The organism is Thermopetrobacter sp. TC1 (assembly GCF_000746275.1).
Taxonomy (GTDB): domain Bacteria; phylum Pseudomonadota; class Alphaproteobacteria; order Rhizobiales; family Aestuariivirgaceae; genus Thermopetrobacter.
On the sequence record NZ_JQKX01000013.1, the window covers coordinates 1 to 57,061 of the forward strand.

The 57,061-nt window shown below is 61.4% G+C and carries 56 protein-coding genes, 1 tRNA gene and 1 other RNA gene (1 of these 58 cut by a window edge); 35 read left to right on the top strand and 23 right to left on the bottom strand.

Annotated features, from left to right (window positions below; all coding sequences use genetic code 11):
- Together EK16_RS01050 and EK16_RS01055 are read left to right on the top strand one after the other, a co-directional pair.
- Positions 1-706 (top strand): Hint domain-containing protein (locus EK16_RS01050; protein ID WP_051928734.1); only part of this gene is annotated, 706 nt, incomplete at its 5' end.
- A 127-nt stretch (positions 707-833) separates the two neighbouring features.
- Positions 834-1,340, top strand: a complete 507-nt coding sequence (locus EK16_RS01055; RefSeq protein WP_156098415.1) for a hypothetical protein — start codon at positions 834-836, stop codon at positions 1,338-1,340.
- Between the two features lie 67 nt (positions 1,341-1,407).
- On the opposite strand, the gene EK16_RS01060 is transcribed toward EK16_RS01055, so the two are convergent.
- The 4 genes from EK16_RS01060 to EK16_RS01075 form a co-directional block, all read right to left on the bottom strand.
- Entirely contained in the window at positions 1,408-1,917 is a 510-nt protein-coding gene (locus EK16_RS01060) for a peptidylprolyl isomerase (RefSeq protein ID WP_051928791.1), read from the bottom strand.
- A gap of 83 nt (positions 1,918-2,000) precedes the next feature.
- Positions 2,001-2,516: a pantetheine-phosphate adenylyltransferase gene (coaD, locus tag EK16_RS01065; RefSeq protein ID WP_038033793.1), complete on the bottom strand. Its 516-nt coding sequence runs from the start codon at positions 2,514-2,516 to the stop codon at positions 2,001-2,003.
- Positions 2,517-2,536: 20 nt separating this feature from the next.
- A complete protein-coding gene (gyrA, locus tag EK16_RS01070) occupies positions 2,537-5,221 on the bottom strand; it encodes a DNA gyrase subunit A (protein WP_038033794.1) in 2,685 nt (894 codons plus the stop codon).
- A 281-nt stretch (positions 5,222-5,502) separates the two neighbouring features.
- Positions 5,503-6,543, bottom strand: coding sequence for a DUF4424 family protein (locus tag EK16_RS01075; protein ID WP_197059565.1), 1,041 nt, complete (start codon positions 6,541-6,543; stop codon positions 5,503-5,505).
- Between the two features lie 241 nt (positions 6,544-6,784).
- Here EK16_RS01075 and EK16_RS01080 point away from each other — a divergent pair.
- Positions 6,785-6,874: transfer RNA gene (locus tag EK16_RS01080), tRNA-Ser, on the top strand.
- 188 nt (positions 6,875-7,062) lie between these two features.
- Positions 7,063-8,109, top strand: a complete 1,047-nt coding sequence (bmt, locus tag EK16_RS01085) for a betaine--homocysteine S-methyltransferase (protein ID WP_038033797.1) — start codon at positions 7,063-7,065, stop codon at positions 8,107-8,109.
- Between the two features lie 36 nt (positions 8,110-8,145).
- Here the strand turns inward: bmt and EK16_RS01090 are convergent, their stop codons facing one another.
- Positions 8,146-8,973, bottom strand: coding sequence for a hypothetical protein (locus EK16_RS01090; protein WP_038033799.1), 828 nt, complete (start codon positions 8,971-8,973; stop codon positions 8,146-8,148).
- Between the two features lie 570 nt (positions 8,974-9,543).
- On the opposite strand from EK16_RS01090, the gene aat reads away from it, so the two are divergent.
- Positions 9,544-10,221, top strand: coding sequence for a leucyl/phenylalanyl-tRNA--protein transferase (gene aat / locus EK16_RS01095; protein WP_255353314.1), 678 nt, complete (start codon positions 9,544-9,546; stop codon positions 10,219-10,221).
- 119 nt (positions 10,222-10,340) lie between these two features.
- Here aat and EK16_RS01100 read toward each other — a convergent pair whose 3' ends face one another.
- The 4 genes from EK16_RS01100 to EK16_RS01115 form a co-directional block, all read right to left on the bottom strand.
- Entirely contained in the window at positions 10,341-10,847 is a 507-nt protein-coding gene (locus EK16_RS01100; RefSeq protein ID WP_038033801.1) for a DUF2155 domain-containing protein, read from the bottom strand.
- 39 nt (positions 10,848-10,886) lie between these two features.
- The gene (locus EK16_RS01105; RefSeq protein ID WP_038033803.1) at positions 10,887-11,642 is read right to left on the bottom strand and encodes a class I SAM-dependent methyltransferase; all 756 of its coding nucleotides are present in this window, start codon (positions 11,640-11,642) and stop codon (positions 10,887-10,889) included.
- Between the two features lie 244 nt (positions 11,643-11,886).
- Positions 11,887-12,345 (bottom strand): outer membrane lipid asymmetry maintenance protein MlaD, encoded by a 459-nt coding sequence (gene mlaD / locus EK16_RS01110; RefSeq protein ID WP_038033806.1) that lies wholly within the window; start codon positions 12,343-12,345, stop codon positions 11,887-11,889.
- 92 nt (positions 12,346-12,437) lie between these two features.
- On the bottom strand, positions 12,438-12,827 hold the full coding sequence (locus EK16_RS01115; RefSeq protein ID WP_051928792.1) for an NADH:ubiquinone oxidoreductase subunit NDUFA12: 390 nt from the start codon (positions 12,825-12,827) through the stop codon (positions 12,438-12,440).
- A gap of 1,014 nt (positions 12,828-13,841) precedes the next feature.
- On the opposite strand from EK16_RS01115, the gene EK16_RS01120 reads away from it, so the two are divergent.
- Positions 13,842-17,660 carry a vitamin B12-dependent ribonucleotide reductase gene (locus tag EK16_RS01120; protein ID WP_038034134.1) on the top strand — a complete coding sequence of 1,273 codons (3,819 nt, stop codon included), beginning with the start codon at positions 13,842-13,844 and terminating at the stop codon, positions 17,658-17,660.
- Between the two features lie 276 nt (positions 17,661-17,936).
- Here the strand turns inward: EK16_RS01120 and EK16_RS01125 are convergent, their stop codons facing one another.
- The 5 genes from EK16_RS01125 to EK16_RS12100 form a co-directional block, all read right to left on the bottom strand.
- A complete protein-coding gene (locus EK16_RS01125; protein WP_051928735.1) occupies positions 17,937-19,484 on the bottom strand; it encodes a sensor histidine kinase in 1,548 nt (515 codons plus the stop codon).
- Positions 19,481-20,167 (bottom strand): response regulator transcription factor, encoded by a 687-nt coding sequence (locus tag EK16_RS01130; RefSeq protein WP_038033812.1) that lies wholly within the window; start codon positions 20,165-20,167, stop codon positions 19,481-19,483. Before EK16_RS01130 ends, EK16_RS01125 begins: the two co-directional genes overlap by 4 nt.
- A 3-nt stretch (positions 20,168-20,170) precedes the next feature.
- Positions 20,171-21,799, bottom strand: a complete 1,629-nt coding sequence (locus tag EK16_RS01135) for a DUF4153 domain-containing protein (protein ID WP_197059566.1) — start codon at positions 21,797-21,799, stop codon at positions 20,171-20,173.
- Positions 21,800-22,388: 589 nt separating this feature from the next.
- Entirely contained in the window at positions 22,389-23,168 is a 780-nt protein-coding gene (locus EK16_RS01140) for a hypothetical protein (RefSeq protein WP_038033815.1), read from the bottom strand.
- 36 nt (positions 23,169-23,204) lie between these two features.
- Positions 23,205-23,363 (bottom strand): hypothetical protein, encoded by a 159-nt coding sequence (locus EK16_RS12100; RefSeq protein WP_156098416.1) that lies wholly within the window; start codon positions 23,361-23,363, stop codon positions 23,205-23,207.
- Between the two features lie 346 nt (positions 23,364-23,709).
- Between EK16_RS12100 and nadA the strand changes: the two genes are divergently transcribed.
- A complete protein-coding gene (nadA, locus tag EK16_RS01145) occupies positions 23,710-24,726 on the top strand; it encodes a quinolinate synthase NadA (protein WP_051928736.1) in 1,017 nt (338 codons plus the stop codon).
- Positions 24,727-24,821: 95 nt separating this feature from the next.
- Positions 24,822-24,979, top strand: a non-coding RNA gene (gene ssrS / locus EK16_RS11805) — 6S RNA.
- Positions 24,980-25,165: 186 nt separating this feature from the next.
- On the opposite strand, the gene irrA is transcribed toward ssrS, so the two are convergent.
- A complete protein-coding gene (irrA, locus tag EK16_RS01150; protein ID WP_051928737.1) occupies positions 25,166-25,594 on the bottom strand; it encodes an iron response transcriptional regulator IrrA in 429 nt (142 codons plus the stop codon).
- A gap of 80 nt (positions 25,595-25,674) precedes the next feature.
- On the opposite strand from irrA, the gene EK16_RS12105 reads away from it, so the two are divergent.
- The 5 genes from EK16_RS12105 to EK16_RS01170 all read left to right on the top strand — a co-directional run bounded on the left by EK16_RS12105 (position 25,675) and on the right by EK16_RS01170 (position 28,661).
- Positions 25,675-25,878, top strand: a complete 204-nt coding sequence (locus EK16_RS12105; protein ID WP_156098417.1) for a hypothetical protein — start codon at positions 25,675-25,677, stop codon at positions 25,876-25,878.
- Between the two features lie 177 nt (positions 25,879-26,055).
- Entirely contained in the window at positions 26,056-26,982 is a 927-nt protein-coding gene (locus EK16_RS01155) for a sulfite exporter TauE/SafE family protein (protein ID WP_038033817.1), read from the top strand.
- A 1-nt stretch (position 26,983) separates the two neighbouring features.
- Positions 26,984-27,919, top strand: coding sequence for a TIGR02186 family protein (locus EK16_RS01160; RefSeq protein ID WP_051928738.1), 936 nt, complete (start codon positions 26,984-26,986; stop codon positions 27,917-27,919).
- Positions 27,920-27,931: 12 nt separating this feature from the next.
- Positions 27,932-28,438 (top strand): universal stress protein, encoded by a 507-nt coding sequence (locus tag EK16_RS01165; protein ID WP_038033820.1) that lies wholly within the window; start codon positions 27,932-27,934, stop codon positions 28,436-28,438.
- A gap of 10 nt (positions 28,439-28,448) precedes the next feature.
- Entirely contained in the window at positions 28,449-28,661 is a 213-nt protein-coding gene (locus EK16_RS01170) for a hypothetical protein (protein WP_038033822.1), read from the top strand.
- A gap of 25 nt (positions 28,662-28,686) precedes the next feature.
- Here the strand turns inward: EK16_RS01170 and EK16_RS01175 are convergent, their stop codons facing one another.
- From EK16_RS01175 to EK16_RS01195, 5 genes are all read right to left on the bottom strand, one after another.
- The gene (locus tag EK16_RS01175) at positions 28,687-29,499 is read right to left on the bottom strand and encodes an endo alpha-1,4 polygalactosaminidase (protein WP_081910131.1); all 813 of its coding nucleotides are present in this window, start codon (positions 29,497-29,499) and stop codon (positions 28,687-28,689) included.
- A 216-nt stretch (positions 29,500-29,715) separates the two neighbouring features.
- Positions 29,716-31,167, bottom strand: coding sequence for a siroheme synthase CysG (cysG, locus tag EK16_RS01180; protein ID WP_051928740.1), 1,452 nt, complete (start codon positions 31,165-31,167; stop codon positions 29,716-29,718).
- Between the two features lie 170 nt (positions 31,168-31,337).
- Positions 31,338-31,562, bottom strand: coding sequence for a DUF6967 family protein (locus EK16_RS01185; RefSeq protein ID WP_038033825.1), 225 nt, complete (start codon positions 31,560-31,562; stop codon positions 31,338-31,340).
- Complete coding sequence (locus EK16_RS01190) at positions 31,559-31,807, bottom strand: sulfur relay protein DsrC (protein WP_231573556.1); 249 nt, start codon at positions 31,805-31,807, stop codon at positions 31,559-31,561. Before EK16_RS01190 ends, EK16_RS01185 begins: the two co-directional genes overlap by 4 nt.
- Before the next feature lie 35 nt (positions 31,808-31,842).
- Positions 31,843-32,823: a TauD/TfdA family dioxygenase gene (locus EK16_RS01195; RefSeq protein WP_051928741.1), complete on the bottom strand. Its 981-nt coding sequence runs from the start codon at positions 32,821-32,823 to the stop codon at positions 31,843-31,845.
- A 470-nt stretch (positions 32,824-33,293) separates the two neighbouring features.
- On the opposite strand from EK16_RS01195, the gene dsrA reads away from it, so the two are divergent.
- From dsrA to EK16_RS01290, 19 genes are all read left to right on the top strand, one after another.
- Positions 33,294-34,559, top strand: a complete 1,266-nt coding sequence (gene dsrA / locus EK16_RS01200; protein WP_038033828.1) for a dissimilatory-type sulfite reductase subunit alpha — start codon at positions 33,294-33,296, stop codon at positions 34,557-34,559.
- A 93-nt stretch (positions 34,560-34,652) separates the two neighbouring features.
- Positions 34,653-35,735, top strand: coding sequence for a dissimilatory-type sulfite reductase subunit beta (gene dsrB / locus EK16_RS01205; protein ID WP_038033832.1), 1,083 nt, complete (start codon positions 34,653-34,655; stop codon positions 35,733-35,735).
- A gap of 418 nt (positions 35,736-36,153) precedes the next feature.
- Positions 36,154-36,546 carry a sulfurtransferase complex subunit TusD gene (gene tusD, locus EK16_RS01210; protein ID WP_038033834.1) on the top strand — a complete coding sequence of 131 codons (393 nt, stop codon included), beginning with the start codon at positions 36,154-36,156 and terminating at the stop codon, positions 36,544-36,546.
- 12 nt (positions 36,547-36,558) lie between these two features.
- A complete protein-coding gene (gene tusC, locus EK16_RS01215; RefSeq protein WP_038033838.1) occupies positions 36,559-36,966 on the top strand; it encodes a sulfurtransferase complex subunit TusC in 408 nt (135 codons plus the stop codon).
- Between the two features lie 13 nt (positions 36,967-36,979).
- Positions 36,980-37,285, top strand: a complete 306-nt coding sequence (tusB, locus tag EK16_RS01220) for a sulfurtransferase complex subunit TusB (RefSeq protein WP_038033841.1) — start codon at positions 36,980-36,982, stop codon at positions 37,283-37,285.
- A gap of 83 nt (positions 37,286-37,368) precedes the next feature.
- Positions 37,369-37,710 carry a TusE/DsrC/DsvC family sulfur relay protein gene (locus EK16_RS01225; protein ID WP_038033843.1) on the top strand — a complete coding sequence of 114 codons (342 nt, stop codon included), beginning with the start codon at positions 37,369-37,371 and terminating at the stop codon, positions 37,708-37,710.
- A gap of 165 nt (positions 37,711-37,875) precedes the next feature.
- Complete coding sequence (locus EK16_RS01230; RefSeq protein ID WP_038034153.1) at positions 37,876-38,622, top strand: respiratory nitrate reductase subunit gamma; 747 nt, start codon at positions 37,876-37,878, stop codon at positions 38,620-38,622.
- A gap of 169 nt (positions 38,623-38,791) precedes the next feature.
- On the top strand, positions 38,792-40,312 hold the full coding sequence (gene dsrK, locus EK16_RS01235) for a sulfate reduction electron transfer complex DsrMKJOP subunit DsrK (protein ID WP_051928793.1): 1,521 nt from the start codon (positions 38,792-38,794) through the stop codon (positions 40,310-40,312).
- An 89-nt stretch (positions 40,313-40,401) separates the two neighbouring features.
- Positions 40,402-42,375: an NAD(P)-binding protein gene (locus EK16_RS01240; protein ID WP_038033846.1), complete on the top strand. Its 1,974-nt coding sequence runs from the start codon at positions 40,402-40,404 to the stop codon at positions 42,373-42,375.
- Between the two features lie 23 nt (positions 42,376-42,398).
- Positions 42,399-42,875, top strand: coding sequence for a sulfur reduction protein DsrJ (locus EK16_RS01245; RefSeq protein ID WP_156098418.1), 477 nt, complete (start codon positions 42,399-42,401; stop codon positions 42,873-42,875).
- Complete coding sequence (gene dsrO / locus EK16_RS01250) at positions 42,872-43,651, top strand: sulfate reduction electron transfer complex DsrMKJOP subunit DsrO (protein WP_081910132.1); 780 nt, start codon at positions 42,872-42,874, stop codon at positions 43,649-43,651. Before EK16_RS01245 ends, dsrO begins: the two co-directional genes overlap by 4 nt.
- Before the next feature lie 24 nt (positions 43,652-43,675).
- Entirely contained in the window at positions 43,676-44,920 is a 1,245-nt protein-coding gene (nrfD, locus tag EK16_RS01255) for an NrfD/PsrC family molybdoenzyme membrane anchor subunit (RefSeq protein ID WP_038033850.1), read from the top strand.
- 342 nt (positions 44,921-45,262) lie between these two features.
- Positions 45,263-45,904, top strand: a complete 642-nt coding sequence (locus EK16_RS01260) for a DUF4202 domain-containing protein (RefSeq protein WP_038033852.1) — start codon at positions 45,263-45,265, stop codon at positions 45,902-45,904.
- A 270-nt stretch (positions 45,905-46,174) separates the two neighbouring features.
- Positions 46,175-47,599 (top strand): cobyrinate a,c-diamide synthase, encoded by a 1,425-nt coding sequence (locus EK16_RS01265; protein ID WP_038033854.1) that lies wholly within the window; start codon positions 46,175-46,177, stop codon positions 47,597-47,599.
- A gap of 148 nt (positions 47,600-47,747) precedes the next feature.
- Entirely contained in the window at positions 47,748-48,233 is a 486-nt protein-coding gene (locus tag EK16_RS01270; protein ID WP_051928743.1) for a hypothetical protein, read from the top strand.
- Between the two features lie 3 nt (positions 48,234-48,236).
- Positions 48,237-48,851, top strand: coding sequence for a TetR/AcrR family transcriptional regulator (locus tag EK16_RS01275; protein ID WP_038033855.1), 615 nt, complete (start codon positions 48,237-48,239; stop codon positions 48,849-48,851).
- A 240-nt stretch (positions 48,852-49,091) separates the two neighbouring features.
- Positions 49,092-49,484 carry a DUF6858 family protein gene (locus tag EK16_RS01280; protein ID WP_038033857.1) on the top strand — a complete coding sequence of 131 codons (393 nt, stop codon included), beginning with the start codon at positions 49,092-49,094 and terminating at the stop codon, positions 49,482-49,484.
- Positions 49,485-49,793: 309 nt separating this feature from the next.
- On the top strand, positions 49,794-50,354 hold the full coding sequence (locus EK16_RS01285) for an outer membrane protein (protein ID WP_038033859.1): 561 nt from the start codon (positions 49,794-49,796) through the stop codon (positions 50,352-50,354).
- Positions 50,355-50,516: 162 nt separating this feature from the next.
- On the top strand, positions 50,517-50,882 hold the full coding sequence (locus EK16_RS01290) for a DsrE family protein (protein WP_038033862.1): 366 nt from the start codon (positions 50,517-50,519) through the stop codon (positions 50,880-50,882).
- A gap of 325 nt (positions 50,883-51,207) precedes the next feature.
- Here the strand turns inward: EK16_RS01290 and ctrA are convergent, their stop codons facing one another.
- Positions 51,208-51,957 (bottom strand): response regulator transcription factor CtrA, encoded by a 750-nt coding sequence (ctrA, locus tag EK16_RS01295; protein ID WP_051928744.1) that lies wholly within the window; start codon positions 51,955-51,957, stop codon positions 51,208-51,210.
- A 558-nt stretch (positions 51,958-52,515) separates the two neighbouring features.
- Between ctrA and EK16_RS01300 the strand changes: the two genes are divergently transcribed.
- Complete coding sequence (locus EK16_RS01300) at positions 52,516-52,908, top strand: flagellar export protein FliJ (protein WP_197059567.1); 393 nt, start codon at positions 52,516-52,518, stop codon at positions 52,906-52,908.
- Between the two features lie 229 nt (positions 52,909-53,137).
- Here the strand turns inward: EK16_RS01300 and EK16_RS01305 are convergent, their stop codons facing one another.
- Positions 53,138-53,413 (bottom strand): CtrA inhibitor SciP, encoded by a 276-nt coding sequence (locus tag EK16_RS01305; RefSeq protein WP_038033864.1) that lies wholly within the window; start codon positions 53,411-53,413, stop codon positions 53,138-53,140.
- Between the two features lie 859 nt (positions 53,414-54,272).
- Between EK16_RS01305 and mnmA the strand changes: the two genes are divergently transcribed.
- Both mnmA and EK16_RS01315 read left to right on the top strand, forming a co-directional pair.
- Positions 54,273-55,505 (top strand): tRNA 2-thiouridine(34) synthase MnmA, encoded by a 1,233-nt coding sequence (gene mnmA, locus EK16_RS01310; protein ID WP_231573557.1) that lies wholly within the window; start codon positions 54,273-54,275, stop codon positions 55,503-55,505.
- Positions 55,506-55,709: 204 nt separating this feature from the next.
- Positions 55,710-56,408 (top strand): class I SAM-dependent methyltransferase, encoded by a 699-nt coding sequence (locus tag EK16_RS01315; protein WP_231573558.1) that lies wholly within the window; start codon positions 55,710-55,712, stop codon positions 56,406-56,408.
- 226 nt (positions 56,409-56,634) lie between these two features.
- Here the strand turns inward: EK16_RS01315 and EK16_RS01320 are convergent, their stop codons facing one another.
- A protein-coding gene (locus EK16_RS01320; RefSeq protein ID WP_038033867.1) for a DUF2207 family protein crosses the window boundary here: on the bottom strand, positions 56,635-57,061 show its end. It continues 947 nt past the right edge of the window; the window shows 427 of its 1,374 coding nt (coding positions 948-1,374); its start codon lies off the right edge, out of view; the stop codon is at positions 56,635-56,637.

The window sequence follows — 57,061 nt, forward strand, 5'->3', positions numbered from 1 at the left end:
CAGCGGTCAGATCCATGTTCGCAATTCGGATCCGACGACGACGGAAACGGCCATGGAGTTCGCCTGTTTTCCGGCGGGAACCCGGATGCTGACGGCCTCGGGGCCGAAGGCCATCGAGCGGCTGCGCGCCGGGGATCTTCTGATCACCGCCTCCGGCAAGGCGCGGCCGCTGGCCTTTCTCGGTGTGCAGACGATCCATCCTCACCCCGTTCACGGGCATGCCGCGCGCAATCTGCCGGTGCGGATCGCGGCGCACGCCTTCGGGCCGGGGGCGCCGGCGCGGCCGCTGATCACCAGCTGGTGGCATGGCATCATGCTGCAGGGCGGCTGGATCCGCCGCTGGTTCGGACAGGAGCGCATCATCGTGCCGGCCGGGCGGCTGATCAACGGCGGGAGCATCCGCCCGCTGTCGGCGGCGGGCGTGATCACGCTGTACAACGTGGTGCTGGAGGCTCATGACGTGGTTTTCGCCGAGGGGCTTTCGGTGGAGACCTTCCGGCCGCTGAACGGCAACCAGCGCGATTTCGACAACTGGCGGGAGTTTGCGCCCTTCCATCTGCCGGATGCCGAGCTGGAGGCGCGCTATCCGCCATGCTGCCCGGTTCTGGACAGCGACGCGGAGGGACGGTTCATCGGACAGAACCTGCACCGTCTGGCCGGCGAACAGCTGACAGCGGCGCTGCTCTGGCCGCTGCAGGCCGCCTGAGCGCGCCTGCGGTTACGGCCCCTATGGCAATGCTGTCAGGTTTGGCCTGGTGGTCCTGCCAAAATCGTTTGTGAGCCTGATGCGGGATCACCACAAGCCTGCCCGATCAAAGCCGAATGGAGCATCGATGTCGGAACAGACCAGCAAGGAGCTGAAGGGGCAAATACCGCGTCCTGATCCAGTTACCGCCCATGAAGGGCAGCAAGCGCGGGCGCAGACCGCATCAATGGCCCAAAGGGCGTCACGTCCGGTTCGGACGCGGCTCATTCTGCGCGTTTATGATGCGGGGGTGGACATCCTGCGCGAAACCACCGAAGTGGATACAGGGCGGGTGTCTCTGGTTTCTCTTGGCTGGGCCAACCTGCGCGATGCTTCCATTCCCGATTCCGTGCGCCAGAAGATGCGCCCCGAAGAGATCACCGCTGCGCAGGACAAGCTCCTGCTCTTGCGGGATCGCATGGAACTGCGGGACCGGGCGGATGCCTATATGCTGGCGGCGGACATCAACCGCGTGCGCACCTGGTTGCAGACTGCCAGTTTGCGTGACGTCGAAAAAATCGCCGATGATCTCGTTTTTGAAATGCAGGAACTGCGGGCGCTCATCCTGAAGCGTCTGTCCGAGCGCGAAACGTAATCCCGCTTTTCTGAAAAAGAGCGGAAATTCGGGTATTCATCGCATATGTCGCCACATGGCGCAGGGATTACTTGTCCACATCGGCGGCGACGCGCATGCGCACGATCTTGTCCGGGTGCGCGGGCGGTTCACCGGGGGCAATCCTGTCCACGCATTCCATGCCTTTCACCACCTTGCCCCAGACGGTGTACTTGCCGTCCAGAAAACGGCCGTCGGCAAACATGATGAAGAACTGGGAATTGGCGGAATTGGGATCTTGGGCCCGGGCCATGCCTACGGTGCCGCGGGTGAAGGGCACGCTGGAGAATTCGGCGGGCAGGTTGGGATACTTCGAGCCGCCAAAGCCGGTGCCGGTGGGATCGCCCGTCTGGGCCATGAAGCCGGGAATGACGCGGTGAAAGATGATGCCGTCGTAGAATTTCTCACGGGCGAGTTTCTTGATGCGGGCCACGTGCTTGGGCGCCACCTCGGGCAGGAGCTTGATGACCACGCGGCAATTGTTCTTCAGGTCCAGGTAGATGGTGTTTTCGGGATCCAGGCCGAGTTTGGCGGCCTCGCCGGCCCGGGCAGAGGGCATGCCAAGGCTTCCTGCGAGGAGGGCGGTGGCAATGAGCGATAAGGCCTTTGAGATGTGGCGGCGGTCAATTTTGCGATGCATGATCATTCTCCCTTCTTGGCGAGGGCCTCGCGCACGGCCTCGGCGGCTTCCATCGGCAGGAAATGACGAATGTCCCCGCCCATTTCGGCGATCTGGCGGATAAGAGACGAGGAGATCGTGCGCGTTGTCGGGCTTGCGGCCAGAAAGATGGTCTCGATCTCCGGATCCAGTGTGGTGTTTGTCTGGGCCATGCGCACTTCATAGTCGAAATCCGAGCCATCGCGCAAACCGCGGATGATGGCAACGGCTCCGGCGCGGCGGGCGGCGTCAACAGTCAGGCAGGTATATTTGGCCAGACGGATGTCGCATTCGGTGCGTTCGCGCAAGGGAGCGATGGCGGCATCCAGGACTTCCAGGCGCTTCTCCACAGGCAGCAGCCCGCTCTTGGCATGATTGACGCCAACGGCGACAATGAGCCTGTCAAACAGCCGCGCCGCCCGCCCGATAATGTCCAGATGCCCGTAGGTGACAGGATCAAAGCTGCCCGGATAGAAGCCTGTGCGGCGTGTCTCGCTCATGAAATATTCTCCTCGCCGCTTCACGCATTTTGATCGTCTATGCTGCCTTCGTCTTTCTCATCCTCCTCCGTTTCCGAGATGCGTTCGGCGGAGACGACGCGTTCGTCATCTTCGGTGCGGAAGACGATGACGCCCTGCGCGGCGCGGCCCATGATGGAGATTTCGTCAACGGAGGTGCGGATGAGCTTGCCCTTGTCTGTGACCAGCATGATCTGATCGCCGTCCTCAACGGGGAAGGCCGCAATCAGCAGGCCGGTTTTCTCGCTGAGGCCCATGGCCTTGATACCGGAGCCGCCGCGGTCGGTCACGCGATATTCATGGCTGGAGGTGCGCTTGCCATAGCCCTTCTCGGACAGGGTGAGGATGAGCTGCTCCGCCGCCTCGATCTCGGCGAAGCGTTCAGGGCTTAGGCCATCGTCCTCGCCCTTCTTCATGCGGAAGTAAGCGTCGCGTTCCTCCGGTGTCAGCTCGAAATGCTTCAGAACCGACATGGAGATGACTTCATCGCCTTCGGCCAGTTTGATGCCGCGCACGCCGATGGAATTGCGCCCGGCGAACACGCGCACCGCCGTAACAGGAAAGCGAATGGCCTGGCCTTGCGCGGTGGTGAGCAGGATGTCGTCCTGCTCCGTGCAGGTTTCCACGGCGAGGATGGCATCGCCGTCGGTCAGCTTCATGGCGATCTTGCCGTTGCTCTTGATCCCGGTGAAATCGGACAGCCGGTTGCGCCGCACATGGCCGGAGCGGGTGCAGAACATGACGTCCAGCTTGTCCCATTCCGCCTCGTCCTCCGGCAGCGGCAGCACGGAGGTGACCGTCTCGCCCTGCTCCAATGGCAACAGGTTGATGAGCGGGCGGCCGCGGGCATTGGGAGCGGCCAGGGGCAGTTTCCAGACTTTCAGCTGATAGGCCATGCCGCGGGAGGTGAAGAAGACCAGAGGCGTGTGCGTATTGGCCACGAAGAGGCGGGTGACGAAATCCTCCTCCCGGGTCTTCACCCCGGCGCGGCCCTTGCCGCCGCGGCGCTGCGCCCGGTATTCGGCAAGCGGCGTGCGCTTGATGTAGCCGGCATGGGTGACGGTGACCACCATGTCCTCGCGGGCGATGAGGTCCTCATCCTCGATCTCGCCTTCGGCCTCGACAATCTCGGTGCGGCGCGCATCGGCGAATTCCTCGGCGACTTCGTCCAGCTCGGCCGCGATGATGTCCATGACCCGCTGGCGCGAACGCAGGATGTCGAGATAATCGGCGATTTCCGCCGCCAGCTTTTCCAGCTGCTCGGCGATTTCATCGCGCCCGAGAGCGGTGAGCCTGTGCAGGCGCAGATCGAGAATGGCGCGGGCCTGCGCCTCGGTCAGGCGGAAGGTGCCGTCCTCATTGAGGATGACGCGGGGATCGGCGATGAGCCGGATATAGGGCATCATCTCCTCCGCCTTCCAGTCCCGCTCCATCAGGGCCTTGCGGGCAGCGGCGGGATCAGGCGCGGCGCGGATGAGGCGGATGACTTCATCGATGTTGGACACCGCAATGGCAAGGCCGACGAGGACATGGGCGCGGTCGCGCGCCTTGGCCAGCAGGTGGCGGGTGCGGCGGGTGACGACCTCCTCGCGGAAGTCGACGAAGGCGGCGATAAGCTGCTTGAGGTTGAGCAGCTCGGGCCGGCCGCCGATGAGCGCCACGTTGTTGATGCCGAAGGTGACCTGCAGCGGCGAATAGCGATAGAGCTGATTGAGAACGACGTCCGGATTGCCCTCTCGCTTCAGCTCGATGACCACGCGCATGCCGTGGCGGTCGGATTCATCGCGGATGTCGGCGATGCCCTCGATGCGCTTTTCCTTCACCAGCTCGGCGATTTTCTCCACCATCGCCGCCTTATTCACCTGATAGGGGATTTCGGTGACGATGATGGCCAGGCGATCCTTGCGCACCTCCTCGATGTGAGCGCGGCCGCGCACGATGACAGAACCGCGCCCCGTGTGATAGGCGGCGCGGATGCCGGCACGGCCAAGGATGATGCCGCCGGTGGGAAAATCCGGACCGGGAAGATGTTCCATCAGCGCATCGATGCTGATGTCCGGATTGGCGATATAGGCGCGGGTGGCGGCGATGACCTCGGCGAGGTTGTGCGGCGCCATGTTGGTGGCCATGCCAACGGCGATGCCGCCGGCGCCATTGACGAGGAGATTGGGAAAACGTGCGGGCAGGACGGTGGGCTCCTGCTCCGATCCGTCATAGTTGGGCTGGAAGTCCACCGTGTCCTTGTCGATGTCTTCCAGCAAATAGCGGGCGGCGCGGCCCAAGCGCACCTCGGTGTAGCGCATGGCCGCCGGCGGATCGCCGTCCACGGAGCCGAAGTTGCCCTGACCATCGAGCAAGGGCAGACGCAGGGAGAAATCCTGGGCCATGCGCACGAGCGCGTCGTAAATGGCGGCATCGCCATGGGGGTGATACTTACCCATGACATCGCCGACGACACGGGCGCTCTTGCGATAGGGACGATCCCAGCGATAGCCGTTTTCGTACATGGAATAGAGGATGCGCCGGTGCACGGGCTTGAGCCCGTCGCGCACATCGGGTAGCGCGCGCGCCACGATCACGCTCATGGCGTAATCGAGATAGGAGCGGCGCATTTCCTCCTCGATGGCAATGGGGCGGATGCTGCCGCCCCCCTCGCCATGGTGATGGCTGTTGGTGTGTTCGCTCAAGGGAGTCGTCCGTCCTGTATTGCGTTTCAGAGAAAAAGCCCGTGCGCCTTACGAATTTCGCCGGAAGCCGTAAAAGTTCAGGCCGCCGGTGGGATAGGCGCAATCCCGGACGATGGCATGCGATTCACCGCCCGCCAATGCTGGCGGCACGCTAGCAAATCCCCTGTGCTCATGCAAACGGAGAGGTGAGGAAACGGAGGGAAAATCCCCTGTTTTTTCAACGGAATTGCGCCAATTTAAAGCGCCGGTCGCAACAGGTGCATGCTCGTGCACAAAAGGGCTCATTCCGCCCGCGGCAGATCCTGCAGGAAGAGGATCTTCAAATCGCGTTTTGGCGTGAAATCGCGGGCGGTGAAAACGAAACGCGTGGGCGAGACCTTTTTCAGCCCGCGCCAGCAGAGGGAGACGAGATCATCCGCCCGTTTCTTGTCGATGATGAGACGGAAAAAGCGGATGGGACCGGCCCAGTTCGCCCCTGTCTTGAGCACGTAATGTACTTCGCGCCCCATGAGGATGGGGGCCGCGCCGGCAACCTTGTTGGTGGGGTTGCGTTCGGCCTTGCGCCGGGCGGCTTTCAGGAAGGAGGGCTCGGTGCAGTAGGTGCGTTTCAGCCAGTTCGACACGTGGTCGGTTGTGTAGAAGAAAGAGCCGGCGATAGGCGTGTAATCATGCTCGATGATGACGTCCCGGCCTTCCGGGAAGGTCTGTCGCCACCAATAGAGAAGTTCGATGTCCCAGGTGGCGTCCCATTGCTGCCAGGCATCATAGGGAGCGATGTCCGGCTGGGGCGGATGCAGCAGGCCGGCGTCAATGAGCGCCTGCCGCGCTTCAGGCGCAAGGGCGGCGACTTTGCGCATGAGGCGGTTCATGTTGAGGATATCGGTGGGTTCGATGCCGTATGTTTTGAGCAGGGCGGTGAAGTCCACGCCATTGATGAGGGCGCGGGTCTGCAATTTGGGCGCAACAGGGCGACCATCAACCGAAACGCGGAAGTGGACAGGATCGCGTTCATCGCCCGGGATCTCCACCCCCGGCTCCATCTCGGAAAAGGGCAACAGGGGCAAGGGGAAGGCCACGATGGTATTCACTGTCTGATGCGGCGCATGGAAGACATAGCGCACGTGGATGTGATCGGGCGTGATGGTCAGGGTTTCGGCGTGCATGATCACATCGGCGCTGCTGGTCAAACGCAGGCCGTCGGCAGCGAGCACGGCGGTGGAATCATTGGCCTGAGCATTTGTGCGGGCGAGCAGCAGGCTTGCTGCGGCAAAAACGACGAGGGCGACACGGCGGGCTTTATGAGAGATCTTGAGTGCGGACATGACCATCCTCCAACGCGCAGTCTCAGCCACCGGAGATGTCCCTGCGCTGTGTCTTGTCGCTGCGTTCCGCCCAAACCCATGAACACAAGATAAGTGTTCGTCTCCTCGGTTGCCATGACCGGGTTCATTGAACGGCTTGTTTTCTGCGAGAAGTGAGCTATGTGTTCTGGCAGGGCAGCAGCGCGCATGCTTCGGTTTGGTGCTCTTGAATGTGCGCGTTCGGACCTGCCGGATCACATATGGAGGGGTGGCTGAGTGGTCGAAAGCGGCGGTCTTGAAAACCGCAGAGGGCAAACGCCCTCCGGGGGTTCGAATCCCTCCCCCTCCGCCAGAGGTGTGACCGAATACACTCTGCTCTCTTGCATCAAGAAGTGATGCCGCTTTGCATATAAAAATCCCTTTATATCCTGGGCGAGGTGTGGGATAAGGGCGGCCAGGGCGTGAGGTCTTCTCTTAGGGCAAAATGCGCAGGGGAAGGCTATATGACGCTTTTTTCGGATATCGCCAAGGAGGAGGGTCATGGCCCGGGCATCGTTTCCTGAGCTTCTGAATGCGCGCGACTGGCTTTTGGCGGATGGCGCCACGGGAACCAATCTTTTCGCCATGGGGCTGGCCAATGGCGAGCCGCCCGAGTTCTGGACGACGGAGAAGCCGGAGAACATCCGGGCGCTGCATCAGGGCTTCGTTGATGCCGGTTCCGACATCATCCTCACCAATACCTTCGGCTGCAACCGGCACCGGCTGAAGCTGCACAATGCCGAGGCGCGGGTGCCGGAGCTCAATGAGAAGGCGGCGCGGCTGGCCGGCGCCGTGGCGGAAGCGGCCGATCGGCCGGTGATCGTGGCCGGCTCCGTTGGGCCGACGGGCGAGATCTTCATGCCGGCGGGCACCATGAGCATGGAAGAGGGCATTGAGGCCTTTTCCGAACAGATCGCCGCGCTGGCCGAGGGCGGCATCGATGTGGTCTGGATCGAGACCATGTCGGCGGAGGAAGAGGTGCGCGCGGCGGTGACGGCGGCGCGCAAGGTGGCGCCCGATCTGCCTGTGGTGGTGACCATGAGTTTCGATACGGCCGGGCGCACCATGATGGGGGTGACGCCGGCGCAACTGGCCGCCCTGGCGCAGGAGCTGAACCTGACGGCCTTCGGCTCCAATTGCGGAACCGGGGCGCCGGATCTTCTGGTTGGCATCCTGGAGATGACGGAGGCTGCGCCCGATGCCGTTGTCGTGGCCAAGGCCAATGCCGGCGTGCCGGAATTCGTGGACGGAGAAATCCACTATTCCGGAACGGTGGAAATGGCCGGGGCCTATGCGCGCATGGCGCTGGATGCCGGCGCGCGCATCATCGGCGGCTGCTGCGGCAATACCTTTGCGCATGTGCGGGCCATGCATGAAGCCCTTAAGGGCTATGAGAAGGGGCCGCGGCCGACGGTGGAGGACATTGTGAAAAAGCTCGGGCCGCTCTCGCAGAAGCGGGCGGAGGGGCATGCCTGCGGTCATGATCATGGCGGACGCGGCGGACGACGGCGCAGAAGGCGGCGGCGGGACAATCCGGAATCCGAATAGTGCGTGGTGCAGGCAACGTGCTGCACGCCGGGGCGCTCACTCCCGGGGCGCTGAAATGATGCGGGCGATCTCGCGGTTGACGGTTGTGGCGTCGGTATTCCATACCGCCTCGGGAAGGAGGGCGCGGGCCTTCTCCCTCTTCAGATCAACGGGCTGATGGCCGAGGCGGGCGGTGGCCGGATCGAGGCGGGCGTCATACCAGTCCGTCCACACCTGCCAGTTTTCTCCTTCGCGCTTGAGCAGGCGCGCCCTCATCCAATCCCAGAAAGGCTCGGCCCATTCCGGCTTGTCCCCGGGCCAGAGGGGCGTGTGCATGAGCCAGCGGCTCAAGCCTCCCTCTTCGGCGAGCGCGTTGCGGGCTTGGTCCAGATCGGCGGCGATGCTGGGCCAGTCGTTGATCGTCTCGGCGATGTGCACGATGGCGCGGGTGGCGGCATATCGGTCCGCGCTGCCGGAGAAGGCATAAGCCGCCCGCACCGCTGCGGAAAAGGCCATGCGGGCATAGGCGAAGGTCTCATTGGCCTCGGTATGGGCAACGACGGATGTGGCGAGGGAGACGGCGCGGGTGGCCTGCTTGACGGCGGCGTCGATGGCGGCGGAGAGCAGGCCGAGATCGGCGCTGGCGATGATTCCGGCGGGGCCAGTGGCGCCCGCGGCTTCCAGGGCCGCGGTCCAGGCGGTGGACAGCGGGCGCAAGGTGGGCAGAACCGTGGGCATGGCGGCCGCCTCGTCATAGGCCAGCCAGACGTCAAGAAGCGGCAGGGTGCGCAAGGCAGCACGCGCCGCCAGGCCTTGCGCTAGCGCCGGCGGAAGCTCGGCGAGCGCATCATGCAGGCTGGCCGCCGTTAAGGGGGTCTGATTCATTCCGGAATCCTTCAGGTTCGCCGTAGGCGTTTTGCAATCCTTCGCTATCCTCTATGCCCACGTTCAGAAATGTGTGTAGAAACGGGGCAGGGCCCGGGTCAAGTGCGCGTGGTAGAGGGGCGATCCCGCCCAGCGAAAGAACCCGCGGAGAAATTGGGCATGGCCCCATGGTAGCGTGACAGGTGAGAGTGGTGTGCCTTTTTTCTTTGATCGGCATGCAGGAAAGGGACTGATCAGCCAGGGCATGACCAAAGAGTGTGCGAATTCAATACTTTAAAAATGATCTCCCTCCATAAGGTGGAGTTGGTTGTGTCTGTCCTTACTTCCCCACTGCGTCATAGCCTTATCTTGTCTCGGTTGTTTAAGGAGGGCTGGCCTCAAGGATGCATGGTCTCAATCTTCCCCCTGATAGGGGGAGGTCGGCGCGAAGCGCCGGGAGGGGGTCGGGCCGCAAGCGCAGCGCTAAGTTGCCCGACCCCCTCCCCGTCCCTCCCCCTACCAGGGGGAGGGGGAAAGTGGTGCTTCATGTATGGAAAGGATATCAAGGGCAACTGAGTTGATGATGGCATCGTGAGCGGCGTGAAACTGACACCGGAGATCGTGCTGAGAGCCTATGCCGCCGGCCTGTTTCCCATGGCGGAAACCGCCGATTCGCCGGATATTTTCTGGGTGGAACCCTCACGCAGGGGGATCATTCCGCTTGACGGGCTGCATATTCCGCGGCGGCTTGCGCGCACCATCCGCAAGGGAGTGTTCACGGTGCGGGTCAATACGGCCTTTGTTGACGTGATCGATGGCTGTGCCGACCGGCCCACCACCTGGATCAATCCCGTCATCCGGTCGCTATATATCGAGTTGCATGAGATGGGCCATGCGCATTCGGTGGAATGCTGGCGGGAGGGACGGCTGGCGGGCGGACTGTATGGCGTGGTGCTGGGCGGGGCCTTTTTCGGCGAAAGCATGTTCTCCAAGGCGCGTGATGCCTCAAAGGTGGCGCTGGTGCATCTTATGGCGCGCTTGAACGCCGGTGGCTTTACGCTTCTCGATACGCAGTTCGTCACCGAGCATCTGGCCCGCCTGGGCGCCATTGAAATTCACCGAATCCACTATCGCCGGCTGCTTAGAGATGCCCTGCGCCGACAGGGTGACTTTTTCGCCTTCAATCAGGATGATGATCCGTTGCGCGTGCTGGAATTGGCAGGATACGGGCGGCGCAAGCGGGATGGTGATGCATCCGGTGATGCCTGAAAGACAGATGACGCCTTTGGCAGCCTGACCGCGATCGCCTCAGGCGGCACAGGCTGTTTATTGCAGGAAAAGCCCTCTTCCCGCCCTTGGTGTTGAGAAGGCCTTCAGTTCAAGGGCGTTCAGCCGGTTGAGTTTTCAGGTGCCGCGGCCTTTTTGCCGGATTTGTCCGGTGTTTTCACCGGTTCCTCGCAGCCGGTGAGCCAGACGTCGAAAATGGGGTGCTCCACAGCATTAAGCCCCGGGCTTTCCGCGTTCATCCAGCCGGTGAAGATGCGGCGGGTGCGGGCTGCGGCCTTGCCGTTGGCATCGGTGCGTTCGGGCGCGGCGGAAAGGCGGATTTCATCCACCTCGACAAAGGCCATGGTGCGCGGCTTTTCCGTCACCGGGCGGGTGTGACAGGCGCGCGGCGTGACCAGCAGGTTGCCGAAGCGATGGGTCTCATTGAGAGGAACGCGGAAGGTGGTGATGCGGGCAGTGATCTTGTCCAGCCCGGCGAAGACGGCGATGCGGTTCTCAATGGGTGCGGCGGCAACGGGGGCGGAAAAAGCAGCGATGAGCGCCGCGGCTGTCAGGATCGTGCGCACGGAGACCTGTCGCCTGCGCTGAGGCGCAGCGTTTCGGGCCATGGGTCTATGAGCGCTGTCAGGCCTGATCCTCATCGGCGTTCATTTCCGCTTGCGGGCGAGAACGCGCAGACGCACGTAATCCGCCGTCCAGTTGCCTTCCGAATCACACAGCACGGGCCGCAGCAGGTCTTCCACCTCGGCGATGACGACAGGAGCGTCCTCGCCAAACTGCTCGAAGAAGGCGCCGCGGAAAACCTTGAGCCAGTCACTCATGCGGCCGGGCAGGGGCGTGGGGCGCGGCACCAGCTCGATGCGCTCCACATCGAACCCCACCGCACGCAGCAGGCGGGCATATTCCGCCGGGGTGGGGAAAAACCACGGCCCGGCCAGGCTCTCATTCGCACCGCGGCGACGGGCCACGGCACGCAGGGCGGTGACGATGGTGGCGACATTGCCATGCCCGCCCATTTCGGCGACAAACCGTCCGCCCGGGCGCAGGGCGCGCAGCACGCCTTCGGCCACGGCGCGGGCATCGGTCATCCAGTGCAGGGCGGCGTTGGAAAAGACGGCATCGAACTCGTTCTCGAACGGCAAATCCTCGCCGGACGCCTGAATGACCTGCACGCCACGGGCGCGGGCGGCTTTCAGCATCTCGGCGGAAATGTCCACGCCCACGACCTTGCAGCCTTCGCGCATCAGCCTCTCGGCAATGACGCCATCGCCACAGCCGAGGTCGAGAATGCGCTCGCCGGGTTTCGGCTGCAGCCAGTTCAGGATCTCCCGCGCTTCGTCGGTGACGAAGCGGGCATGCCGGTCATAGGTTTCCGGCGACCAGTCCTGACGGATGTGACTCATGGGTCTTGCCTCGCTGCATTCTGTGGCATCGAGCCTTGGCATCAAGGGCCGGTCCTGAACCCTGCCGAAGGTTTTGCGGCGCCTTCATTGGTGGCCTGTTCCTGCCGTCTCATGGAAGCATGGCAAAGTTGCGGCGGCAAGAGCGTGCTGTCGGCCATTTTCTTTGCCCAATGGCAAGGGTTCAATGCTTGCCGGCCTGGACGAAGTCAGGTTTTGCAGGCCGGGGCCTTCAGCCCGAAGGATGTTACTTCGGCGACTTGTTCTTCTCGTCGAAGATGTATTTGTTGACGAGCGCCCAGATGTCGAGGGCGCTTTGGGTGTTTTCCAGCGTGTCGCCGTCCTTGAGCATGACATCGGAACCGCCGGGATCGAGGGCGATGTACTTGTCGCCAAGCAGGCCCTCGGCCGTGACCTTGGCGGAGGTGTCCTCCGGCAGCTTCACATTCGAATCAATGGCCATGGTCACCACGGCCTGATAGGTCTCCTGATCCAGTTTCTGATCCACGACCGAGCCGATCTTGATGCCGGCGAGACGCACGTCGGAGCCGATGGCAATGCCGTCGATATTGTCGAAAATGGCGTTGACGTGATAGCCGCCGCGACCGCGGCCCATGTCGGTGGTGGAATAGACGAAGGCGAAGAAGGCCGCCGCGATCGCAATAACGATCGCCCCCACGATGGTTTCCACAACGGAGCTGTTCATCGTCCGGGCTCTTCCTTCCTGTCCTTTCCGGTCAAGACCGCTGTCTCGCTTTGGCCCATGCCTTATTGATGCGAATCTTCAGGGTGTGTTTTTCAGCCGTCATCAGGGCGCCAGGCCTCATGGGCCGGGCGGGCCATGGGCACCGGCTTTTTGCGATAGAGAGAGCCGGGCGGGAAGATGGCCTGATCCGTGCCGGTGGGGTTGGGCATGTGCGGCTTTTCCCAGGGATGCGGCTCATATTCGGCCTCGGTGGGCGGCGTGTCGGTGCGCCAGTGGATCCAGCCATGCCAGCCCGGCGGAATGCGCGAGGCTTCGGCATAGCCGTTGTAGATCACCCAGCGGTGCTTGCCGTCATAGCTCTGATAATAGACGTTGCCCTGATCATCCTCGCCCACGCGCACGCCCTTGCGCCAGGTGAAAAAGCGCGTGCCCACGGTGGCACCGTTCCACCAGGTGAAGATCTGGATGAAAACGTCCTTCAGGCTCATGATGTCTCAATCCCTGGCCGCAGACCGAAAGGAAACCGGGCGCCGCCATTGCATCAGTGCTCGGAAACGCCCGCACTGCGATTGCGGAATATGAACCGATTGCCGCTGCAAGTCCAGATCATGGTGCGCGGGTGGCGGAAAGAAGCGTCTTAATCAAAGCGAATCGAATCACCGGGGTCTGAGCTGGAGGATAAATTCTCTTTATGGGAGATTTATTTGTTGTTATTGCAATTTGCAGTAAGTCATCTGCGCTCGGAGGAGCGTGCGTCGGGTAAGCATTCGGAAACCGTTTTTCCAAAATCCCCTTTGGACGATTGTGGATGAATACGGCTTGTCCACAGGTGGGGAGAGCCTTGTGCACAGATGGCGCAAGCCTGCGAAACTCCGCACCTCAAGCGCGGGAAAAGAACCCCGCTTTCCGCCGGCTTTCCACATGATTCCCAACCATGCACTAGATATAGGGCCTCACATTCCTGGTGACCACAATCTGTTGACGGATGGAGGGCTTGGGCGTATGATGCTCCCTGTCGATGACGGTGGGGCCGGGGCGGTTTTTTAGAGCCTCAGGTTCATGCCGGATTGGCTCAGGCCGCAGGATAAAAGGAGCGGCAATCCAGACAGATTAAGACGGCGGAAACGGGGTGCATGAAGGCCCCCGTCATGTGATCGCCGGCGGAAGAATGGCCTTTCGCCGGAAGGGATCTTTCTGTCCGCTCATGCGGGATTGCACGCACCGGGATTATGCCTTGCGGCCCTGCCGGTTTCTCGCGGCAAGCAAAGCATCGCTCTTTCGCTTGCGGCATGCGGGACATCGACAGGAAGGAAACGGGGCGGCGGCCGGAAAGGGCCACGTTCGCGCTGCCTTGGGGCGCTTTCATGCAGGGAGCATGGGGGCTGTCGTGCATGAGGTTCGTCCCTGCGTGAGCCTGCATGAAGCAGGGGCACGGGGGCGTGGCGCTCAAATATCCGGCCGCGGATTGTCTTGAAAGCAGGGGCAGAGAGGACATCATGAAAATCGAGCGCCGATTCACTCAGGCAGGCCGTGACATCTATGAAGGCGTGGAATTCCGCCGCATGACCTGCGAGATCCGCAATCCGGACGGATCTGTGGTCTTCCGCATGGATGACGTGGAGATGCCGGCCCACTTCTCGCAGGTGGCCGCCGACATGATGGCGCAGAAGTATTTCCGCAAGGCCGGCGTGCCGGCGCGGCTGAAGCGCGTGCCGGAGGAGGGCGTGCCGGAGTGGCTGTGGCGCTCGGTGCCGGATGAGGAGGCGCTTGCGGCCCTGCCGGAGGAGGAGCGCTACGGGCATGAGACATCGGCGCGGCAGCTTTTTCATCGTCTGGCGGGCGCCTGGACCTACTGGGGCTGGAAGGGCGGCTATTTCGACAGCGAGGAGGATGCGCGCGCCTTCTATGACGAGCTGCGCTGGATGATGCTGATGCAGATGGCGGCGCCCAACTCGCCGCAGTGGTTCAACACCGGGCTGCACTGGGCCTATGGCATCGACGGGCCGGGACAGGGCCATTACTACGTGGATCCGGAGACGAAGCGGCTGGTGCGCTCCAAATCCGCCTACGAACATCCGCAGCCGCATGCCTGCTTCATTCAGTCGATCCAGGATGATCTCGTTAACGAGGGTGGGATCATGGACCTGTGGGTGCGCGAGGCGCGGCTGTTCAAGTATGGCTCGGGCACCGGCACCAACTTCTCCACCCTGCGCGGTGAGAACGAGCCGCTTTCCGGTGGCGGCAAGTCCTCCGGCCTGATGAGCTTTCTCAAGATCGGCGACAGGGCGGCGGGGGCCATCAAGTCCGGCGGCACCACGCGGCGGGCGGCGAAGATGGTCATCGTCGACATCGACCATCCTGATATCGAGGAATTCATCGAGTGGAAGGTGAAGGAGGAGCAGAAGGTGGCGGCGCTCGTCACCGGCTCCAAGATCATCCGCAAGCATTTGACGGCGGTGATGAAGGCCTGCGTCAACTGCGAGGGCGAGGGCGAGGACTGCTTTGATCCGAAGCGCAATCCGGCATTGAAGCGGGCGATCCGTGCTGCGCGCCGCGATCAGGTGCCGGAGAATTACATCCGCCGCGTGATCCAGTTTGCGCGTCAGGGCTTTACCGAGATCGAATTCGACACGTACGACACCGACTGGGACGGCGAGGCCTATCGCACGGTCTCCGGGCAGAACGCCAACAATTCCGTGCGGGTGACCGAAGAATTCCTGCGCGCGGTGGAGGCCGACGGCGAATGGCATCTTATCCGTCGCACCGATGGCGAGATCGCCAAGACGGTGCGGGCGCGGGCATTGTGGGAGAAGATCGGCCAGGCGGCGTGGCATTCCGCCGATCCGGGCATTCAGTTCCACACCACCATCAACGACTGGCACACCTGCCCGGCCTCCGGTGAGATTCGCGCCTCCAACCCCTGCTCGGAATACATGTTCCTGGACGATACCGCCTGCAATCTCGCCTCGCTCAACCTGCTGCGCTTCTATGAGGCCGACAGCGGGCGCTTCCGTGTGGCGGACTTCGAGCATGCGGTGCGGCTGTGGACCATCGTGCTGGAGATCTCCGTGCTGATGGCGCAGTTTCCGTCCAGGGAGATCGCCAGGCGTTCCTATGAGTTCCGCACCCTAGGGCTGGGATTTGCCAACATCGGCGGCCTTCTGATGACCATGGGCCTGCCCTACGATTCGGATGAGGGCCGGGCGATCTGCGGTGCCATTTCGGCGGTGATGACGGGGCGGGCCTATGCCACCTCGGCGGAGATGGCCCGTGAGCTCGGCGCGTTTCCGGGCTTTGCCAAGAACCGCGAGCACATGTTGCGGGTAATCCGCAATCATCGCCGGGCCGCGCACGGACTGACGGAAGGCTACGAGAAGCTCTCGGTGCCGCCGGTGCCGCTGGATCATGCCCATTGTCCCGATGCCACGCTGGCGGAACGGGCCAAGGTCTGCTGGGACGAGGCGCTGGCGCTGGGCGAGGCGCATGGCTATCGCAATGCGCAGGTGTCGGTGATCGCGCCGACGGGCACCATCGGGCTGGTGATGGATTGCGACACCACCGGCATTGAGCCGGATTTCGCCCTGGTGAAGTTCAAGAAGCTGGCCGGCGGCGGCTATCTGAAGATCATCAACCGGGCGGTGCCGGCGGCGCTGCGGCGGCTGGGCTATGACGAGCGCCAGATCGAGGACATTATCACCTATGCCGTCGGTCATGGCACCTTGAAGGGCGCGCCGGCCATCAATCACGAGACCCTGAAGGCGAAGGGCTTCACCGAGGAGAAGATCGCGGCGGTGGAGGAGGCGCTGGGTTCGGCCTTCGACATTCGCTTCGTCTTCAACCGCTTCACGCTGGGCGATGATTTCTGCAGGAAGGTGCTGGGCGTTTCGGAGGAGCAGCTCAACGACGTGACCTTCGATCTGCTTGCGCACATGGGCTTTTCGAAGGCGGAGATCGAGGCCGCCAACACCTATGTGTGCGGGGCGATGACGCTGGAGGGCGCGCCGCATCTGAAGGAGGAGCACCTGCCGGTGTTCGACTGCGCCAACCCTTGCGGCCGCATCGGCAAGCGCTACCTCTCGGTGGAAAGCCACATCCGCATGATGGCGGCGGCGCAGCCCTTCATCTCCGGCGCCATTTCCAAGACGGTGAACATGCCCAACGATGCCACCGTCGAGGACTGCCTGAAGGCCTATGAACTGTCCTGGAAGCTGGGGCTGAAGGCCAACGCGCTGTATCGCGACGGATCCAAGCTCTCGCAGCCGCTGACCGCCCAGATTCTGGAGGACGAGGATGATGAGGACGGCGAGAGCGCGGAGGAGTTCGCCGAAAGCGTGGCCATGACGCAGCCGGCCGTGCAGCGCACGGAGCGCGTGGTGGAAAAGGTGGTCGAGAAGGTGGTGGAAAAGGTGGTGGAGGTGCGCCGCCGCGAGAAACTGCCCGACCGCCGCAAGGGCTATACGCAGAAGGCCATCGTCGGAGGGCACAAGGTCTATCTGCGCACCGGCGAATACGAGGACGGCCGCTTGGGCGAGATCTTCATCGACATGCACAAGGAAGGCGCTGCCTTCCGTGCGATGATGAACAACTTCGCCATCGCCGTCTCGCTGGGGCTGCAATACGGCGTGCCGCTGGAGGAGTACGTGGAGGCCTTCACCTTCACACGCTTTGAGCCGGCCGGCCCCGTGCAGGGCAACGACACCATCAAGCAGGCCACGTCCATTCTGGACTACATCTTCCGCGAGCTGGCCATCTCCTATCTCGGCCGCACGGATCTGGCGCATGTGGAGCCGCATGACATCGGCTTTGATGCCCTGGGCCGCGGTGTGGTGGAAGGCAAGGCGCCGGAGAAGGTGCAGGGCGCTGCGGACGGAAAAACGGGGACGGATGTGGCCCAGCCGCATGGCGTGCCGGCGGCGAAGGTGCTCTCCAGCGGTTTTCTGCGTCACAAGCTGCCGGAGAACGTGGTGCTGATGCCGGAGCGCGGCACGGCTTCCGCCAAGAGCGAGGAACCGGTGGCCAGCGCGCAAGCGCCTGCGATGCACGGCGGGGTCGCCGAGGAGGCGGCAGCATCGCTGGCGCCGCAGCCTGGCGAGGCGGTGGCGGGTCATGCCGCAACAGGCGTGGCAGCAGCCACGGCAGTGCGCCCGCAGGAGGATGCGGATGCCGAAAAGCAGCAGGCCCTGCAGCGCATGATGGAGGCCCGCATGAAGGGCTATGAAGGCGAGGCCTGCCCGGAGTGCGGCAACTTCACCATGGTGCGCAACGGCACGTGCCTTAAGTGCGACACCTGCGGCGCCACCTCGGGCTGCAGCTGATCAAGGGGCCGCACACGATAGGGATGCAGGGGTGCCGTGGGCGGGCGGACCGCGCGCGGCGCCCCTTCATACATACCAAACTGCATAAAGAACCACCCACCGCCCCGCGTCCCACTCACCCCCCAATAAAAACAAGGGCCTGGGCGGGGGTGCGGAGCAATATCACCGGTCAGCTTTTCCGCACCCTGGTATCATTTCCATGAACGGGCGGAGAGCATCATGCCCCTGGTGCCGGAAAACCTGCCGGCTGAAAGGGCCTTTTCTGCTTCAATCACCTCAAGCTTGCGGCAGGGTAATTTCGAAGGTCGCACCCTTTTTGGAGGGGATAAGGCGGATGGTGCCGCCGTGGGCGCGCAGCATGGCGGTGGTGATGGCCAGGCCCATGCCGGTGCCGCCCTTATCGCGCCGGGTGGTGAAAAAAGGCTCGAAGATGCGCTGGGCGTTGCCTTCGGAAATTCCCTCGCCGTCATCGGCGAAGCGGATGTGCATCTGGCCATTGTGCGTTTTTGTGGTGATGGTGATGTGTTGCGCGCCATGACGCAGGGCGTTGTCCGTCAGGTTGGAAAACACAATCAGGGCGTTTTCCTTTGTCATCGGGAGGTTTGCCTCTCCCTGCAGGGTAATTGCCGCATCCGTGAAGCGTTCGCGCAGGGCGCGCACCACATCCCGCATGGCCACGGTGCCGCCCATGGCCGGGTTGTCCGCCGCCGCCAGCGCGCGCATGCGCTCCACAAGACGGGTCATCCGCTTTGTCTCATTCAGCATGGTGGTGAGGAATTTTCGGCGTTGTGCTGCATCCATGCTGTCATCGGCATCCAGCATCAGTTCGGCAGCGCCGCGAATGGCGGTGAGGGGCGATTTCAGCTCATGGGAAACATGGGCGGCGAAGCGGGCGATATAGTCCGAACGCTCGAAAAGGCGGTGTGACATTTTCAGCATTTCATCCGAGAGCCTGGCGATCTCGCGCGTGCCATGGCGGGTCAGCGGCCGTTGCATGTCACGGCGGCCTTCACCGATGGCCTGGGTGCGGCGGGTGAGTTCGCGTAAAGGTCCGGTGACAGTGCGGATCATGATCCAGCCCATGAAGGCGGCCACCGCCAGCACGATCAGCGCTGCCAGGGCAAGGCGTGCCTTCTGCCGCATGATTACGTCGGTCAGCGATGCCGGTGTGCGTCCGGCCAGAACGACGCCACGCACATGCCCTTCCGCGATGACCGGCATGGCCACCCAGACGCGTAAATGTCTGCCCGGCGCATCATCCAGCCGCAGGGCGGAAGCGTAATGGCCGCGCAAGGCGCGCGCCACTTCCGGCTCGTGGGCGTAGCTGCGGGCTGTGCGCAAATTCTCTTCCGTGATGGGACGGCCCAGGGCATCAAGCACCAGCAGCCGCCCCCCGGCAATCCGTTCCGTAAGGCGCAGCATGCGGGTTAAGCGCGCGGCCAGCGGCGCAAGCGCCTGTAGCAGGGCTGCCTTTGCCGGCTTTGCTCGCGGCGGATGGGGCAGGGGAAAGTGAGCGCGGACATCGAGACGGGGCTCTATATCTTTTAGCGCTTCTCGTGATGCCGCCGCGCCTGTTGGCAGGAAAGCCGCATAATTGCCTACCTCTTCGGCAAGGGCTGCGCTCAGCACTGCTGTCTGGGCGATCAGCCGGCTTTCCGCCTGGCGCACCAGGTGATTCTGAAAGACGTGTAGAAAGATCAGGCTGGCCAGCGGCAGGAGCAGCACAAACCCCAACAGCGCCGCCATGACCTGCGCGAGCGAGGGGCGCCATTTCGGTTGCGCTGTTGCCAATCTGGTGCTTTCTGCCGCCTGTGCGTCCATCATGCACGCTCCGCCGCTTGCAGCCTGAAGCCGACGCCGTGCACCGTTTCGATCACCTTGTCACAACCGGCTTCGGCCAGCTTGGCGCGCACATTGCGCACATGGCTGTCTATGGTGCGTTCGGAAACATGAAAGCCCTCGCCATAGACGGCGACCATGAGCTGCGCGCGGGTGAACACCATCGTGGGGCGACGCATCAAGGCGTGCAAAAGATCGAATTCCCGGGCGGTCAGTGTCACCGGTTTTCCATGGCATTCCACCTGTCGTGCGCCCACAAGAAGGCGCAGCGGGCCGTGGGTGTATTCCTCATCGCTTTCCGGTGTGGCGGCGGCACGCTTGAGAATGGCCTTGATGCGTGCGGTCAATTCGCGCGGGGAGAAGGGCTTGGTCACATAATCGTCGGCCCCCAGCTCCAGCCCCAGGATGCGGTCGATTTCCTCGTCGCGCGCGGAAAGAAAAAGAATGGGCAGCTCGGAGTGCTTGCGGATTTCGCGGCAGACATCCAGTCCGTCGCGTTCCGGCATGCCGATATCCAGCACTACGAGGTCGAACGCGCCGGAGAGGGCCTTGCGCAGCGCCTCCTCGCCATCGGCGGCAATGTCATGGGCGAAGCCCTCGCGCTGAAGGGTATAGCAGATCACGTCGCGGATGCCGGGGTCATCGTCGGCGACAAGGATTTTCGCCATCGTTCACCCTCCGTGCCTCTTGCTCCGCCTTTGCTGCATGATCTCCCTGCATGCCTCACGCAGCGCACGCTCAAAAGCCCGCAGCTGCCAGGCACGCCAGCTCCACTGCCGCCAGCCCTTGTAATAGGACAGAGCCTCGCGAATGCGGGATGCGGCGTATGCCATGCGTACGGGGTCATTCCGCCAGGGACCGTTTTCGGCGAACATGGCCGGCAGGGCATACACACTCAGATTCGTCGTGATGTACCTCACGTCCAGCGGCAGCCCCTTGCCCGTCACCTCACGGCTGTGGGCGATATTGTAGCGGGCGATCATGTTGTCGAGGTTAATGACAGAAAGGCTCCAGACCGCGGCAATGGCGGCGAGCACGCAGGTGCGGATCAGCCAGCGGGTGGAGCGCCCGGCGTGCACGCGCCAGGCGACGAGAACAATGCCGAGGCAGACCAGCGCGATGAAAACGAAGCCGTAAATGCGCGCATGCGTGAGCGAATAGGCGGAAACATAGAGATTGAGCCGCACCAGCGCGCTTAAGGCGATGGCAAGCGTCTGTGCCAGCCACAGATACAGCAGCCTGAGAACCCATGCGGAGGGCTTGGTCGCATTTGGGGCGGATGGAAAGGCAATCAGAACGAACACCCCCGCCAGAGCGGCTGCCACGGCCAGGGCGTAGGCTCCGTCATGGGCATATTCGGCATAGCGGAATGACGGGAATTCTTTCGGATCCAGATGCGCCGGCAGTTCAAGATAGAGATCGGTGATCACATGCACGGCGAAAATGGCGTTGAACACCAAAAGCGTGAGCGTCAAAAGCGTATCCGGAAGAGGGCCGGGCAAGAAAGAGCGCATAATGGAGCGCCCGGCGCCAACGCCGGCCTTGGCGCGCTTCATGGCCTTTAGGCGGAAGGTGGCATTGCGCCGCAAAAGGCCCCAGACGACCAGAACCGTTAACGCCATGAGAAGAGCATGGGAGAAGAAAGTGTCGAAATAGCGCTCCAGATCCAGCTCCAGCTGCAGGGAAGGCAGGATCGCGGCGAACAGGGGGTTGGCGAAGGAAAAGAGCTTGATGAACAGCCAGGCGAGAATCAGCGGCAGCAGGATCCTGCCACCGTAGTGTATCAACGCGCTAATGGCACTTAAGGCCGCAGCAGTGATCAGCATGCCCAAGGAGCGCAGCGCCTTCATGCTTTTGCGCCCCGCTCCGTGGCTCTGAAGGTCACGCAGCAGGAAGAAGGGTGAATGCCACAGGTGTGCGGGGACGTGAAAAAGACTGATACGCGCAGGAGATGAAACGGATCCGGTCATCAGCAGGGAGAAGGTGATGAGGCCGGCCGCGGCGAACAGGAGTGCGACGGAGGTGGCCTGCAGGCTCAAGGGCAGCAGGAAGAGGATAAGGATGATCCAGGCGCGGAAGATTTCTGTGGGGGTGCGCCGGTTTCCCCAAAGCCACGTGATGATGACGGCCATGAGCAAAGTAAAGACGGCTGCCGAAAGGCCCGGCGGTTCGTCATAGAAAAGCCAGTCGGATGCCACCGCCAGCGCCAATGCGGCAATGAGACGACGATGGAATGTGCCTGTTTGCAGGACTGTCTTTGCGCCTTGTTTGGCGCGTGATGAAAAGAAGGCTGCGCTCATGTTCTCTCCCGCTTTCTTATGTGAGTGTTTCTGAAAGGAATGATTGTTGCCCCGCCTTTTTCCGCATCTGCCGCTGGATGGCCGTTCCTGGGCCGGGCATTGGAAGGGAAACTGGCGGGCAGGATGGTGAATTCGCCCAGCCACCATCCGTCCTTGAGCAGGGTGGGCGGCAGCCCGCGCACGCTAAGGCGGGGAGCCGGGGGCTTGCGCCGTGTTATGCGGATGATCTTCGCCATGCCGTCAAAATGACGGGGCGATGTGCAAAAAGGGCCTGTGTGTTTTCGGAAAAAGCACGCAATCGTGTGCAGATTTTCAGCAAATGACGCGCCCTTCCCCCAAGCAACCTGTTTTGTGCATAAAACGGGTTGTGCAGGAGAGGACGCGGTGCGGGATGGTGAATTTTCGGCAGGCTTCTTAGGGCGTGTCCTCATAAAATCCGACGTGCCAGCCCCCTGAAGCTCGACATTTTCGCTTCACCTCGCTGGCCTTTCGCCCTTGAAAATAGCTTTGGCTATTCCCTGCGGGCGAAAAGACCAGCGATATTTTGCGAAAATGCCGCTGGCATCGCCGTCTTTTATGAGTCCACGCCCTAGAACACGTGCTCTTCTACCCGTGCGCTCGGGCAGAGGTTGCTGGTCAGGCTATCGATGAAGACCTTCAGCGTGGCATCAAACGCGCGGGCATAGCCGGGCGCCACATTGCGCAGGAAAGGCGCCTTGATCGTTTCATCAACATAAACGGTGAAACGCACATCTCCGCCTTCCGGATCATGTGCGAAGATGACTGCGCGGATGGGAGAACCATCTTTCTTGAAATACCAGGGTTTGCTCCCAAACCGGAAAGGTTCGCAATTGATTGCGGCACAGGCAGTCTTGCTGTCCTCACGCAGCAGCTTGCGGCAATCGAAATAACTGTCGCGCTCCTCTGCGCATTGCTCAACGAGGCGGAAGGCCTCGCGCACGAGCTGCACCTGCAAGTCCGGCGCCCTTTCCTGCCGGTCGCTCCGTTTTCTCGCGCATTTGGCCGTTGAACACCAGGGCTTGTGGGGTTCCAGCGTCAGGTATTGCAGGGCGGAGGCACGCCAGAGGCGCACCTGATCTGCGGCGGTGAGATAGCCGTAACCGGCGCAGTGGGTTTTGTTGCCGCTGGTTGTGTGGGCATAAACGCCTATTGCGACGAAAAAGGCGATAAGAGCCGCCTTGCCCTTCTCCCGCCAGCCGCGCAAAACGATCCAGGCGACAAAAACCGCCAGCGGGATCCACATGCGCATTTCCAGCAAAAAAATATTAAAAACCACATGGATAACAGCGGTCAAAAAAATGATGATGGTGATGATAAAAAAATGGATGGCGACAAGAACCGATTCCATGAATTCCCCCGCGGTTGTTCTTCGTCTGCGAGGCGATCATGGTGTGCTTGTCTCCTCACCCTGATCCGGGAGGGTGGTTTTTTCATGCACCGCTTCGAGCGCGGCGTTTTCATCTTCGCTGCGGGCTGTCTGCAGGGCCCAGAGCAGAAAGCCCACCGTCATCAAAACCGCCAGAACGAAGGTTGCCACGACCATGACCGCCTCCCTCACCTGTTACGCCATCACGAACCTTTCTTTGCATTGTGCGGCAAGGATCCTGACAAATGGTTGTCGGGATCACGCGCATGCCGGAATGATGATTCCGGGAGATTGCGGCAGGGCGCGGGAAAAAATCGGGCAAGATTCAGACGGTTTCGGTCATGGCTTTCAGCGGAAAAGATCTTTGATGGGCGGGATTAATATTGTTTTGTAATATCAATAGCTTGCGATGCATTTCTCCCCGGTGGCCCTGGGCAGAAACTTGATTTCCCCACTCGGAAAAGTCATATAAAACACGAGAGAGGAACAGGCCGGAATGGCCGCAGGGAGGCTGTGTGCGACGATGACCGATACCCCGAAGTTTCCCATTTGCGAGACGCCCAAGCCGCTTGATCCGGCGCAGAAGGCCGCGCTGATGGAGGAGATCGCGCGCCTGCGCAAGGAGAAGAATGCGGTCATTCTCGCGCATTACTATCAGGACGGTGATATTCAGGATCTGGCGGACTTCGTTGGCGATTCCCTCGATCTGTCGCGCCGGGCGGCCGAGACGGACGCGGACATGATTGTCTTTTGCGGCGTGCGTTTCATGGGCGAGGTGGCCAAGATCCTCTCTCCGCAGAAAAAGGTGGTGATCCCCGACATGGCGGCGGGCTGTTCGCTGGAGGAATCCTGCCGGGCGGAGGATCTGGCGGCCTGGCGCAAGGCCAATCCCGATCACGTGGTGGTCACCTACATCAACTCCTCGGTGGAGGTGAAGGCGCTGTCGGATTATATCGTCACCTCCTCCTCGGCGCTGGATATCATCGAAGCGATCCCGCCGGAGAAGCCCATCCTGTTTGCGCCGGACCGGCACCTGGGCAGCTGGCTGAAGCGCAAGACCGGGCGCGAAATGGAATTGTGGCCGGGATCGTGCATCGTGCACGAGGAATTCTCCGAGGAGGCCCTAATGGCGCTGAAGGAGAAGCATCCTGATGCGCCGATTGCCGCACATCCGGAATGTCCCTTCTCCATTCTCGAGAAGGCGGACTTCGTGGGCTCCACCAAGCAGATCCTGGATTTCGTGCTCTCGCGGCCGGAGAAAGAGTTCATCATCGCCACCGAGCAGCACATCATCCATCAGATGAAAAAGGCGGCGCCGCACAAGACCTTCATTCCCGCACCCGGCATGGACGGGGACTGCAAGTGTGCCACCTGCCCCTACATGGCGCTGAACACGCTGGAGAAACTGGCTGCGGCGCTGCGGAATGAAGAGCCCGAGATCATCATTGACGAAGCGCTGCGGCAAAAGGCCCTGATTCCGCTGCAGCGGATGCTGGAGATTTCCGCGCAGGCTGCCGCCCGCCGGGCCGCTGCGCAGTAAATCGGTGCTAATTGAAAGGCGCCATTCTTTTTGACCCTTGCGGTTTTCGGCGGGGCGATTGCATGGCGCAAGGGATGCATTACATTATGGCGCGGACGGTGCTGCCCGGTGCGTGACGGATGCGCATCCCAGGGGCCGTACCATGATCCGAGGGAGCTGTCCCTGCCCGGGGTCGTGGCCCCGGGCATATGGCGCCCACCTGCTGAGTGCAGGGACCCGGGATCACCATGCCGCACGGCCGCGGCGGCCCGTCCACATCACCTGATGCCGGGGATATCGATAAACGCATTTCCGCATCGCAGGAGTTAGGGGTGCTCCGCAATATCCGGGGGTAGATGCCAAAGACCAAAAGCCGGGTTCTTCAGCGCTACCATATGACCGGCGCGGGCTATATCACTCGCGATTGGGGGGATGAAGAGCAAGCAGCCGAAAGGAAGGATCACTTGTCGGTGAGGCGGACGATGACGTCGATACTGGCGATGCGGGCGCCTTCCGGCAGGGGCGGCAGCTTGTCGATGACGAGCTGATCCGCCGGAATGTCCATGAGCCGGCCGTCCTTCTCGGAATAGAAGTGGAAGTGATCATCCATGTTGGTGTCGTAGAAGGTGCGGCTGCCGTCCGCGATCACCTCGCGCAGAAGGCCGGCGCGCGTGAACTGGTTGAGTGTGTTGTAAACCGTGGCCAGGGAAATGGACATGTCGGCCTGTGTGGCCTCGCGGTGCAGCTCCTCGGCCGTGACATGACGATGCCCCTGCGCGAAAAGCAAGCGCGCCAAGGCGATGCGCTGACGCGTGGGGCGCAGACCGGCATCCCTGAGCTTCTTGACGATCGCCTCTTCATCAAAGGCGGTGTGATTCTGCTTCGTCATGACACAACCCGGCTTTGGAACATTGATCCAGATCACATATAATACGAACAAGAATAATTCGCAAATGAAAAGCGCCCGGTTTGAGCGAATCATTCCAGAGTGTGGAAAGTTTTTCAGGCCACATGCCGCAAGGCAAGGGAAAAGGGATCGTCCTGCTTGCGGGCCTCGCATTGATCAAAATTTCGGCACTTCTGGCAATGCGACATAATTGTCGCATTGACCACATGGTGAAATTCTGGCAAAGGGCCGCCACAAGCCGCCTGCGCCTGTCGCTGCGTTTCTGAAGTGAACCTGTTGGCAGCGGCATCCCTCCAGACGGCGCCAAATTCGCAAACAGACATGTTGCAGGGCCTTCTCAGGCTTCATCGGGCCTGGGAGTGAAGGCCTTTCATCGTCTTTCTCTCCCGCATGGTCGGGAAGAGAGGGGGTGCGACGCATATCTTGCAGAGCGGTAGAGAACCATGTCCATCTATCTGCCCATTGCCGAGGTTTCGGTGAACATTTACCTGCTGCTCGGCCTCGGCGGCATCGTCGGTTTTCTTTCCGGTATGTTCGGTGTTGGTGGCGGCTTCCTGATGACGCCGCTTCTGATGATGATCGGCATTCCACCGGCCGTGGCGGTGGCGACGGAAGCCAATCAGATCGTGGCTTCATCGGTTTCCGGTGCCCTGGCCCAGTACCGACGTGGCAACGTCGATGTGAAGATGGGGCTGATCCTGCTGGCGGGCGGTATCGTCGGCTCGGTCATCGGCGTGCAGATCGTGAAGATCCTGCGCGAGATCGGTCAGGTCGATCTCGTCATCAAGCTCACCTATGTGACCATGCTCAGCATCATCGGTTCGATGATGTTCATCGAATCGGTGAACGCCATTCGCAAGAGCAGGAAAGCGGGCAAGAAGGCCGGGCCGGTGCGCAAGCCCGGTTCGCACAACTGGGTGCATGGCCTGCCGTTCAGGATGCGCTTTCCGCGCTCCAAGCTGTACATTTCCATCATTCCTCCCATTGGCGTGGGCATTCTTGTTGGCCTTCTGGCTGCGATCATGGGCGTGGGCGGCGGTTTCATCATGGTGCCGGCCATGATCTATCTGCTGCGCATGCCCACGGGCGTGGTGGTGGGCACCTCGCTGTTTCAGATCGGGTTCGTGACCATTCTCACCACCATTCTCAACGCGGTGCAGAACCAGACGGTGGACGTGGTGCTGGCACTCATTCTCATGTCGTCGGCGGTGATCGGCGCGCAGCTTGGTGCGCGGGTGGGTTCGCGTCTGCCAGGCGAGCAGCTGCGTGTGCTGCTGGCGCTGATGGTGCTGGCCATGTGCGTGAAGCTGGCGTGGGGGCTTGTGGCCACGCCGGAGGAGCTGTTCTCGTTTGCCGGAGGAGGAGAGTGAGATGAGGCGGCTGAAACGCACCGTTCTTTCCGCGCTGATCATTGCGGGCGGATTTCTCGTCGCCAGCGCCGCCCCCCTTCCGGCGCAGGCACAGGAGGCAAAGGCGCAGGCGCAGGAGGCGACGGAGACCTATGACGTGCGCCAGCCTGAGGGGCAGGGCAAGGGCATGGCCCAGGGCGCGCCGGTTTCCGTGCGGCTTTCCGAGAACAGGAATGCGCGCAAGAATGCGCCCAAGGTGGTTGCGGACCTGTCCACGCATACGGTGGCGATCAAGACGGATTTTGCCGGCACGCGCGTGATGCTCTTCGGCGCCATCGTGGGCACGGCGGAGGAAGGCAAGGCGCGGCCGGATCTGATTGTGGTCATCCGCGGCCCGTCGCGCCTGTTCAAGATGCATCGCAAAAAGCGTGTGGGGCCGATCTGGGTCAATGCCGATGAGCGCATCTTCCGGGCGGCCCCTGGCTATTATGCGCTTCTGTCCTCGAATATCCTGACGGACATTGCCCCGGCGGACAGGCTCAAGAAACGCGGCATCGGGTTTGAGGCCCTGCAAGAGCACCTTCTGGCCACGGCGGAAGGTTTCAAGGACCTGAAGGAAGCCGAGCTCTATGCCAAGGCCTTTGTGCGCCTGATGAAAAAGAAGGGGCTGTATCGTGCCAATGACAACGGCGTGAACTTTACCGGGCGCTATCTGTTCCGGGCGACGTTCGACCTGCCGGCCAACGTGCCCCTGGGCGAATACGAGGCGGATGTCTATCTCTGGCGGGCCGGCAAGCTTCTCGGCAAGTTCACCACCAAGCTGGAAATCGAGAAGCGCGGCTTTGAGCGCCTCGTTTATGTGTTCGCCCATGAGCAGCCCTTGCTGTATGGCATCGCTGCTGTCATCATAGCCATTGCTGCCGGTTTCACCGCGGCGGCGATCTTCCGCAAGGATTGAGGGGAGGCGGGCATGCCACATCGCAAGAAGCGCCTGGTTCATGAAAAGGGCCACATCCGCAAGTTCATGGTGGTCCTGGATGAGACGCCGGAATGCGAAACCGCGGTCTACTTCGCAGCGGCGCGGGCGCGCAGCACCCATTCCATGCTGACCATGCTCTATGTCATCGAGCCGCCGGGGTTCACGCACTGGCTGGCGGTGGAGGAAACGGCGCGCGAGGAAGGCGAGCGCAAGGCGGAGGCGCTTTTCCGCATGTATCGCCAGAAGCTTGAAAAATGGGGCTTCGGCGATCTGCCACGGGAAGAAGTGGTGCGCTATGGCCAGCGCTGCGAGCAGATCCGGGAGCTGGCCAATGAGGATCCGGATATCTCCTTCCTCGTGCTGGGAGCGGCTGTTGGTGGCGAAGGGCCCGGCCGGCTGGTGACCAATCTCATCACCAAGGGCACGAAGGATTTTCCGACACCCATCGTTATCGTGCCGGGCGACATGACCTTCGAGGAAATCGACGCACTGGCCTGATCCGGCGGGCATGAGCGCAAAACGCCAAGACGGGGGCAAGGGAAAGGGGCATGGCGGCACGCCGCTGTGGCCCTTTCTGCTTATCGCCCTGGCCGGCGCCGTCTATCTCGGCGTGCAGTTCGCGGTCAACCTCTGGCATTCCTGGCTGCTGGCCGGGGCGATCGTGGCCGCCGGCATGGCGCTGTTCTGGCTGATCTGGCCGGGCGATGACGATGAGAATTGATCGTGCTTGCGATCGATGTCGAGACTCATTCGAATTCAGCACAATCGCGGCGCCAGGCGGTCAGGTCCCTGTCCTTGAGGATCATGGATATGCCAAGCATGCGGGCGTAGTGGCAGGCCTGCTCCATGTTCGGGTGTTCTTCGCGATATTCCGCATCCAGCACCGCGCGCCCCTTGCGGATATAGGGGTACATCTCGCTGCACCAGCCATCATTGTAACAGGCTTCGGTAACGGCGAAATCCATGAAACGGGAAAGCCGCCGCGCGAGATCGGGCGCGTTTTTCTGGGCTATGGCAAGGCCCATTCTATGGGCGGCGCGGGTGAGGGCCCGCATGTAGCGCACGACGTGTTGGCGCCTGATGGGAAAGCCGGTGCGATTCTCATGCAGGTCGATGTTGTCTGCCTCGATGGCATCGAAGCCCATACGCTTGCAGCGGCGGAAGCGGGCTTTCATGATCGGCAGAAGAATACGCCTTTTGCGGATGTCGAGAAAACGTTCATCGGGCCAGTCGTCATATCGGCGCCCCAGGACCCGGCGAGGAAAGGCCTTGGCATCCCTGCGCCATTTCTCCCAGGTGCCCACGGAGACGTAGCAGATCAGATAGACGCCCCTTGCCTTGAGTTTTCTGATCTGTTCCCGCGTGACGAGATCAGGGTCGACATCGAGAATGTCCACCTTGACGGAAAGGTTGATGGGCCGGGAGAGCTGCCAGTCCCAACTGCCCTGCTGTGGGGGAAGCCGCCAGCGGGAGGATGCGGCATGCGCCGGATTGAGCAGGAGACAGGCAGCGAGGAAGAGCAACACCACGTGGCCATATTCGAGAGCACGACCCTGCATGGTTGTTTTCCTTGCTGTCGCAGCGAGCGCCGGAGACCTGTAACGCCAGTCCACAAAAATGTGGCCTGGGGTGCCGGCTGATCTGCGGCATGACGACGGTGATGTCGTGTGATTCGAATTATTTCACAGGTTGAATGATTGTTTGGTGTAAAATCAAGACTTGAAAATTGTGCGCTTTAATCATTCCCTGCCATAATTATCGTACGGTGCGTGCAGTCAGAGTGTGCCGGTAAAGCGTCCCTGCGGGAGGGGATCGGCGTTGGCGTCTTCCGATCCGGGTTCGAACCAGGCGAGTTTCTCGCGCAGGGTGACCACGGTGCCGATGATGATCATGGCCGGGCCGGTGAGTTTTGCAGCCTTCACCTTTTCGGCGATGTTGCGCAGCGTGCCGATGACGACGCGCTGGCCCGGGCGCGTGCCCTTTTCCACCACGGCGCAGGGAAGATCAGGATCGGCGCCATGCGCGATGAAGGCGGCGGTCAGCTCCGGCAACAGGCGCAGACCCATATACACGGCCACGGTCTGATTGGGGCGGATGATGCGCTCCCAATCCAGCTCGACAATGCCGTTGCGTCCGTGGGCGGTCACAAAGAGGCAGCTCTGGGCGTGATCGCGATGGGTGAGTGGAATGCCGGCATAGGCGGCGCAGCCGGAGGCGGCGGTAATGCCCGGCACCACCTGAAAGGGGATGTGATTTTCCGCCAGTTTCTCGATTTCCTCGCCGCCGCGGCCGAAGATGAAGGGATCGCCTCCTTTCAAGCGCAGAACGCGCTTGCCCTCCCGGGCCAGACGCACGAGAAGATCGGAGATCTGTTCCTGCGGCAGGGCATGATCATCCGGGCGCTTGCCGACATAGATGCGCTCGGCCTCGCGGCGGACAAGATTGAGAATGCCGTCACCAATGAGGCGGTCATAAAGAACGACATCGGCCTTCTGCATCAGGCGCAGGGCCTTGAACGTGAGCAGGTCGGGATCGCCGGGGCCGGCGCCGACGAGATAGACCTCGCCGCGCACGCCGCTTTTCTCCTCGGCCTCGGCTAGGGCGAGCTCCCGCTCCATGAGTTCTTCCGCTGCGGTTTCATCACCGGCGAAAACATGGGAGGCCATGGGTCCTTCCAGCGTGCGCTCCCAGAAACGGCGGCGGTTTTCCGGATTTTTCAGGCGCGCCATGACCCGCTCGCGAAACTCTCCGGCGAAGCGGGCAAGACGGCCATAGGCCGCCGGCAGCATGGTTTCCAGCCGGGCGCGGATCATGCGGGCGAGAATGGGGGAGGCGCCGGATGAGGAAACGGCGACGATGAGCGGTGTGCGATCGACGATGGAGGGCATGATGAAATCGCACAATTCGGGCCGGTCGGCGACATTGACCGGCACCTTCGCGGCGCGGGCCATCTCGGCGATGCGGCGATCATCCTCCTCGTTGCGGCAGGCGGAAAAGGCAAGGACAGCATCCTCGAAATCCGCCGGCTGCGGGCAGCGGGGGAAATGCTCTAGGCGCGGATGATCGCGCAGGCCGGCGAAATCGTCCTCGGCCACGGAAGCGGCGAAGAGCTTCACGCGCGCCCCGGCCCGCAAGGCAATCTCGCAGCGGCGGGCGGCGACGGTGCCGCCGCCGGCAACGATGACCGTGCGGTCCCTGACATCACGGAAAATGGGGAGGTAGTCCATGTTTCCGGTTTATCCCTGACGTCCGGTTTGTCCCTGACGCGTGTTGCTCCTGCCCTGCGCGCCAGTGAGATCGTTAGCCTTTCGCCGGTGTTTGCGCAATGTGGGGCGCATGACTTCTGCCGCCTGGGCCTTTAAACCCGTGGCATCCGCGAGAGATGTGGGCGGCGGGTTCATTGCCCCTGCGGGGCGACGCGATCGGCCCATTCGGTGAAAAGCCGCGAAAGCCTGCGCGCATCCTCGGCATCCAGGCCGATCTGCGTGATGCGCTTGCCTTCCTTGTAGGTCAGGCGCAGGAAGTGCACATCATTGCCGGCATCGACGGCATCCACCTTCAGCTCACGGCGAAAGGCGGTGACGAACTGATCCAGCGTTTCCACCTTCTCTTCCGGTGTCATCGCCCCGCGTCTCCTCCCTTGTCGGTCTGGCCATAGCGCTTTTTCAGCTCCTCGGTGCGATCGCCCCAGTAAAAGGCCGTTTCCAGCTCAAGATGCCAGTTGGGCGGGGTGTCGGGATAGTCTGGCTTGACGTCAAACTCCAGAAACACCTCGCCGCTCTTGGCCACGAGGATCACCAGCTCGCGCAGCTCCTCGAAACGCTCGATCTGCGGATTGGCGATCATCAGTTCGGACAGCTTGGCCATGTCGCTTCTTCCCCATGGTTATGGGCATGATCGGCTCATGCCGCTTCCAGTAAGCCCGTGTTCAGGATCCGGTTGGAATAGCGGGCGCGATACATCAGGCGGCCGCGCCCCGGTTCGTCCCAGTCCTCAAAAGCGGTGCGCGTGTGCAGCACGTTGTTGCAGACCAGCCCCTGCCCCGGCTGCATGCGCACCCGGAACAGGAAGGGCTCCTCATCCGATCTCAGAAGATGGCGCAGAAACTCCACGGCCTCAAGGGTGAGCGGGTCGTCCTTCCATATGATGTGACGGCTGCGTTCGGTATAGCGCATTTGCAGGGCACCGGTGTCCTCATCCACCCAGAAGACGGGACCGCGCGATTCGGGGCGGATGCTGCCATCTTCCTCGCGGAATTCCGGGATGGTCATGGCATCGGGGGCCATGAGCGCCTCGATATAGCCGGGATTTTCGTCACGCAGGCGGATATAGGCGATTTCGTAATCGAGAAGCTCGTTCTCGCCGCCGCTTTTGGCCTGACGGGCACAGTGCAGAATCATGGAGCGGATCACCGGAGCGCCGGGCCAGCCGTATTTGTAATAGCCGTCGGTGTGCCAGAGGATCCTGCGGGTGGTGTAGGGGATAAAGCCATGGCGCGGGCGTTCGTTCTCATCGACAACCTCAATGGCCACCACCTGCTCCTCATCCATGGAGCGGTGCTCCTCCAGATCGGTCATGCCGAAATGCGCGGCAAAATGGCGCAGGGCGCGCTCAAGCGCCGGACCGGCCTCGCCTGAACGGTCCTGCGTGTCATAGATGGCCATGTTGGCGCGGCGGCACAGATCGATGATGCGTGCCTTTTCCTGCGGAGAGGGATTCTCAAGATCGGAGACGGGCACGATCATCTCCTGTGGCGATTTCGGGTGAGCAGCCAGCTTGGCCTGGCGCCAGGCGCGATAGGCCTCCTCATCGGAAAGAGAAAAGGGGCCTGTTTGCGGAATCTTCGGCATTTCGGCATTCCGGTCGATGTTGGTGTCGGTCATGGATCCTGTCTCCCCTGAAGCGGTGAATGTGGCATCGTGGCCTGTCCGGGCGCTGTTCCACAGGTTAAGGGGAGCTGACAATGATCCAGCGCAGATTGCGCGCTGATCGGCGCATGTCTGTGAAGCGGCACGACAAAATCCTTTCACAATCCGGGAAAAGTGAGCCGGACTTGCTCGCGCGGGTAGGAGCAATCCGACTTTTTTTGTAAATTATCGGATACGCATATTGGAATATGTGAATTCCTTTGCTATAGAGCCGCCTGTCGGTTCCGCCAATCCGCCTTCCGCGGAGTGGCAAGAGGGACGGGGCCGTGTGGCATCGGCGATCTCGCCGATGGTATCATGCCGGCGCTGTTAGGTTTAGCGACAGGCGTGCTGGATCATTCAGTTCACACGGAAGCCCTGAGCGGACGGAACCGACTGAAGGGGTCGACCGGTTGCCGCCAGGCCAACTGAAGAGGGAGTGACAGATGGCGAACAACGATTTCAAGGTGCACCCGACACCAAAGCTCGACGAGCTGGAGAAGGGGCCGTGGCCGTCCTTCGTGACCGGCCTGAAGCGTCTGCGTGACGCGGGCAAGCGCTATTCCCCGATGATCAACGACCTTCTGGGCCAGCTCGAGCATTCCTACGAGGAGCGACTCGGCTTCTGGAAGGGGGGCACCATCACGGTCGTGGGATACGGCGGCGGCGTTATTCCGCGCTTCTCCGAGGTGGCCGACAAGTTCCCGGCGTCTTCGGAGTTTCATACCCTGCGCATCATCCCGCCGGCGGGCTATCACTACACCACCGACATCATCCGCAAGATGTGCGACATCTGGGAGGAGTATGGCTCCGGCCTGATCGCCTTCCATGGTCAGTCCGGCGACATCATGTTCCAGGGCTGCTCCTCCGACAACGTGCAGCCGGCGTTTGACGCCCTGAACGAGCTGGGCTTCGACCTCGGCGGCGCCGGGCCGGCCCTGCGCACCTCCATGAACTGCGTGGGCCATGCGCGCTGCGAGATGTCCTGCTACGACGAGATCAAGGCGCACCGGATGATCATCAACGAGTATCTCGACGAGATGCACCGTCCGGCGCTGCCGTACAAGTTCAAGTTCAAGTTCTCCGGCTGCCCGAACGACTGCGTGAACGCCATTCACCGTGCCGACTTCGCCGTGATCGGCACCTGGCGCGACGACATGAAGGTCGACCAGGAGAAGGTGAAGGAGTACGTCGAGGAGCTCGGGCGTGACTACATCATCGAGCACGTGATCAACATGTGCCCGACGCGGGCGCTGAAGCTCAATGATGATGACACGCTGGCCGTCGACAACAAGGCCTGCGTGCGCTGCATGCACTGCCTGAACGTGATGAACCGCGCGCTGAAGCCCGGTGATGACAAGGGTGCGGTCATCCTCATCGGCGGCAAGCGCACGCTGAAGATCGGCGACCTGATGGGCACGGTGATCAAGCCCTTCATCAAGCTGGAGACGGATGAGGACTTTGAGGCGCTGGTGGAGTTCGCCGGCGAGGTGATCGACTTCTTCGCCGAGAACGCGCTGGAGCATGAGCGCATCGGCGAGACCATTGACCGTATTGGTCTGCCGGCGTTCCTGGAGGCCATCGGCGTCGATCCGGATCCGAACATGGTGCTGCATCCGCGTCAGGTCTCCTTCGTCCGCACGGACGACTTCCAGGCGGAGATGGAGCGCATGCGCGCCAAGAAGGCGGCGAAGAAGGAGGCCGCCGAGTAGTCGGCTCCGGCTCTACGGCAGGGATAGCGACAATCAACCGGCGGAAGCGTTCGGGCTTCCGCCGGAGCAGAGAACCGAACTGGAGGGAAGAACATGAGCGAAGCTGCGCAGAAGCCGCGCATGCCGGACGAGACGGGTGTGCCGGATCCGTTTCCCTATATGCATCCGGTGATGAAGAAGAATTACGGACAGTGGGACTATCACTTCCGGCCGCGTCCCGGCGTGCTGTGCCATGTGGCCAAGTCCGGCGACAAGATCTGGACGGTGCGTGCCGGCACGCAGCGGCAGATGGACGTGTTTACCATCCGCAAGCTGTGCGATCTGGCCGACAAGTACTGTGACGGTTACCTGCGCTTCACCACGCGCTCCAACATCGAGTTCCTTCTCGACAAGGAGGAGAATGTCGAGCCGCTGATCGAGGAGCTCAACAAGGAAGGCTTCCCCGTTGGCGGCACGGGCAACTCCGTTTCCATGGTGTCGCACACGCAGGGCTGGCTGCACTGCGACATTCCGGGCACGGACGCCTCGGGTGTGGTGAAGTCGTTGATGGACCTCATGTATGAGGAGTTCATCAACGAGGAGATGCCGAACCGCGTGCGCATCACCTCCTCGTGCTGCCAGATCAACTGCGGCGGTCAGGGCGACATTGCGGTGAACGTGCAGTACACCAAGCCGCCGCGCATCAATCACGAGCTGGTGGCCAACGTCTGCGAGCGTCCGGCGGTGGTGGCGCGCTGCCCGGTGGCGGCGATCCGTCCGGCCCTGGTGAACGGCAAGCCGTCGCTGGAGGTTGACGAGAAGAAGTGCGTCTGCTGCGGCGCCTGCTATGCGCCGTGCCCGCCGATGCAGATCAACGGCAAGGAAGAGACGCGCATTGCTGTGTGGGTGGGCGGCAAGCACTCCAACGCCCGTTCCAAACCGCGCTTCCACAAGCTGGTGGTCGCCGGCCTGCCCAACAATCCGCCGCGGTGGCCGGAAGTGGGCGAGGTGGTGATGAAGATCCTGCGCGCCTACAAGGAGAACGCCAAGGACTGGGAGCGTATCGGCGACTGGATCGAGCGCATTGGCTGGCCGCGTTTCTTCGAGCTGATCGATGTGCCGTTCGTGAAGCATCACATCGATACGTGGACCTATGCGCGGCTGACGCACAATCACTCCACGCACATCCAGTACTGAACATGATGGCCGGGGTGGCCGCAGGGCGCGGTTGCCCCGGTCCTCACTTGCACGGGGCGGCATGGCCGCCCGGCGGGGAGAGGGAAGGCCGAGAACGATTGCAGGCCCGATGGGCATGAGCGGCCTGAAAGGGGCTGAAGGCATGCAGCGGGCCGGGACGGGTGATAAGGGCCTGTCCGAATAGAATAAAAAGAAGGCGAAGAGAAATCGCCTCCGAGAGCATGATGCGCCTTCCGATCAGATCTGTGCGTGTTGGTGGATGATCTCATGTGGTGGCTGCCACAAGCATCATCCGCTTATCATGCAGGACAATCCCCGCCATGAAGATTGCTGGCTGTGTTTCAAGCGGGACGGAACCTTTTTCTTGAGGTTTCGGCCGGACATGAAAACGGGTTAGGTCTAACAGGGGATCGAGGCGGTGAAACTGGGAATCGTAGTTCTCGAAGGACCCTATCAGCACGAGGCGTCGGACACGGCGTATAACTTCACCGTGGCGGCGCTGGAGAAGGGGCACGAGGTCTTTCGCGTCTTCTTCTATCATGACGGTGTGAACAACGCGACGCGGCTGATGGTGCCGCCGCAGGATGACCGTCACATCCAGAAGCGCTGGAGCGAGCTTGCCGAGAAACACAATCTGGATCTCGTGGTCTGCGTGGCCGCGGCCCAGCGGCGCGGTATCCTTGACGAGGACGAGATGAAGCGTCACGGCAAGGATGCCAACAACATCGCGCCGGGCTTTCGCATTTCCGGCCTGGGACAGCTGATCGAGGCGGGCATTCAGTGTGACCGCCTGGTGTTCTTCGGCGACTGAGGGGAGGCGGCCATGTCGGATGTGAAGAAGTTTCTCTACGTGAACCGCAAGGCGCCGCACGGCACGATCTATGCGCTGGAGTCGCTGGAAGTGGTGCTGATCGGCGCGGCCTTCGAGCAGGATGTGGCTCTGGCCTTTCTGGATGACGGGGTGTTTCAGCTGGTGAAGGGCTGGGACACGAGCGAGCTGGGAGCGAAGAACTTCCAGCCGGCCTATACGGCGCTGGGCGACTATGACGTGCAGAAAGTCTACGTCGAGCGCGAATCCCTGGAGGAACGGGGCTTGAGCGAGGACGACCTCATCGAGATGACCTACGAGGACGAGGATGATGACTTTGCCGAAAAGTCCTCGATCCGGATCGTCTCTCGCGAGGAGATGGCCAAGATCATGGCCGATGCGGACGTGATCCTGAGTTTCTGAGGAGGTGCGCGAAATGGCCCTGTTGCATACCGTCAACAAGTCGCCCTATGAAAGAAACACGCTGGAGAGCTGCCTCAATCACGTGCAGGAGGGAGACACGGTCCTGCTGATCGAGGACGGTGTCTATGCCGTGATCAAGGGAGGCCGGGCTGCCGATGTCCTGGCCTCGGTGAAGGGCGTGAAGATTGCGGCGCTCTCGGCTGATCTCAAGGCCCGCGGGATTACCGCGGACAAGATGATCGACGGCGTTGAGGTCGTCGATTACGGCGGGTTTGTCGACCTGGTCACGAGCAACGACAAGGTCCAGGCCTGGCTGTGAGATTCCGCTGCCGCATGACAAAGAGCATATAATGTGGCGGCAGTCGGGAAACCGAACCGTTCCATGCAAGAGGAGAGGCTGACATGTCTGCAGGCTACTATGAGGTGAACGGCAAGCAGGTTCCGCACGACGAGGAGGGTTACATCACCAATCTCTCCGACTGGTCGAAGGAGCTTGCCGAGGTCATCGCCAAGCAGGAAAACATCGACATGACCGACGAGCACTGGGAGGTCGTGAACTTCCTGCGCGAGTACTATGACGAGTATCAGATCGCGCCGGCCATCCGTGTGCTCGTGAAGGCCATGAAGAAGAAGTTCGGGCCGGAGAAGGGCAACAACAAGTACCTCTATGAGCTGTTCCCCTACGGTCCGGCGAAACAGGCGTGCAAGATCGCCGGTCTGCCGAAGCCCACGGGCTGCGTCTGACCGGCCAGACATCCTGCTTCCGGTGAGAGGGCGAAAGCGACTTTTGCCTCTCGCCTAAAAAAGACAACGGACATGCCTGGTCCGACCCCTTGATGGGGTCGGGCCGGCGAACCGGTGCATGAGGCCTGCGGCCGTTTCCGGCTTGGAGTGGAGGGGAAGTCCGTGCTGACCGTTCTGTACGCACTGCTCTATTACGTCGCGGCGATCATCTTCGTGGTCGGCGTTGCCAAGCGCGTCTGGGAATACTGGAAGACGCCGCAGCCTGCCGTCATTCCGACGACACCGGCCCCCGTGACGCGCACGGGCGTGGTCTGGCGCATGTTCAAGGAAGTGGCGTTCTTCGAGTCCTTATGGAAATCAAACAAGTGGATCTGGATTTTCGCGATGATGTTCCACCTCTCGTTGTGGCTCATCATCATCCGGCATTTGCGCTACTTCCTTGATCCGGTGCCGACGCTCATCGTGCTGGCGCAGCCTTTCGGCAAGTATGCCGGCTTCTTCTTCGTGCTCGGGGCGCTCGGGCTGCTGGCGCGCCGCATGTTCGTGCCGCGGATCCGCTACATCAGCAACCCGTCCGACTATCTGATGCTGCTGCTGTTTCTGGGCATCGGGCTGTCGGGCCTGGGCATGACCTTCGTCTCCAAGACAGATATCGTCGGCGTGAAGGCCTTCTTCCTCGGGCTGATGACCTTCAACTGGCAGCCGCTGCCGACGGATCTGCCGGTACTGGTGCATCTCGGCCTGGTGGCGCTGTTCCTGATCATCTTCCCGTTCTCCAAGCTGGTGCATGCGCCGGGTGTGTTCTTCTCGCCGACGCGCAACATGGTGGACAATCCGCGCGAGAAGTTCCGGCCGGTGCCGTGGCTGCCGCCGGTGGACGAGGTGCAGTACGATCCGCCGCATGGATCCTGATCGCGGATGTGAGCGGAGGGATGCGTGGCGCTGCCCTTTGCGAGCGGCGCAGGAGAGTGATCAATCGCAACCGATGTGATGGCAAAGGCGGGAGAGAGCCGTGTCTGAGCTGGACAAGAACCCGGAAGCCGCGACGGACGACGTGCCGCCCGAGGCGCAGGAGGATCCGCTGTATTTCGCCTGGGAGCCCAAGGAGGGCGCCTCGGCACACATTCAGAGCTTCAAGGCGGCGCCGGAGTTCCAGGAGCCGCTGGGCTATCCCGGCGAGCTCGTGGACAACTGGAAGGAGGTGGCGCTGGCCAAGATGGAGGAGCTGCGCGGCAAGTTCCGCTCCTTCCGGCTGTTCCTGGATATCTGCGTGAAGTGCGGGGCGTGCACGGACAAGTGCCACTATTACATGGGCACGTCCGATCCCAAGAACATGCCGGTGGGGCGGCAGGATCTCCTGCGCAGCGTCTATCGGCGCTACTTCACGCTGCCGGGCAAGTGGTTCCCGCAGCTGGTCGGCGCGCGCGAGCTGACGGAGGATGTGCTGGAAGAGTGGTACACCTATTACTTCCAGTGCTCGGAGTGCCGCCGCTGCTCGGTCTACTGCCCCTATGGCATCGACACGGCCGAGATCACCATGGCGGCGCGCGAGATCCTCGATTCCGTCGGCATCGGCATGAAATACACCAACGAGATCATCGGCAAGGTGTTCAAGGTGGGCAACAACCTGGGCCTGCCGAAGCCGGCGCTGCAGTCGACGCTTGAGGATCTCGAGGACGAGATCGAGGAGGATACAGGCGTGCGCGTGCGGCTGCCGCTGGATGAGCCGGCGGACATCCTGCTGGTGACGCCTTCGGCCGACTTCTTCGCCGAGCCGCACATCGACGGCCTCATTGGCTACGCCAAGGTGTTCCACGCCACGGGGGCGAAGTGGACGCTGTCGTCCTATGCCTCGGAGGCGGCCAACTTCGCCATGTTCATCGGCTCCTACGAGAACATGCGGCGCATTGCCCTGCGCATCCGCAAGGCGGCGATCGACCTTGGCGTGAAGCGGATCATCATCGGCGAATGCGGTCACGCCTGGCGTGCGGCCTATCAGTTCCTGAACACGCTGGCCGGCCCGTTCGATTTCCTGGATCCCAACTATCCGGTGCCGCAGCATATCTGCGAGTATACCTGGGAGGCGATCCAGAAGGGGCTTTTGAAGTTCGACAAGTCGCAGAACGATCACCTCAAGGTGACGTTCCACGATTCGTGCAACGTGGCGCGCGCCTCGCGCATGGGCGACTATCCCGGCGGGCAGTTCGAGATTCCGCGCAACATCATCAAGGCCGTCTGCAATCACTTCTACGAGATGCCGGAGGACACCATCAAGGAAGCCACGCTCTGCTGCGGTGGCGGTGGTGGCCTGCTGACCGACGACCTGATGGAGCTGCGCAAGAAGGGCGGCAGCCCGCGCATGAAGGCCCTGAAACAGGCCACGGAGGAATATGGCGTCAACAAGATGGCGGCCATCTGCGCCATCTGCAAGACGCAGTTCTCCAAGATCATGCCCATGTTCGGTTATGGAATGGACGACATCATGTCGCTGCATCAGCTGGTGTCGAATGCCATCATCCTGCCCGGCTCGGAACAGGAAAAGGAACTGATGGAGGCCGAGGCGGAGAACGCGGGCGAGAATGCGGGCGAGGGCGAGGCGTAAAAGAGCGCTGCAGTCCGGCCCGGCAACATCGGTTACAGCAATGACGGCCTGCCGATAGCGAAATGCGGCGGGCACATGGAGGGAAGAGCATGACGACCATCAACAAGAAGAATCTGCCGAAGACGGAAGGCAAGTTCTTCCGTCGTTTCCGCGAGGGCGAATCCCCGAAGGACTGGGACCTGGAAGAGAAGATTTTCGTTGCCGACCATTCCTACAAGTGCCCGGTCTACGTGGTGAAGACGCCGCCATGCTCGGCTTCGTGTCCGTCCGGTCATGATATCCGCGGCTGGCTGGCCATTGCCCGCGGCATGGACAAGCCGACGGACGAGAACATGCCGTGGCAGGAATACGCCTTTCAGCGCATGACGAAGGCCAACCCCTTCCCGGCGGTGATGGGCCGTGTCTGCCCGGCGCCGTGCGAGGATGGCTGCAATCGCAACGTCGTGGACGAGTATGTGGGCATCAATGCGCTTGAGCATTATGTGGGCGACTGGGCCATCGAGAACAACATGGCCTTTGGCGAGCCGGTGACCGACGCCAACGAGACGCGCAAGAAGGTTGCGATCATCGGCGGCGGTCCCGCCGGGCTGGCCGCGGCCTACTTCCTGCGCAAGAAGGGCCATAACGTCACCATCTTCGATGAGCACGAGAAGCTCGGCGGCATGATGCGCTACGGCATTCCCACGTACCGCGTGCCTCGCGACAAGCTGGATGCCGAGATCAAGCGCATCATCGACATGGGCGTTGAGGTGCGCACCAACACGCGGGTGGGCCGCGATGTTTCGGTGGAGCAGCTTGAGGATGAATACGATGCCATCTTCTGGGCCATCGGTGCGCAGAAGGGCCGGCCGCTGCCCATTCCCGGCTGGAGCGACTGCGAGAACTGCATCACCGGCGTGGAGTTCCTCGAGGCCTTCAACCAGGGCTGGGTCTACGGCACGGCAAAGAAGATCGTGGTCGTGGGCGGTGGTGACACCTCCATCGACGTGGCCTCGGTGGCGCGTCGTCTCGGCCATATCACCGAGGTGCGCAAGACCGACAACATCGACGGAAAGATCGGCGGCTTCACGGCCGATGACGTGGCCGGCATCCTGCGCCGCGAGGGCGTGGAGGCGACCCTGACCTCGCTGTTCCCCATCGATCAGATGGTGGCGGCGGAGCACGAGCGTCAGGAGGCCATGCGTGAGGGCGTGAAGATCCTCGGTGGCGTGATGCCGCTGGAGGTGATCAAGGACGACAGCGGCAAGGCCGTCGGCCTGAAGATGTGCGAGTGCAAGATGGACGGTATGACGCCGATCCCCATCGAGGGCACGGAATTCACGCTGGAGGCCGATCTGATCGTGGCCGCCATTGGTCAGTACGGCGATTTCGAGGGCTTCGAGGACCTGGCCAACGAGCGCGGTTTCATGGACACCGACTCCTACTTCCGCGTGGCGGGCAAGGAGAAGCACTTCGCCGGCGGCGACATCATCCGGCCGCACCTGCTGACCACCGCCATTGGCCATGCGCGCATCGCCGCGGACGAGATCGATCACTTCCTCTCCGGCAAGCCGCTGGAGAAGCGTCCGAAGGTGGATGTGGCGCACTTCAACCTGCTCAATGAGCTGGCCCAGCGCGGGCGGCCGGTGCAGCCCTACGAGGGCGGTCAGGTGCCCGGTACGTCCAGTGCGGAATGGGCGGTGCACAATTTCGAGGATCGCGCCTCGTCCGACGTGATCACGCATGAGGAGATGTTCCTCGGCCACTTCACGGAGATGCCGCGGGCGAAGCGTGAGGAGATCCCCATCGACGCGGAGCATGTGCTTGGCAACTTCCAGGAGCGCATCAAGCCGCTCACGGAGGAGCAGGCCAAGTATGAAGGCGAGCGCTGCATGAGCTGCGGGCTGTGCTTCGAGTGCGACAACTGCGTGATCTTCTGCCCGCAGGATGCCGTGCATCGCGTGCCCAAGAGCGAGCGTGCGGTGGGCCGCTACGTGTTCACCGAATACACGCGGTGCGTGGGCTGCCACATCTGCTCCGACGTGTGCCCGACGGGCTACATCAAGATGGGGCTGGGTCAGTAACCTCAAGCAGTGACGGGCCTGCCATGGGACGTGCAATTTCCAGACTGATGGCGATCATGGCCCTGTGCCTCGGCGTCACCTTCGTGGTGACGTCGGCACAGGCCGGCGACATCGTGCCGAAGGTGCCCATCGACAAGACGAAGGGCTCCTGCGTGCTTCCCGGCGAGCAAATGAAGCGGGAGCACATGAACATCCTCAAGCATCGGCGGGATCAGACCATGTATCAGGGGATCCGGGGCGGCAAGCCTTCGCTCGAGCAGTGTCTGACCTGCCATGCCGTGAAAGGGGATGACGGCAAGCCCGTCACTGTCGCATCCCCCAAGCATTTCTGCCGCGTGTGTCATGACTATGCGGCGGTGCAGGTGGACTGCTGGACGTGCCACAAGTCGGTGCCGGAGAAGAACCCCTTCAAGGCGGCGGAAAACGGCATGATGTCCAAGAAGATTCTCCGCGCCGAAGTCGAGGGGCTGAAGACATATCTCGAGGGAGGGGCGAAATGAGCGATCGTGACCGCAAGCCTGATGCACCGACCTCGGAGGTGGATGCGGCGCGTCGTGCCTTCCTGCGCAAGATCGGCGCGGCCAGCACCCTGACCCTGGCTCCGGGGGTGGTGCTTTACACCATGGAGGGCACGGAGGCGCAGGCCAAGAAGCCCGGTGAGCCCCTGGATCCGAAGAAGCGCTGGGGGATCGTGATCGATACGACCAAGTGCACCTCGGGCTGCGAGGTGTGCGTTGAGGCGTGCAAGAAGGAGAACGGCTGGGAGGCGAAGCCGGGCTCGCGCACGGATGTGCAGTGGATCCGCAAGGTTGACGTGAAGGATCCCAAGACCGGCTTTGCCATGTCGCTGCCGGTGATGTGTCAGCACTGTGCCAATCCGCCCTGCGTGGATGTGTGTCCCACCGGCGCCTCCATGAAGCGGGCCGACGGCATCGTGCGGGTGAACATGCACATCTGCATCGGCTGCCGCTATTGCATGATGGCCTGCCCCTACAAGGCGCGCTCCTTCGTGCACGAGGATATTCCGGAAGAGCGCAAGCGCTTCCATGCGCCCATGGGCAAGGGCTGCGTGACCAGCTGTGACATGTGTGCGCATCGTGTCGATGTGGGGCGCATCCCGGCCTGTGTGGAAGCCTGTGACAAGGGCGCGATGATCTTTGGCGATCTCAATGATCCCACCTCGGAGATCGCCCAATACGTGGCGAAGTTCCCGACCCAGCAGATTCGGGCGGATCTGGGCACCGATCCCGGCGTGCGTTATGCGCGCCTGCCCTGATGGCATGAGGGGAGTGAAGGAGTGATGAAACACGTTCACTATTCCGAGCTGGAAGGGCGCGTTGGCTATTACGTGACGCTGGGCATTCTCGGCGCCCTGATCGCGATGGGGCTGCTTGCGGCCTATTACATGGAGCATCACGGCCATGTGGTCACGGGCATGACCAACGAGATCGTCTGGGGCATGCCGCATGTGTTTGCCGTGTTCCTGATCATCGCCGCCTCGGGCATCCTCAACGTGGCCTCCATCGGCTCCGTGTTCAACAAGACGGCCTACAAGCCGCTGGGGCGTCTGTCCTCTGTGCTGGCGGTGGCGGTGCTCGCCGGTGGTCTGACCATTCTCGTGCTTGATCTGGGCCGGCCGGACCGCCTGATCATCGCCATGACGCACTACAACTTCAAATCCATCTTTGCGTGGAACATCTATCTCTACAACGGCTTCTTCGCCGTGGTGCTGATCTATCTCTACACGCAGATGTCGCGCATGTGGTATGTGCAGCGCTACAAGAAGGCGGCCGGCACGCTGGCCTTCCTGTGGCGCCTGATCCTGACCACGGGTACCGGCTCCATCTTCGGCTGGCTGGTGGCGCGGCAGGCCTATGACCTGGCGGTCTATGCGCCGATGTTCATCGCCCTGTCGTTCTCCTTCGGCATGGCCATCTTCCTGCTGGTGATGATCAGCATCTACAAGGCGGTGGAGCGGCCGCTGGGCACGGGGCTTGTCAATCGCATGGGCCGGCTGCTCGGCGTTTTCGTGGCGGCGGCGGCCTATTTCGTCGCTATCGCCCACCTGACCAACCTCTATGCGGCCGAGCATTGGGGCGTGGAGCGCTTCCTGCTCTTCGGCGGCAATGTCTATACCTTCCTGTTCTGGGTGGGGTTCGTGCTGATCGGTACGGTGCTGCCGCTGTTCCTCGTGTTCTCCAGAAGCGCGCGCACCAGCATGAAGCCGGTGGTGATCGCCTCGCTGGCGGTGATCGTGGGGGGCTTCTCCCTCGTCTACTTCATCATCATCGGCGGCCAGGCCTATCCGCTGGTGCTGTTCCCGGGCAAGGAGGTCTCCAGCTCCTTCCATGAGGGCGTGATCAATCCCTACAGCCCCAGCTTCCCGGAGATCATGCTGGGCATTGGCGGGGTGGCGCTGGCGCTGGCGATCACGGTTTTCGCCACCAAGGTGCTGCGGCTGCTGCCCAATTCGCTGGCGGATGCGGATGTGGATCCGCATCTGGCGAGCAAGGGCGAAGTGGTGGAGCTGAAAAAGGCCGCCTGACCAGGGCGCATCCGCTGCATGCCATCTGACCGAAATCGCTTTCGGTCAGCTAGGCTGAACAGGATAACCCGATGAACACACACGGGCCCGCTCAAACCAGGCGGGCCCTTGTTTTTTTTTTTTTTTTTTTTGGCTTCGCAATGGCTTGTTCCATTTGTGAAAAAGGAAATTCATGTGAGGGGAAGCCTCTCGAATTTGAATGAACGATGTTGATGGTGCTTTCAGGACCGCGCGCTTAAAGGGCTTGTGGCTTTCGCGTTGTGGAAGGCGAATTGTTGCGGGGGTGGATGCGTCCTATTTTCAGGGGCACGGTCTCGTTTGCAAGGGTTTCAGGGGAGTGTCATGACCACCGACAGACTGGCTGCCGTGCTTGCGGATATTGATGCCGCCAATGCCGAGGATCCGCGCCGCGATGTGCTGAATGGCGAAGAGCTGCCCTTTGAGGTCGTCTATTCGCGGCGGATGCTTAAGCGCCTGGAGAAGATGTATCCGGATGCGCCGGATGTGCTGAAGATTGCGGCCTATGGCCAGCATGTGCGCCGGTTCGACATTCCGCGTTCGGACTTTCCGGAAGGACGGAAGGGCTACAATCAGTGGCGCAAGGCCTGTCGGGAGCATCATGCCAGGGTTCTGGGGGATATCATGCGCCGGCATGGCTATGCGCAAGAGGATATCGCCGAAGTGCAGAAGCTGGTGAAGAAGGAGCAATTGAAGAAGGACCGGCTCAGCCAGGCGCTGGAAAACGTCGTGGACGTTGTGTTCATCGAGCACTATCTGCAGCCGTTCATCGACAAGTATGCCCACTATGACGAGGACAAGCTGGTCGATATCGTGGCCAAGACGCTTCTGAAGATGTCGCCCAAGGGGCATGAGGCCGCTTTGGCGCTTGATCTGCCGGCTGAGCACCGCGCCCTGATCGAGAAGGCCATCGCCAAGGTGAGAGACCGGCTTGAGGCCATGGCCGATAAAGCGCTGGACTGGTAAGACCAGCTTGCATCATGAACCATCCACCGCATCGCACCGTTCTGTGGGGTAACGGAAGCAGGGGCATGCCGGCCTTGATCGAACGGGCGCCTTGATGCTTGAGTGAAACTGCCAGGGCCTGCCCGTCCTTTCGTTGCAGTATCTCCCGGAATGCGGTCTGTGCGCGCGCTGCATGGCGCGGGCGGTAAAAAGCGGGCTTTGCGGGAGAGTGCTGTTCAATGGGCTGTCCTGGCCCCTGGCCTGTATTGGCGCTGCCGGAGAGACATGAGCATGCAGCTTCCACGTCTGTTCATCGCCGCCGCACACAAGTCATCGGGAAAAACCACGGTGTCGCTGGGCCTTGCCGCCGCCTTGCGCGCCCGGGGGCGGCGGGTGCAGAGCTTCAAGAAGGGGCCGGATTATATCGATCCACTCTGGCACCGGCTGGCATCGGGCCGGCCCTGCTACAACCTGGACTTCAACACCCAGGAGCATGACGAAATTCTCGCGCTCTTCATCCGCAAGGCGCAGCAGGCCGATATCAGCCTGATCGAGGCCAACAAGGGGCTGTTCGACGGCATTGATCTGAAGGGAGCGGATTCCAATGCGGCGCTGGCCGCGTTGCTTGAGGCGCCGGTGGTGCTGGTGATCGATACCGTGGGCATGACACGGGGTATTGCGCCCCTGCTCATCGGTTATGAAACCTTTGCCCGGCGCATGTCCGAGCCGGTGCGGATTGCGGGCGTGATCCTCAATCGCGTCGGCGGGCCCCGGCATGAGGACAAGCTGCGGGCGGCGGTGGAGCATTATACGGACATGCCGGTTCTGGGCGCGGTGCCGCGCGATCCGTCCATGGTGGTGCAAGAGCGGCATCTCGGCCTGACCACGCCGGGCGACATGGCGCGGCTGGAAGAGCATCTGGCGGCCATTGGTGAGCGGATTGCCGGGCATGTTGCGCTTTCACAGATTGAGGATATAGCCACTGAAGCGGCCCCGCTGGCGCTCGGGGCACACGCCGAAACCGTGAGTGACCTCGAAGGCGGTGCGGCGTCTTCTCCTGGGTCAGCAGAACGCGTGCGCATCGCCATTGCGCAGGATGAGGCCTTCTGTTTCTACTATCAGGATGATCTGGAGGCCTTTGCGCAAGAAGGGGCGGAGCTTGTGCCGTTCAGCCCCGTGCATGACAAACGGCTGCCGGAGGAGATTGACGGGCTTTTTCTGGGCGGCGGCTTTCCGGAAACGCACATGCATGCCCTGGCGGCCAACCGCAGCATGCGCGAAAGCATCCGTTGCGCCATTGATGCCGGGCTGCCGGCCTATGCCGAATGCGGCGGGCTGATGTATCTGGCGCGCGAGATTGTCTGGAAAGAGGCGCGGGCGGAGATGTGCGGTGTGCTGCCCGGGCGGGTGGTCATGCATGAACGGCCGCAGGGGCGTGGCCTCATTCGCCTGCGGGCCACGGGCGATGCGCCCTGGTCTCCGATCTCGCCGGGAGAGACCCTGCGGGCGCACGAGTTTCATCACGCCGCTTATGAAGGCGCAAGGGATACTGCAGGTGCGCGCCACGCCTGGGCGGTTCTGCGCGGACACGGCACCGATGGGCGGCACGATGGCCTGATCGTCAATAACCTGATCGCCGGATTTGCCCACCTGCGTCATACGCGGCAGTCGCCCTGGGTTTCGGCTTTCGTGCGCTTCATTCGCTCTCGCATCTAACTTCCCACCGCCCTTGCAAGGTCGGCTACATTGCCGAAAAAAGGTGGTATGTGCGATCATGTTGAGGCTTGACGTGGGTGAGCGACCGGGAGTAGTGAGTTATTCATAACCTCTTTATCATGCATCCATTCCGGCTTCTCGTCCGTCCATGAAAACCGCGTCCATATCCGGTTTGTGCTGTCTCGGGTTTGCAATCATTTTCCTTCTGATAGCGGGGGCGGCGCTCTTTTTCCTGATTCGCGGACAGGTTCAGACGGCCGATGACGGGCGTGTGTCCATCCTGCTGGCGCCTAAGGAGCGCAATCTTGTGCTTGGCGAGATGCGCGGCTTTCTCGAGGCGGTTCAGACCATGACCGAAAGCATGAGCGCGGGCGACATGAAAACGGCGGCGGAGGCCGCGCGCAAGGTGGGGCGCGTGGATCTGAAGGATCTGCCGCCTTCTCTTGTTCTCAAGCTCCCGGCAGAGGTGAAGGCGCTTGGGCTTGACACCCATCGTGCTTTTGCCCAACTGGCGCGGGATATCGACAACGGGCTATCGAAAGAAAAAGCCTTTGCCCGTCTGGGTGAAATCCTCAACAATTGCACGACATGCCATGCCGGTTACCGGCTGGATCCACAGATCAGGGGGCAATGATCGATGCGTGTTCGCAAAACGGCAGAAGTAAGACGTCAGGAAATTATCGAGACCACGCTGCGCCTTGCCGACGAGGTGGGGCCGGATCGCTTAACAACCGAGATGATCGCCCGTGAGGTGGGCCTCTCCCAGCCCGGCATCTTCCGCCATTTTCCCAAGAAGGAGAATATCTGGGAGGCGGTGGCGCTGGTCCTTTCCGAGAGGATGCGCAAAATCTGGGAAGAGGCGAAGGAAGGCGAGGAAAGACCGCCGCTTGAGCGCCTGCGGGAGCTGGTGCGCCGTCACCTGCAGCTGATTGAACAGACGCCGGCACTGCCCGCCATTCTGTTTTCCCGCGAGATGCATCTGGAGAACGAGGCGCTGCGCAAGGCCTTTTTCGGCACCATGCAGAAGTTTCACGAGCATCTCACGGAGCTGCTTTCCAAGGCCAAGGAAAGGGGCGAGCTGCGGCCTGATCTGGACGTGGATGATGCCGGTTATCTCATCATCGCCATCATCCAGTCCTTGGCGCTGCGCTGGAGCCTTTCGGGGCGGTCGATGGATCTGGTGAAAACGGGCGAACGCCTGCTGAAGACCCAGTTTGCGGGCTTTACCTGCCAGGTGGCGGAGAAGGGTTGATCTCCTCTCAGGCAGCACGCACCTGAACTTTCTTTGAAGAAGATGGTGAAAGGCGGAAAAGGGATGCCGCCTTTCTCGTTCCTTGCTCGTTTTCGTCATGTGGAAGGGGGCAATGGAACTTGATCACAGGCGAACGGTGCGCTTCGGTGCAGAAAGGGCGCGTGAACCGGGGAACGGCAAAAGCGTGGATAAAGCCGTTTTCAAAAACACATCACGGATGCCAAAAAGGATACGACGGCCATGAAGAAGATCATGCTGCAGGAGACCTATCCGGTCTTTCTCATGGAGGTGAACAAGGATGAGACCACCTTTACCTCCGTTGACGAGATCATCGACTTTCTGCGCCAGAAGGCGGAGGAACATCCGAAGGTGACCTATATCGCCACTTTCGATCATCTCGCCCATACGAAGTCGATCGGTGGTGAGATCGACGATGCCATTCGCGAGGCCAAGGAGGCAATCTTCTGCTTCGGCACCAAGCTGCCGGGGCCGGCGGTGTTGGCGGTGCGGCCACGGGCCATTGGCGTTGCCGACCTGGGCGAGAAATTCGTGCTCACCTTCATGGAAGCGCCCATGCCTGTTGCCAATGATGCCATGACGGAATGGGTGCAGGCGGTGCGTAACAAGGCGTGATCGCTGTTTGCTATCCCAGAGCAAGGATTCCCAGCGGGCCGCATTCTTTCATAGGATGCGGCCGTTTTTTCATGCGTGTTTTCCGCCAGAATCACCTCCTGCAGGAGACATTTTCAGAAATGAACGAAAAATGGTTTTTGGGTTGTCGTTCGCTTGATGGCCTGATGCACATTGACACAGGTTTTCCGTTTTGTTCCGGGTTGCATGCGTCCTTGCCATGCAATTGCCACGATTGATTTAAGGAATCGTCAAACATCGCTGCTAGGCTTTGTCATGAGGCGGATACCGCAATGACAAGGAGGTGGATCCATGAAACGATTCCGCAATGCCCTTCTGGGGGCGGGGCTGTTGGCGGCTGCGACGGCTCCGGCTCTGGCGGCCGATTATTATGACAGCGGCACGACTCCGACGGCGGCCACGGGGCTTTACGTGCAGCTTGATCTGGGCGGTTCGCTTCTGCGCTGGGACGGGCTGCGGGATGATGAGGCCTTCACCATCGACGGCGGCCTTGGCTATCGCTTCAATCCCTATATGCGTGCCGATGTCCTGTTCAATTACGCCGGAAAATATGACATCGGCGGCGGCACCGATCTCTCCGCCAGCTCGGTGATGGGCAATCTCTATTTCGATCTGCCGATTGAGGGGCTGCCCTTCAAGCCCTATCTTGGCGCCGGTCTTGGATACGGCTGGGCGACGCGCAGCCCCGGAGATGACGATGGTGGCCTGGCCGTGGCGTTCAAGGCGGGCCTGAACTGGACGCTCACTCCCAATCTCGAGCTGGATACGGGCTATCGCTTCCGTGACATTATGGTGGACGGCCCCAACGTGACCGAACACCAGTTCCTCGTGGGCTTGCGTTACAGCTTCTGAGCCATCTTGTGATGGGTTGACCGCTAAGACCGCAAAGCCGGGCGGGAGAAACCTTCTCCCGCCCTTTTTGTGTGATCTTTTCCTTGTCAGCAAAGGCGAAGCATGTATTCAATCGCGCAAAACCCGGCTTGAGCAGCAGCACGATGGCGAGGAGGAACGATCATGGCGAAGCTTGTTTTCATTTCCACCCATGGCGCCGATGACGTGGAGCGGGCCTCTCTGCCCTGGGCTCTTGCAACGGCCTCTTTAGCGGCGGGGCATGAGGTGCACATGTATCTGCAGGGGCCGGCGGTGGAGCTGCTGAAGAAGGATGGCAATGCCGATTCGTTGCAGCATGAGCCCTTTCCCTCGCTGGGCGAGCTGATCTCGCTGTTTCTGGAGGCGGAAGGGCATCTCTACGGCTGTGCGCCCTGCTTGCAGTCGCGCTCGCTGAAGCAGGAGGATCTGCTGGATGGCGTGCAGATCGTGGGCGGTGCGGCGATGGTGGACCAATGCCTGACGGCGGACAAGGTGTTCACCTATGCCTGATCCGTTTTATGCGGGCGAAAATCGCGTTTGCTGATACATGAGAATGAATGCATCTACGGCCGCTTGAGAAAAGGGCGCACACTACATGACACAACGTTGCCGCCTTTCTCGTCACCCCGTAGATCAGCCTTAGGTCTCGTGCTGCAAGCGCATGCGATTGTGGCCCGAGATACCGGCTGATCTACGGTATGACGAAATAAGTGTCGTGTAGTGTGAAAAGGGTAGCCTTTTTGCCTTTGATGGCAGGATACATGAGCCGAATCTGCCAAAACGAAACGGGCCGGATTCTATCCGGCCCGTTTGCCGTTCAAGGAATTTCTGCTGATCAGGCGCTGGCCTTTTTCTTGCTCTTCTTCTTTTTGCCGCTGTCGGCGTTATCGTTGCTGGGCGGCACATTGGTGGGATCATCGCGCAGCACATAGCCGCGGCCCCAGACGGTCTCGATATAGTCCTTGCCGCCGGTGGCCTGCTTGAGCTTCTTGCGCAGCTTGCAGATGAAAACGTCGATGATCTTCAGCTCCGGCTCGTCCATGCCGCCATAGAGATGGTTGAGGAACATCTCCTTGGTCAGCGTCGTGCCCTTGCGCAGGGAGAGCAGCTCCAGCATCTGGTATTCCTTGCCGGTCAGGTGCACGCGCTGGCCGTTGACCTCCACGGTCTTGGTATCGAGGTTCACCTCGATCTCACCGGTCCTGATGATGGACTGGGCATGCCCCTTGGAGCGGCGGACGATGGCCTGGATGCGGGCAATGAGCTCATCCTTGTGGAAGGGCTTGGTCATGTAATCATCCGCCCCATAGCCCAGGCCCTGAACCTTGTGTTCGATGTCGCCCATGCCGGAAAGAATGAGCACGGGCGTGTCCACCTTGCTGACACGCAGCGTCTTCAGAACGTCATAGCCGCTCATGTCAGGCAGGTTCAGGTCCAGGAGGATGATGTCATAGTCATAGAGCTTGCCCAGATCCACGCCCTCTTCGCCAAGGTCCGTGGTATAAACGTTAAAGCCCTCTGATTTGAGCATCAGCTCTATGCTCTGGGCCGTCGCCGGATCGTCTTCGATAAGCAGAACACGCATCTGAATTCCCCTTCCCTCCAGCCGGATCGCCCTGGGCGTCAGCCGGAGCACAGTCTGCCTTCTACCCAAACGTTTCAAATCCCGTCTCGCCCCCGGCCTGACGACGGGAATTCCGTCATTCAGGGGCTAACCGCCCGTTAAGATAAACGGGATTGGTTAATCAAAACCTAAACGCCACTGCTGACCCGAAACTGGACGGAAACCACACCCCTTAACGCGATGCACTCACATGACGGGGCGATTGCCTTGCGTATTTCGATTGATCCACGGCCAAAAGGCCAAGCCCCTTACAAATCATGAAAAAACGCGTTTTTGCGCGCAGATTCGCCCGCCGTTTACCACACCTTAAACGCATGCTGGCACCATGGGAACAGGCAAGGAGGCGTCCGCCCGCGCCAGCGAATGCTAGATGATTCGGGCGTCCTGGCAAAGCGCCGACGTCTTCTGCCGGGTCTTGAGAAAGTTCAGCAGGACAAGGCGGCGATGCTGCGTTCGGGGGCATGGGCATCGTCTTGCCGGGTGAGTGAGAGTGGTATTGCGTAAACAAAAGAGGGCAGCATGCGTCCCAAGGACTGGCAGGCGAGACTGAGGCTGCATCGGTTCCGTGTGGAGGAAGCGCGGCGGCAGGTTGCCGAGATCGAGCTGATGATCAGCGAGTTCTCGCGCAAGAAAGACGAACTGGACGAGTGCATCCGCTACGAGGAGGAGCGCTGCGGCATCACCGATCCCAAGCATGTGCAGTATCCGCCTGCGGCGCTGGACATGCGCCGGCGGCGCGACAACCTGGTGCGCTCCATTGACGATCTGAAGGAGCAGCTGAAGGTGGCCGTGGAGCGGGCGGAAGAGGCCGAGCGCGAGCTTGAGCGTGTGGAGATGCTCAGCGAGAAGGCGGGCGAGGCGCCGGTGATTGCGGGGCGCGGCGGCCGTGCGCAGGTGGGAAGCCGCGTCTGAGCCCTCTTAAAGCTCCATACTTCTTTCTCTGCAAATTCCTTGCTGGCAGATGCCGGGGCCCGGGTCCGAGAAGGGATCCGGGCCTTCGTGTTCCAGGGCAGATTGTCAAAGCTCTCTCTTGCCCCCATATGGTCGGACTGATGGCTGGCGGGCAGGGATAAAAACACGCCCCGGCAGGAAGCACCGGGGCGTGTCTTTAAGTGAAGGGGCTCCTGTTCCTCGGTGAGGGTCAGGAGCGATATTCCTTCAGCTTTGTTGTGCGCAGGCCCTTGAGGCCATATTTATCAATGGAGCGCTGCCAGCTGAGGTATTCCTCAACCGTCAAGGCATAGCGCTTGCAGGCCTCTTCGAGAGACAGCAGGCCGCCACGCACCGCCGCCACCACTTCCGCCTTGCGGCGCACAACCCAACGCTTGGTGCCGGGCGGTGGCAGATCGGCAATGGTGAGAGGGCTGCCGTCCGGGCCGATGACGAATTTCACTCGGGAACGCAACTGACCAGTCATTACGCCAATACGCCTTCTTGAAGGTTACGCCACTTACTGACTCCTGTCTTGCAAGCTAGCCCTGCGGATTTAAAAAAGGTCTAAGTCAATGCAAACAAATTCCTAATCAAGCGTCTCGCCTATGGGAAACCGGCACCCTACACGACGCGTGCATCGTCATACCGTAGATCAGCCGGTATCTAAGGCCACAAACGCATAAGTTTGCGGCCCGAGACCTAAGGTTTCCGCCCAAGCGTGTCCAAGGAAGTTCAAGAAGCATGAGGTTGTCGTCTCATCGACCGTAGAAAAAAGACTTTCCACGAAATAGGGAGTGTTTGTTTAACTCATTGATAAATCATATAAAAACGTCATTGCCGGACTTGTTCCGGCAATCCAGGGCCAGGAATGAGGTGTTTTTGGTGGGCGGTGGTGCTCACCAGCAGGCTTGATCTGAGCCGTATGCTTTTTTGAAAGGGGTTCCCTCTCTGAGGATAGAGCCTGGAAGAACCGCTCTTGACTGCCATTACTGCATTCTTAAATCGCCCCTGGATGCCCGGGACAAGCCCGGGCATGACGTAAGTGGTTGATATTCAATGTAAAAATAACACTCCCCCAAGTTTTGAAAAGGGGGAAAATGCCTAGATAAAGGCATCTGTGTAGCATGTGATTAATCACCTTCCTCGTCGCGAAAATCATTTGCAACACACAAAGCAATTTAATTGGACACGACTGGGCTTTCGCCGGGGGGACGAGTAAGATGGCGACGTTATGTCGTTAGTATGGGAAACCGGGAGGCCTTGCTGCCTGATGGCAGATGTGCGGTGCTTCTCCCGGGTGGTTAGGCGATTGATCCGGCACAGTGAAGGAGCCATTCACGACCATGCCCCTTGATGAGGACATTCTGGCGCGGGTTCACGCCGCCATGGACCTGGACGGGACGGCCAGGGCGCACCGGGTGGTGGTGGCGATGTCGGGTGGTGTGGATTCCACCGTCACCGCCGGGCTTTTGAAGGCCGCGGGCTATGACGTGATCGGCATGACCATGCGCCTGTATGAAGACGCAGGCGAAGAGGCCTGCCGCCGCTCCTGCTGTGCCGGGCGGGATATTGTGGATGCGCGCCTTGCTGCCGATAAGCTGGGCATTCCGCATTACGTTCTGGATCTGGAAGAGGTGTTTCGCGAGAAGGTGATTGAGGCCTTTGCCGAATCCTATCTCGCCGGGGAGACGCCTATCCCTTGTGTGGAATGCAACAAGCATCTGAAGTTCGATGCGCTGCTGGCGCGGGCCGAGGCGCTGGGTGCTTCTGCCCTGGTGACAGGGCATTACGTGGAATCGCGAAGGATCAATGATGCGGGCGGGCGGCGCGGGCTGTTCACGCCGCGGGACATGAGCCGGGATCAGAGCTATTTTCTTTTCGCAACGACACAGGCGCAGATCGATACCCTGCGTTTTCCTCTGGCCTCTTTCACCAAGGCGGAGGTGCGGCGCATCGCGGCCGCGCTGGGCCTGATGCGGGCGGCGGAAAAGCCGGCCAGTCAGGACATCTGTTTCGTGCCCTCAGGGGGTTATCGCAAGCTTCTGGAAAGGCTGCGGCCCGACGCTCTGGTGCCCGGGCCAATCGTGCACGTGAACGGGCGTGTGCTCGGCACGCATCAGGGGATTGCCCTGTTCACCATAGGACAGCGGCGGGGCCTGGGCGTGGCGCTGGGCGAGCCGCTTTATGTCGTGGGCATCGATGCGGCGCGGCACACGGTGATCGTGGGGCCAAAGGAGGCGCTGGCGGTGTCGGAGATGGTCCTGCGGGATGTCAACTGGCTGGGGGATGTGCCGCTGCCGAGCGCGGATGCGCCGCTTTCGCTTCATGTGAAGATCCGCTCAACGCGCCCGGCGCGGCCTGCCTGTGTCTGGCGGGATGAGCAGGGGCGGGTGCGCGTGCGTCTGGCCGAGCCCGATCATGGCGTCTCGCCGGGACAGGCCTGTGTCTTCTACGAAGGCCCAGGAGCGGGAAAGCGCATTCTTGGCGGCGGCATCATTGATGCCACAGTGGTGCCATGGTTATCGGAACAATCCGGGGTGAATCGCGCGGGGCACGCTGCGCGAGCCTTCTTATGATTTCATTGCATCAGCATTTTGTCCGGGTGCGTGACAATCTTAAAAAGCGGCAAGGCCGGCCGGCGGCGTTTGCATCGTTCGTCGCATGCGTGTAGAGTGCGCCTTGGTTTGAAATGCCACGAGGCTGCACATCCGGGGGTTCTGGCGCCATGTTCTGGCGCCTTTTCACGAGCCGCCGGGCGAGGGGAGCAGCGGGAGGTCGAATTGACGGAACAGCGACTGGTTGAGATGGGCGAGCACGCCGTGAAAAAGGCCTATGCGCGGTGGGCGCCCATCTATGACTTCACCTTTGGCATCATCGCAGATTCCGGCCGCAAGCGGGCCGTGCGCCACATCAATTCGCTGCCGCCCGGCCGGGTGCTGGAGGTTGGCGTCGGCACCGGCATTTCCCTTCCCAGCTACAAGCCGGAACACCGGATTACCGGCATCGATCTCTCGCCGGAGATGCTGGCCAAGGCGCGTGAACGGGTGCGCAAGGCGCGGCTTGAAAACGTCGAGGCCATCCTGGAGATGGACGCGGCGGACATGAGCGCCTTTGAGGATGATTCCTTCGATGTGGTCGTGGCCATGTATGTGATGACGGTGGTGCCCGATCCGGTGAAGGTGATGAAGGAGCTGGAGCGCGTCTGCCGCACGGGGGGCGAGGTGATTGTCGTCAATCATTTCAGCCAGGAAAAGGGCCTTCGCGGCACGCTGGAGAAAGGCATGGCCCGTTTCGCCGAGGATCTGGGCTGGCGGCCGGAATTTCCCAAGGATACCATCCTCGTGTGTGACCGGCTGAAGCTCGTGGACGAGGAGCAGCTCAAGCCCTTCGGCCTGTTCACGATGATGCGCTTCAAGAAAATGACCTGCGCACCGGAACAGGACGTGGCCACGCTCTCAAGCCGGGTGGCCGCGCAATAGGGCTGGCGCGGGCGTTTTGCCCGGGAAACAGAGCCAATGCGCGAATGAAAGGCACGCTACGCGCCCCCCGCATCGTCATGCCGTTGATCAGCCGGAAATTTAAGGCCATAAATGCATGCGTTTGCCGCAGGGGGCCTGTTTTTTATCAGGGTGGCGCAAAAGATAACGATGTCATGGTGTTTTTGAGTGCCGAAAGAGCGTTGCATGTTGGGCTGTTTCGGCAAACTCATTGATTTAACGAACCATAAGTCCCGGCAGGATTGACCGTTGTGCGTGGGATCATTTCGGTTTGCTGGTGTCCGCCGATGACAGGGCTGTTCGGTTGCAGCGGAAACGCACCTTTTCCTGCCTGCTGTGGATTGATCTCAGGAAAATTGGCCTGGGAGCGTTCCACGCCATAATTCGCTTCCATCGGAGGCAACCACTTCCTGAAGGCGCTTGTCCATTCCTGTTCCACGCCGAGGGCAACAGCCCAAGGGAGCAGCGCCTGATACTTCGAGGCGGACATGGGCCGCGCAGACAGATGCATGGCCTGATGCGGATGATGCCCCGCCGTTGATTTCAAGAACATGCGCAGTCCTTCCAGCTCATCGAGCAAGCGGCGGGCCTCTGGTGTAGGACGCGGAAGCAGGTACCAGGCCGCCATGATGACG

Coding starts and splice junctions, on each gene's coding strand:
- EK16_RS01055 (WP_156098415.1), top strand. CDS start 834: ATGTCGGAACAGACCAGCAAGGAGCTGAAGGGGCAAATACCGCGTCCT.
- EK16_RS01060 (WP_051928791.1), bottom strand. CDS start 1,917: ATGCCCTCTGCCCGGGCCGGCGAGGCCGCCAAACTCGGCCTGGATCCC.
- coaD (WP_038033793.1), bottom strand. CDS start 2,516: ATGAGCGAGACACGCCGCACAGGCTTCTATCCGGGCAGCTTTGATCCT.
- EK16_RS01075 (WP_197059565.1), bottom strand. CDS start 6,543: ATGTCCGCACTCAAGATCTCTCATAAAGCCCGCCGTGTCGCCCTCGTC.
- bmt (WP_038033797.1), top strand. CDS start 7,063: ATGGCCCGGGCATCGTTTCCTGAGCTTCTGAATGCGCGCGACTGGCTT.
- EK16_RS01090 (WP_038033799.1), bottom strand. CDS start 8,973: ATGAATCAGACCCCCTTAACGGCGGCCAGCCTGCATGATGCGCTCGCC.
- EK16_RS01100 (WP_038033801.1), bottom strand. CDS start 10,847: ATGGCCCGAAACGCTGCGCCTCAGCGCAGGCGACAGGTCTCCGTGCGC.
- EK16_RS01105 (WP_038033803.1), bottom strand. CDS start 11,642: ATGAGTCACATCCGTCAGGACTGGTCGCCGGAAACCTATGACCGGCAT.
- mlaD (WP_038033806.1), bottom strand. CDS start 12,345: ATGAACAGCTCCGTTGTGGAAACCATCGTGGGGGCGATCGTTATTGCG.
- EK16_RS01120 (WP_038034134.1), top strand. CDS start 13,842: ATGAAAATCGAGCGCCGATTCACTCAGGCAGGCCGTGACATCTATGAA.
- EK16_RS01125 (WP_051928735.1), bottom strand. CDS start 19,484: ATGATGGACGCACAGGCGGCAGAAAGCACCAGATTGGCAACAGCGCAA.
- EK16_RS01130 (WP_038033812.1), bottom strand. CDS start 20,167: ATGGCGAAAATCCTTGTCGCCGACGATGACCCCGGCATCCGCGACGTG.
- EK16_RS01135 (WP_197059566.1), bottom strand. CDS start 21,799: ATGAGCGCAGCCTTCTTTTCATCACGCGCCAAACAAGGCGCAAAGACA.
- EK16_RS01140 (WP_038033815.1), bottom strand. CDS start 23,168: ATGGAATCGGTTCTTGTCGCCATCCATTTTTTTATCATCACCATCATC.
- EK16_RS12100 (WP_156098416.1), bottom strand. CDS start 23,363: ATGGTCGTGGCAACCTTCGTTCTGGCGGTTTTGATGACGGTGGGCTTT.
- nadA (WP_051928736.1), top strand. CDS start 23,710: ATGACCGATACCCCGAAGTTTCCCATTTGCGAGACGCCCAAGCCGCTT.
- irrA (WP_051928737.1), bottom strand. CDS start 25,594: ATGACGAAGCAGAATCACACCGCCTTTGATGAAGAGGCGATCGTCAAG.
- EK16_RS01155 (WP_038033817.1), top strand. CDS start 26,056: ATGTCCATCTATCTGCCCATTGCCGAGGTTTCGGTGAACATTTACCTG.
- EK16_RS01160 (WP_051928738.1), top strand. CDS start 26,984: ATGAGGCGGCTGAAACGCACCGTTCTTTCCGCGCTGATCATTGCGGGC.
- EK16_RS01165 (WP_038033820.1), top strand. CDS start 27,932: ATGCCACATCGCAAGAAGCGCCTGGTTCATGAAAAGGGCCACATCCGC.
- EK16_RS01170 (WP_038033822.1), top strand. CDS start 28,449: ATGAGCGCAAAACGCCAAGACGGGGGCAAGGGAAAGGGGCATGGCGGC.
- EK16_RS01175 (WP_081910131.1), bottom strand. CDS start 29,499: ATGCAGGGTCGTGCTCTCGAATATGGCCACGTGGTGTTGCTCTTCCTC.
- cysG (WP_051928740.1), bottom strand. CDS start 31,167: ATGGACTACCTCCCCATTTTCCGTGATGTCAGGGACCGCACGGTCATC.
- EK16_RS01185 (WP_038033825.1), bottom strand. CDS start 31,562: ATGACACCGGAAGAGAAGGTGGAAACGCTGGATCAGTTCGTCACCGCC.
- EK16_RS01190 (WP_231573556.1), bottom strand. CDS start 31,807: ATGGCCAAGCTGTCCGAACTGATGATCGCCAATCCGCAGATCGAGCGT.
- EK16_RS01195 (WP_051928741.1), bottom strand. CDS start 32,823: ATGACCGACACCAACATCGACCGGAATGCCGAAATGCCGAAGATTCCG.
- dsrA (WP_038033828.1), top strand. CDS start 33,294: ATGGCGAACAACGATTTCAAGGTGCACCCGACACCAAAGCTCGACGAG.
- dsrB (WP_038033832.1), top strand. CDS start 34,653: ATGAGCGAAGCTGCGCAGAAGCCGCGCATGCCGGACGAGACGGGTGTG.
- tusC (WP_038033838.1), top strand. CDS start 36,559: ATGTCGGATGTGAAGAAGTTTCTCTACGTGAACCGCAAGGCGCCGCAC.
- tusB (WP_038033841.1), top strand. CDS start 36,980: ATGGCCCTGTTGCATACCGTCAACAAGTCGCCCTATGAAAGAAACACG.
- EK16_RS01225 (WP_038033843.1), top strand. CDS start 37,369: ATGTCTGCAGGCTACTATGAGGTGAACGGCAAGCAGGTTCCGCACGAC.
- EK16_RS01240 (WP_038033846.1), top strand. CDS start 40,402: ATGACGACCATCAACAAGAAGAATCTGCCGAAGACGGAAGGCAAGTTC.
- EK16_RS01245 (WP_156098418.1), top strand. CDS start 42,399: ATGGGACGTGCAATTTCCAGACTGATGGCGATCATGGCCCTGTGCCTC.
- dsrO (WP_081910132.1), top strand. CDS start 42,872: ATGAGCGATCGTGACCGCAAGCCTGATGCACCGACCTCGGAGGTGGAT.
- nrfD (WP_038033850.1), top strand. CDS start 43,676: ATGAAACACGTTCACTATTCCGAGCTGGAAGGGCGCGTTGGCTATTAC.
- EK16_RS01260 (WP_038033852.1), top strand. CDS start 45,263: ATGACCACCGACAGACTGGCTGCCGTGCTTGCGGATATTGATGCCGCC.
- EK16_RS01265 (WP_038033854.1), top strand. CDS start 46,175: ATGCAGCTTCCACGTCTGTTCATCGCCGCCGCACACAAGTCATCGGGA.
- EK16_RS01270 (WP_051928743.1), top strand. CDS start 47,748: ATGAAAACCGCGTCCATATCCGGTTTGTGCTGTCTCGGGTTTGCAATC.
- EK16_RS01275 (WP_038033855.1), top strand. CDS start 48,237: ATGCGTGTTCGCAAAACGGCAGAAGTAAGACGTCAGGAAATTATCGAG.
- EK16_RS01280 (WP_038033857.1), top strand. CDS start 49,092: ATGAAGAAGATCATGCTGCAGGAGACCTATCCGGTCTTTCTCATGGAG.
- EK16_RS01285 (WP_038033859.1), top strand. CDS start 49,794: ATGAAACGATTCCGCAATGCCCTTCTGGGGGCGGGGCTGTTGGCGGCT.
- EK16_RS01290 (WP_038033862.1), top strand. CDS start 50,517: ATGGCGAAGCTTGTTTTCATTTCCACCCATGGCGCCGATGACGTGGAG.
- ctrA (WP_051928744.1), bottom strand. CDS start 51,957: ATGCGTGTTCTGCTTATCGAAGACGATCCGGCGACGGCCCAGAGCATA.
- EK16_RS01300 (WP_197059567.1), top strand. CDS start 52,516: ATGCGTCCCAAGGACTGGCAGGCGAGACTGAGGCTGCATCGGTTCCGT.
- EK16_RS01305 (WP_038033864.1), bottom strand. CDS start 53,413: ATGACTGGTCAGTTGCGTTCCCGAGTGAAATTCGTCATCGGCCCGGAC.
- mnmA (WP_231573557.1), top strand. CDS start 54,273: ATGCCCCTTGATGAGGACATTCTGGCGCGGGTTCACGCCGCCATGGAC.